This is a genomic window from Thermotoga petrophila RKU-1, from assembly GCF_000016785.1.
Taxonomy (GTDB): domain Bacteria; phylum Thermotogota; class Thermotogae; order Thermotogales; family Thermotogaceae; genus Thermotoga; species Thermotoga petrophila.
Genome location: NC_009486.1, coordinates 978506 through 1036176, shown reverse-complemented (window position 1 = coordinate 1036176; position 57671 = coordinate 978506). Strand labels below are relative to the sequence as shown.

The window sequence follows — 57671 nt, the reverse complement described above, 5'->3', positions numbered from 1 at the left end:
GTGGAGATCGACGCTGAAAACATACAGAACACCATTCTGGCAGAGCCCTTTCTTGTAGAGATAGTTGACCCCTCAGATGGTCAAAGAAAGATAAGACACGACTCTGTGAAGCTGGCGGATGTGATAGAGAGAATTTCGAGGTGGTGAGCCTCTTGAGGCGAACTTTCTCTGAGGAGATAAAAGAGGAACTCGTGAACGTCCCTTTTGGAAGTCGTGATGAGGCTATAGCGGAACTATTGGGTTTCATAAAAGCGCGAGGTGATCTGGACGTCAAGAGCAGGCATATCGTTTTTTCTTTGCATTCTTTTGCCGCCTCGAGGCGGCTTTTGAATTTAATGAAGTATCTCTCAAAACCCGTTTCGGAGATAATTGTAGAGAAATCACACAACATAAAGAAGAGGTACATAAAAATCACCGCGGAGTATTCGGAAAGTTTCATGGTGATAGAACCGTTCTTCGACGTAGCCCTATTTGTTTCATTTTTGAGAGGGTTGTTTCTCAGCGGAGGATCCATGACGAATCCAAGGTATCATTATCATCTGGAAATCAATCTGTTTGAGGAAGAAACGCTCGCTCTCACAAAGAAAAGTTTGAAAGATTTCTTCAACATAAACGCAGGCATTGTAGAACTCAGGAATACAAGAAAACTTTATATAAAGTCTATAAAGGATATTCTTGTGTTCCTCGAAGCCGTAGGGGTTCAGAGAAAGCTTGAAGAGATAGATCGAATCGTCACTGAAAGAAAAGTGATCGGTGATGTGAACAGAACAGTAAACTTTATAGAAGCGAACGCCATCAGAACGGCCAACAGTACAGCTCGTCAGATACGTGCGATAGAGGTTATAAAAGAGAACATGGGACTCGAAAACTTACCCGAAGATTTGAGAAGAGTCGCCCTGGTTCGATTGAAAAACAAAGAGCTCTCACTCAGAGAGCTGGGGAAAAAGTTGAATCTCACAAAATCTCAAATATACTCGAAACTGAAAAGAATTATCAAAATAGCTGAAAGGTTTGGTGATGTAAAATGAAGTGCCCGTTTTGTGGTTCGATGGACACAAGAGTGCTTGATTCGAGGCCCACTCTCGATGGAACCGCTATCAGAAGACGCAGAGAGTGCTCTTCTTGTGGTAAAAGATTCACCACTTACGAGAGATACGAAGAAGCACCTGTTCTTGTTGTAAAAAAGGATGGCAGGCGGGAGAAGTTTGACAGGGAAAAGATAAAAAATGGTATGATAAAAGCTTGTGAGAAGAGACCTGTCACCTACGAGCAGATCGAGGAAGCTGTGAACAGAATCTGCTTGAAACTCAGAGAAGAAGGATCCTTCGAAGTTGAAACGAAACGAATAGGAGAACTGGTTATGGAGGAGTTGAAGAAACTGGATCAGGTTGCTTACGTACGATTCGCTTCAGTCTATCGTGATTTCAGGGAAGTGGATCAATTTTTGGAAATCGTGAAAGAACTAAAAAGAGAGAAGGAGGGCGAAGAACAATGAAGAAAGTCCGTCTCACCCGTGAGGGTTATGAGAAGCTGAAGAAAGAACTGGAAGATCTGAAAAGGAAATTCATGTACGAGATCTCTGAAAGAATAAAAGAAGCGAGAGAACTCGGAGATCTGTCGGAAAACTCGGAGTACGAAGCTGCGAAGAACGAACAGGGACGTGTTGGAAGCAGGATCATGGAGATCGAACAGATCCTGAGCAACGCAGAGATCATAGAAGATTCTGAGGAAAGCGACGAGGTTACACTGGGGAAATGGGTTGTTATAAAGAACCTGGATACCGGTGAAGAACACAAGTTTCGAATCGTCACACCTCAGGAAGCGGACTTTTTCGCTCAAAAACTGAGCTCCGACTCTCCACTGGGCAAAAGCCTTCTCGGTAGAAAGGTGGGAGATGTGGTAAAGGTAAAAGCTCCCAGTGGCGTTCAGCGTTATCAGGTGATGGCGGTAATGAACAAGTAACGGAGGTGGTTGTGTGTTAAAAGAGTTCAAAGAACAACGACTCAATGAGATACAGGAACTTCGTTCCATGGGTATAGAGCCATATCCTTACAAATTCGAAAAAGAACTCACTGCCAGGGAAATAAGGGAAAAGTACGACTATCTCCAAGCTGGAGAAGTTCTTGAATCTGAAAAACTCTCTTTCGCAGGGAGAGTCATGTCGATACGCCACCATGGAAAGACGGCCTTCTTTCACATGAAAGATGACACAGGTCGAATCCAGGCTTACGTAAGGGCAGATTCTGTTGGAAAGGAAAAAATGGATCTCTTCAAAAGACACGTCAAAATAGGTGACTTTATAGGAGTAAGAGGCTTTCCGTTCAAAAGCAAAACCGGAGAGTTGACCATTTACGTTCAAGAATACACGCTTCTGAGTAAGGCTCTACGTCCCTTGCCCGAGAAGTGGCACGGCATAAAAGATAAGGAAATCATATACAGGCAGAGGTACCTCGAACTCATCGTAAGCGACGAGGCTATTGAGAGGTTCAGAAAGCGCTTCAAGGCTGTTCAAGTGATACGGGAATTTCTCAACAGCAGGGGATTCATCGAGGTGGAAACGCCTATCCTCCATTACGTCACAGGTGGTGCGGAAGCGAGACCTTTTGTGACCCACCTAAACGTTTTTGATATAGATATGTATCTGAGAATCGCACCGGAGCTTTACCTGAAGAGGTTGATCATCGGCGGTTTTGAGAAGATATACGAGATAGGAAAGAACTTCAGAAACGAAGGAATATCTTACAAACACAGTCCCGAGTTCACCAGCATAGAAATCTACCAGGCTTACGCGGATTACAACGATATGATGGATCTCACTGAAGAACTGATAGTGGAAGTTGTGAAAAGAACATGCGGCACCTTGAAAATCTCCTACCAGGGCAAGGAGATAGACTTCACACCACCCTGGAAAAGAGTGAGAATGAGAGACTTTCTCAAAGAAAAACTCGGGGTGGACATCCTCGAAGATCCCGATGAAGTGTTGTTGAAGAAGCTCGAAGAATATGGAGTGGAACTGGAAATAAAGAACAGAGCACACCTCATAGATAAACTCAGAGATCTGGTGGAAGAAGAACTGGTGAATCCCACCTTCATAATCGATCATCCTGTGGTGATTTCCCCTCTTGCCAAAAGACACCGAGAGGATCCTAGACTCACGGAAAGGTTCGAACTCATCATATTTGGAAGGGAGATCGCGAACGCGTTCAGTGAGCTGAACGATCCCGTTGATCAATACCAGAGATTTCTCGAACAGGCGAAAATGAGAGAAGAGGGGGACGAAGAAGCACACATGATGGATCTCGATTTTGTGAGGGCCCTCGAGTATGGAATGCCTCCCACGGGAGGACTGGGAATCGGTCTTGACAGGCTCTTCATGTTCATCACAGATTCCCCCACAATAAGGGATGTGATTCCCTTCCCAATTGTGAAACCCCAAAAATTCGAGGAAGAAGAGGCGGAATTCGAAGGAGGGTTTGAAGAATGAGAAAATGGATGAAAAAGTGGCAAGGGGTTATTATCTGGGCAGTCGCCATTGCGTTCGTGGCGGGTATGATCTGGTGGTCGGTGTCGATCAACCTCAGAAACACCCAGAACAACGTTAAATACACCCTCGAACAGAGTCTCGCTTACATCACAAAAGACGGAACGGCTTTGAACGATTCCACCTATTGGCTCATGCCGTGGGAAGTGAACGACTATTACTCCAACCTGTTGAGTTCTTATCAGATCATATCTCTAGATCCACTTTTTGAGGAACCCAGACTCAAAGCTCTGATAGCGGACGTCTTTCTCCAGCAGAAAGTGGTTCTTTACTATGCGGAAAAGAACGACATAAAGCCTTCCAAGAAAGAAATCAACCAGGAAGTGAACAACGTTATCCAAACAATAAAGAACGATCAAAATCAGCTCAACCGGATAGAGAGAACGTACGGAAGTCTTTCGAACTACGAGAAGAACTACCTGGAGCCTCAAATTCGAGTTCAGCTCACCATCAAGAAGGTTCAGGAAAAAGTGGGAGTTGTCACCGAGGATGAAATAAAGAAATATTTCGAGGAAAACAAGGAAGACCTTCAGAAGCAGTACGACAGAGTTGACATAGAAGCTGTGTCGTTCGACAGCAGTTCCACGGCTCAGGGGTTCATTGCAAAAGCAAGTGAGGTGGGTTTCGATGAAGCAGCTTCCAGTATGAATGTTACTGTTCAACCTTTTTCCAACGCTACAAGGGGGATTTTCCCGGATGAAATAGACACGGCTCTGTTCAGTGCCACTCCAGGTTCGATTGTTGGACCGTTCTTTTTCCTCGATCAGTGGTACGTGTTCAGGGTGAAGACTTCCTCGGTTCTCACAGATTTCAACGCCTTCGAGAACAGCGACGCGTACAGTGATGTGAAAACGAAGCTGGAACAGGAAAAATTCCAGAAGTGGTTGGAAGAGTTCATGAAGGAAGAAAATCTATCGTACGCGTTCAACGATCAGGTTCTTGAATACTGGTGGAAGTACTTCAAGAACGAAGAAGACCTCTACGGAAAACTGGCGAACCTTCTCTTCCAGGGAGAAAACCTGGTAACAGAAACATCTGATGAGCTGAAATCTCTCTTCGTCCTTCTCTCCGACAGCAAGATCCAGGAACTCACCAAACAGATAGCCGAATTGACTCAGTACAGAACAGCGCTTGAAAATTCTCAGGAACCAGATGAGGATCTTATAAAGAAGTACGGGAAACTTTCGATCGAGGAAGTCGACGCAAGAAAAGAAGAGCTTGAAAAGAAAAAAGCAGAGTTGGAAAACAAAAAAAGAGCAGTTGTGGATTATCTTTACGAGAACTACCCGTCTTCCACGTATGTACTGGAATACGCGTACCGCTTGCACCCCAACGACATAAACATCAAGTACAACTATTACGCCAATCTTTACAATCAAATCAAACCTTATCTGTCAACTGGAACCTACGATCCGAACCAGATATTTGGGGTTCTTCTCGGTCTCTACACAGTGGCCAATGCAACGGACGCTTCTACCAGCATACGTCTCGACTCTTATTACATGCTCTACGATATGAGCCTTGCACTGAACGATCCCACGTCTGCGAAGTATTACCTTGATGAGATGAAAAAAATCGATCCAAATTTCATGGATTACGAGTCTGCCTACAATCAGGTGGAATCAATTCTCGAAGCCATGAAAGCATCAGAAGAATCTACACCTTCTACATCGACAGGAGAATGAAATGAGCGACTATCTTCTGATAGTTTTTCTGGCAGCAAAGATCGTTCTTTTCTACGTACCTACTTTGAGTTCTTTCAGCGTTTCCGTTGTTTTCAGTACCGCAGGATGGTTGATGTTGCTGCTTCTGGTTTTTAAGGGAGGGCACAAGCTTCTTTACACGGTGCTCTCCCTTCTGTTGTTCGTTGATTTTCTTTACTTTCAGAACTTTGGAAACCTTCCATCCATTAAGGAAGTAGTTCTGCTTCCTCAGGTGGGAGATCTCGGCGGTGAAATCAAGTACTTCATCGATTTGTACTCTCTTCTCTTTGTGGCAGATCTTCCTTTTGTGTGGTTCTTCTTCAAAGAAAATACGAAGCGAACGTTTTCTCTGTCATCGCTTTTTGTCCTGGTTCTGTCTTTCACCTTTCTCGGTGCCGTCCACACCTCTCAGAATCTGCAGTCGAAGTTTGTCTTCAACAGATACGGTGTTTTTGATTATCACGTTCAGGACATCATCAATCTCTTTGTGAACAAGAAAGAAGAAAACAACGATTTGGCGGTTTCTTCCGTTAGAAGTGAAACAGCTGAACCCTCTCAAAAAATCCTCTTTGGAATAGGAAAAGGAAAAAACGTGATAGTCGTTCAGATGGAATCGCTGCAGAATTTCGTGATCGGTCTTGAAGTGAACGGGCAAGAGATCACGCCGAACATAAATTCATTTTTGAGAGACTCCGGAACCGTCTATTTCTCGAACTGCTACCAGCAGGTGGGGAGCGGGAACACAGCCGACGCCGAGTTTGTTGTGAACACCTCTCTTCACACACTGGGAGACAGTGTGGTCTATGAAGAGTACCCCGTGATAAACCTTCCTGCTTTGCCCAGAATTATGAAACAAAACGGCTATCACACAATAGCGTTTCATGGAAACGTTGGCTGGTTTTGGAACAGAGAAGAGGTTTACAAACATATCGGTTTCGATGAATTCGTGAGTCTTGAAGATTTCCAACAGGATGAGGTTTTCGGGATGGGACTGGCAGATGTTTCTTTCTTCAAGCAGGCTGTTCAGAAACTGCGAAACTATCCACAACCCTTCTACGCTTTTTTGATAACTATATCCAGTCACACTCCCTTTGTTATTCCTGAAGAGCACAGAAAACTCGAACTTCCTGAAGACATATCAGATACCATCGTTGGACACTATCTGCAGGCTATACATTACGCCGATGAAGCGTTCGGTGTTTTTCTTGATGAATTGAAACGAGCTGGCCTCTACGAAAACTCTGTGATCGTTCTCTACGGTGACCACGCGGGCCTGTATCCATTCAACAGGGAAGTCAAAACGAAGATACCCGAGATCCTGGATAGAGAATTTTCTTTCGAAATCGCCCTCAATATTCCCTTTGCTATCCACATCCCTGGAGAGAACATTCGTAGGGTGGTCAACATCCCTGGAGGACAGATAGACTTTCTTCCCACGATCCTGAACGTGATGGGAATAAATTACAGAGAAGGTTTCTTCATGGGGCAGGATCTTCTGAACGCGAAACATGGTTTTGCTGCTTTGAGATATCACGTTCCGGACGGATCTTTCATAGACGACAACCGAGTGTTCATTGTCTCATGGGACGGTAGACTGGATAAGAGTTTGGCTGTCGACAGAAAAAATGGTACTCCTCAAAGGTACGTGGAGTTTTTAGATGGCTATGTAAAGGCCATACAGCAAATAGAGGCTTCCAGATACTTCATCCTCAGAAACTGTCAGCCTCTGCAGAAGGTCGCCAAGGATCAGACCTCCTCGAGGTGAAGTATCACTCTGTCGTCTTCGAATTCCAATCTCGATACGATCAGATCCTCGAGAAATCTTGCTATCTTTTTGGGGTAGATGTGAATCTCGTTCCCGTGAACTTCCAGTCCTTCTCGCTCTATTCTGCTTTTCAGCATTTCCATTAGGAAAGAGGGCACACCTACTTTCAGGATGATGGGATCATCGGGTGTTTTCTGCGTCGATACTACTTTGACTTTCACCGACAGGGAAAAAGGGAAGGAACCGTGCTTCAGTTTCACTTTAAGGTTTTCATCCTCCTTCGAAAGTGAGAATTGAGAAAATCCTTCGGTGCTTTTCAGAACGATCTTCTCGATCGTAGAATAATTGGCCTCCAACTTGAGCATTCAAACCCCTCCTATACGATGTTTTTCTGAAAATTTCTTTTGAGGTGTTTCACTGTGAACCTTCCCCAGTTGAAAGTGATGAAAGCCGATGTGGCGTTTCCAAGGACTATGCCCCACCAGACTCCCACAAGTCCTATTCTCAGAACGAAGACGAACAGCCACGAAAAGACAACCTGCATAATCACAGTTCTCATGATGGTGACAATCAGACTTTTGAGTCCCTGACCCACTCCCTGAAACATGGAGGAGGTGAACATTCCAAATGGAACACCTGGAAGAAAAAGACTCAGGATTCTGAGGGCTTTCACCAGATCGCTGTATAATTTTTCACCTTCCTGAGAATAAGTGAACAGCCTAGCGATGTATGGGGCAAAAATCAAGATTGTGAACATCACTGCCAGCCCTACGAAAAATCCGAGTTTCACGGCGTAGAGATGTGCCGTTTCGAGTTTTTCTCCGTTTCTCTCACCAAAAGCGGCACCTGTAACGGATGTCACGGCCATGGCCATTCCGATGAGCGGGACAGTCCCAAAATTTATAACACGCCACGCACTCGTGAAAACCGCAACTCCGTAGTCTCCTCCTGCCCTCACCGCAAAGACGTTGAGCACGTAGATCGCCACCGACATCGAGGCCTGCGCCAGGGAAGCCGGAATACCGATCTTCAATATTCTCTTCAGAATTTCTCCATCCCATTTCAAACGGAAGGATACGTACGTGTCCTTCTTGAAAAACATCCAGTACGCAATCAGAAGGGAAGAAACAGCGATTGATACTACGGTGGCGTACGCTGCTCCTCTGACCCCCATACCGAAGACGTAGATGAACACGGGATCCAGACCTATGTTCAGAAGGGAACCTATAGTTATGGCCACCATCGCTCTTTTCGCGTCTCCCTCACCTCTGAAAACACCGTTTGCTACGTTGTTGAACATGATAAGGGGAATGAAATACACGAGGATCACCGAATACTCGAGGGCCAGTCTGAGAGTTTCCCCCTGAGCTCCCGCGAAACTGAGGATGTCAGAAATAAAGGGAAGGATAACAGCAATGCTCAAAAAACCAATGACGATTGAAAGCAGGATGGAAACAGAAGCCGCGGTATCTGCTCCTTCCTTGTCTCTTTCTCCGATCTTTTGGGACACCACCGAACTCGCTCCAACCCCTATACCTGCGGCGAGGGAGATGATCACCATGAAAACAGGGAAGAACAATCCTATCGCTGCCAGCGCATAAGGCCCCAGTCCCGCAACCCAAATACCATCGGCCAGGTTGTAAATCGTCTGAACTAACATGGCAAGCATCATGGGGATTGAGAGTTTCACTATGGCTTTTCTGGGATCTCCTCTCAGAAGTTTTATTCCGATGGTTTCTCTTTCCAGAACCGGTCACCTCCCGTTAAAGATTCTATCATCGAACCAGTGTTAGGATAGTTAAAAAGGAGGGATGAGTGTGAGAATTTTCCTTTTCGATTACGACGGCACACTGGCCGAAGACAACGGGTTCGCAGAGAAATATTTTAAGAAACTCACTTCTTTTTTCAGAGATAGAGGTGTTTCGATCTCTCCAGAGCTGGTTCTTGGCTGTGTGGAGGAAATAACCAGGAATCCCGATGGATCAACCAATCTGGAGAGATACATGAAATGCCTTGGAAAGAGAACGTCACAGTGTGCAGAGAAATGGAAAGAACTCTTCATGGAGTTTTATGAAAGCGAACTTTTCGATTCGCTCAAAGATACGGTTAAACCTGTGAGGAAGATAGTGGATCTTCTGAAAGAGAAGGAAAAAGAAGGGAAGGTTGTTCTGGCAACGAACCCTGTCTTTCCAAGAATCGCTATTTTGAAGCGACTGAACTGGATTGGATTGTCAGAAGACGATTTTCACTTGATAACGGACATGGAGAGCTTCCATTTTTGCAAGCCAGATCCGAGGTACTACCTCGAGATATGTGAAAAGATGAGAGTTTCTCCGGAAGACTGTGTTATGTACGGGGACGACGAATTGAACGATGGAGTGTGTGAAAAGTTGGGGATGAAGTTCATCAGAGTCCGCTGAAGTAGTCTAAGGCGATCTTCAGAATTTCAGGATCCCACTGGGATCCCTCGTTTCTGCGAAGAATTTCGAGGGCTGTTTTTCTATCCATGGCTTTTCTGTACGGTCTGTCGCTGGTCATCGCATCGAATGCGTCAGCTATGGCGATGATCCTCGATTCCAACGGTATTTCTTCCCCGCGAAGTCCATCCGGGTATCCCTGACCGCTGTACCATTCGTGATGGTGTCTCACTATCTTCGCTATATCGGAGAAGTCTTCGATTTTGCTGATCAGTTTTTCACCGAGTTCTGGATGCTTCTTCACTTCTTCGTATTCTTCTTTTGTGAGCTTAGAGGTTTTGTTGAGAATGGCACCTTTGACACCTATCTTTCCTATATCGTGGAGAACAGCGGCTATCCTGATTCTCTCCACCACCTGATCTGGAAGACCCATTCTTCTGGCTATTTCCTGTGAATAATCAGCGACTCTCAGGCTGTGTCCGCTGGTGTAGGGATCTTTTAACTCCACCGCGTACGAGAACGCTTCTATTGTTTGGAAAAAGGTTTTTCGGAGTTTCCTGTAGAGGCTCAAACGTGAGAAGAAGATCGCCAGGATTCTCGCCATCATTTTGAGGGATGAGAGTTCGTATTCAGTGATTTCCGAATCCTTTTCAATTTCGAGGACGAGGGGAGTGTTTTCGTACTCGAAGAAGATGGCGGCCGCGGATCTTGTTCTTCCATTCGTGACATCGTAAAATTCTGGGAAGTCCCTCACATCGTTCACGAAAAGATCTTTCTTTGTTTCAAAAGCCTTTACCACGATACCTCTTTTGAGATTGACCACCTCGATCTGGCCGTTTTTCAGAAAGAAGGTTTTTATTTTTCCATCTTCGAGAAGAGAAACGGACGACAGCACGATGCCGGGGAACATGTCTTTCAAATAGTGTAGTATCTTCTCTATGAGTTCTGTTCTTCTTGAAACACCTAAAACCTCTTCCAGAGAGCTGATCATCCTTGAGAGCGTGTCTCTGTTCTTCATAACCTCAAGATACGAATCGTGGGCGTTCAGAAGAAAGAGGGAAAAATTCAGAACGGAGTTCAGGAACATTTCTTCATCCCTTTCGAGTTCTCTGCTTACAAAGATCTTGGCGGATGTCTTTCCGGCTTCTTTGTAGAGCAGATTTTCTGTGAATTCACCAACAGCAATGGATCTCTGTGAGTTTTTCAACTCGAGTCCCGACAGCGGTTCTACCAGTTTCTTCACATCGTAAAAAATCCTTTCAAGAGTAGGAACAGGATCGACCTCAAGATCCATTTCTCCCATGGTTTCCATGATTCTGGCCAGCTGGGTGGAGAGGATCTGAAGGCTTTCGTAAGAGGCTTCCAGCTCCTGATTCACGGCTGTGAGTTGCTGGTTTAACGCTGTGAGTTCTTGATTCATTGCAGACATCTCTTCACTCTTCTCGTTCATCTCATTCTTCAAATTTCTGTACCATCTTCGCCTAAACAGGGAAAGAAACACGGCGAAAACGAGGCAGGGGTAGGCAAGGGACAGTAAGTTGCCTTTGAGAATTTCTAAAAAAGAGAAGCTGGAAAGGAGAACAACCAGAGAAATCTCGAGGAGATTGATGAGTTTTTCCATTTTTTCCGTCACTTTCAATAACCTCCTGCGATACTTGATGAACATTTTTTCAACAGGAGATGCGGCTCGAGCAAAACATCTTCAAACCTTCCATCAACACGTCAATGGCCCTGGAAAGGAGATCCTTCTCAAGCACGCACGCGATTCTTATCTCTTTTTTTCCAAGCCCTGGAGTCAAATAGAATCCCCTCAGGGGAGCGACCATGGTTGTTTCACCATCCATGTTGAAATCTGTCAGCATCCACCTTGCGAATTCTTCCGCGTCCTCCACGGGGAGTTCCGCGGTTATGTAGAAGGCACCTGAGGGTTTTGTGAAACGTTTCAAACCGTGTTCTTCGAGTTTCTTCAATACTGTTTCGACTCTCTCTCTGTACGTTTCCCTCACGAAATCAAAAAAGGAATCGTCGAGATTCAGCAAACCAACGGATCCGATTTGTTCTAACAGAGGTGGAGCGAGCCTCCCCTGAGCCAGTTTCATGGCGTGTGATATCAATTCTTCGTTTCTCGTGATCAGACATCCTACCCTCGCCCCACAGGCGCTGAACTTCTTCGATACACTGTCTATCACTACGACTTTGTCACTTTCAATGCTGAGGGCACTTGCGAATTCTCCCCGAAACACGATTTCGCTGTACACCTCGTCGACGATCAGAAAGAGTCCGTGTCTTTCCGCTATTTCCACGAGATATCTCATCTCGTCTTTTCCATAAACCACCCCGGTCGGATTGCAGGGATTTGAAAGTACTATTCCCCTCGTTCTTTCGTTTATGAAACTTTCGAGGTTCTGAGGGATGGCGAATCCTTCTTCCATTCTCCTCGTTACGGGAATCAATTTCACACCGGCGATCTTCGCGAAAGCGTTGTAATTCGCGTAGAACGGTTCCAGAACGAGGATCTCGTCACCAGGATTTGCTATCACAGCGAATGAAAAAAGAATGGCTTCGCTTCCACCGTTCGTCACCAGAACGTTTTCCGGTTTCACATCTACCCTCTGTCTTCTTTTGTAGTAAGATGCGAAAGCCTCTCTCAATTCCCAGATACCCGCAGAGTGAGAGTAGTACACCACTTCCGGCTTGTTTTCGTAGATGCGCTCAAAAAACACCTCGGGAGTTTTCAGATCGGGCTGTCCTATGTTCAGGTGGTGTATCCTTACTCCTCGCTTCTTTGCCATTTCAGCGAAGGGAACCAGTTTTCTGATTGGGCTTTCCTCGGTCAGCAGGACGCGATCGGAGAACACATCCATCACCTCTTGTCAACCTGAAGGATATAAAACTTCAGGTACTGCGTTTCTGGAACGTTCATGAGAACTGGGTGATCAGGAGGTTGCCCTCCCCTTCTCAAAACGGTCAAACTCGTTTTCGTGTCGAAGGACGCATCAAAAAGGATTTCTCTGAACAGCTCTTCAGAAACTATCTGAGTGCAGGAAGAGGTCACGAGAACACCTGGTTTTTTCAATATCCTCATCGCTCTCAGGTTTATCTCCTTGTATCCTCTTTTTGCACTTTCCAGATTGCTCGAACTCTTCGCAAAAGATGGAGGATCAAGAACCACGAGATCGTACTTTTGTCCTTCTCTGTCGAAGCTTTTCAAGATATCGAAAGCGTTTCCCGGAAGTAGATCGTACCTGCTGCTGTCAAAACCGTTCAGTTTCAAGGTCTCTCTGGCAACCTCGAGAGCCCTCTCCGAATAGTCAACGAGGGTAACGTGTTTCGCTCCTCCTTTGAGGAGATGCACCGCGAAGTTTCCAGTGTAAGAAAACGCGTCCAGACAGACTTTCTCTTCGGCCAGATCCATCACCATTTTGGCATTTTCCCTCTGGTCCAAGAAGAAACCCGTTTTCTGTCCTCTGGTGTCAGCAAGGAATTTGAAGCCGTTCATCTCGAACTCTATCAGTTCAGGACCTTCACCATAGATCCATCCCGATCGATTTTCAAGTCCTTCTTTCTCCCTGAAAGTGCCCTCGGATTTCTCGTATATTCCCTTCGGCTTGAATATCTCGATGAGACTATCCAGGATCCAATCTTTCATCTTCTCCATTCCCAGAGTCGTTATTTGAAAGACAAGATAATCCCCAAAAAGGTCAACTATGAGACCTGGCAGAAAGTCCCCCTCGCTGTGCACGACTCTGAAGGCCGTCGTTTCTTTCACGAGTTTTTTCTTCCTCTTCAGAGCGCTCTCTATCCTGTTCTTTATGAAATTTCGATCGATGACTTCGTTGTTCCAGGCAAGGATTCTCACCCTGATCTTCGAGTTGTCGTTTATGTATCCTTTTCCGAAAAAAGAACCGTCGGGTCTGAAAACATCCACAACGCTTCCGTTTTCATACTCCCCTTCAACTTTTAGAATCTCGTTGTAGAAAATCCATAGGTGACCACCTGAGATTCTTCGATTTATACTCTTCAGAAACACTTTTGCCAACTACAACCACCCCATTCCGTACGATATGAGAAAGAGAGTGTATCCTCCAAGGGCGAGGAAAGGTCCGAACGGTATACGCGTTTTTATATCCATTTTACCTTTTCCTTTGATCAGTGCATAGAGTATTCCAGAAATTGAAGCGATCAAGATGGCAAAAATGGAAGGAACTGGTGGGAGGAGGAAGCCTATTCCCATCGCAAGGATCACGTCTCCTGCTCCCAGACCGTCTCTGTACATTACTTTCAAAACCAAAAATATGGTTGTCACAATGAGAAAAGAGATCAAATGTTCCAGAAAGGAGGTTCTCAAGGCCACCACAAAGGAAAAGATCAGAACGGTAAAGTTCAGGTAATCCGGAATCAGGAACGTTTCAAGGTCTATGAGTGATATCGCGATGAGGGCAGAGGCAATCACGCACGAAGATACAAACAGCAGGGTATCTTTTATGAGGGCGCGATTTATCAGAAACAAAACCCCTGTTGAGATCTCCACGATGGGGTATCTGATCGGGATTCTCCATCCACAGTGCCGGCATCTTCCTTTCAGCAGAATGTAGCTGACAACGGGAATGTTGTCGTACCACTCTATTTTCCTTTTACAGTTAGGACAGAATGAATGAGGAGGATCCCACAGCTTGAGATCCTCCTTCGTAGATCTGTATATGACAACGTTCAAAAAACTTCCAATTATGGTGCCTATCACGAACGTCAGGAGATACCACAAGCCCGTTTTTCCTCCTCCGTGAGAAGTTCGTCCAGTACCTCTTTTTTTCCATAATAATACCAGAAATTGTTCTGTCCAATATCATCGAGGATTTCTCTCGCCTTATCGATTTGACCGAGTTTCACATAGGGAACCACGAGGAGCAGCCGTGCCAGGGTGTTCAGCGGAGAGGATTCAACGATCTTTTCAAGCTCTTCGGCAACTTCTTTGTATCTTCCGTGTTTCAGCATCACGCGAGCCCATGGTTCTAATTCTGTGGGATACTTGGGTTTACAGTTCATGATCTTCTCTTCCATTTCCCGTGCCTTTTCTTCGTTGCCGAGTTCTCTGTAAAGCTGCGAAAGCTGGTACAGGGCAGGTATATTATCTGGATCGATTTCTAAAAGGCGCTCCAGCGCTTTCACAGCGAGGTCTTTGCGGTTCATTTCATAGTAGGCTTCCGTGATCATGAAGTATGTGATCTTGTCGTTCGGATTGTATTCCAGTTCTCTTTCCCAGTAATGAATTGCCTTCTCATAATCACCCAGGTTGTAGTAGGCTTCCCCAAGAGAGGCGTACGCTTGAACCAGCCAGGGATCTATCTCCACGGCCTTGTCGAGGAATTTTATTCCCTCTTCTATCTTGCCCTGCTCAACGAGAAGAGAGCCTTTCAGCTCGTAGGCTGGAGCGTAGTTTTCGTCTATGTCGAGCATGAACTTTATGATATCATGCGCTATATCGTAAAGGTTTCGATCAGCGTACTCCAGCGCAAGATCGTACAGACCCTTGAGAGAGACATTTTTGAAATCTTTTGGGGTTATGTTCTCTTCTCTGAGCCATTCTTGAAATTCGGGAAAGATGAGAGGTTCATAAACGGTCTCATCGAGATGAACCACCTTCTCCAGTTTTTCGCAGGTTTGTACTTCTTTCATTATGTTTTCTTTTTTCTTCATATCTTCTTTTAAGAGTTCCCAGTCTCCTTCGTAGAGGAGATCCCTGAGAGCCACAACAAAAGGCGTTGAAGTGGTAACATCCAGCCTTTCTCCAGATAAGACAAGTGTTATTATATGTTCTGCCATCAGCCATCCCTCCTGAAACTTGCGGTTCATATTCATTTTACATTATAAACCAAAAAAGGGCAAATTCTGTGTTTCTTCTGCTAAAATCTTATCCGGAGGTGAAAGAGTTGAGAGTTTACATAGTGAGATATTCCGAGATAGGTCTCAAAGGAAAGAACAGAAAAGATTTTGAAGAAGCTCTTAGAAGAAACATCGAGAGAGTAACCGGAATGAAGGTGAAGAGACAGTGGGGAAGATTTCTCATTCCAATAGATGAAAACGTAACACTCGATGACAAGCTGAAGAAAATCTTTGGAATTCAGAATTTCAGCAAAGGATTTCTGGTGAGTCACGATTTCGAGGAAGTGAAGAAATATTCACTGATCGCGGTGAAAGAAAAGCTGGAAAAAGGAAATTACAGAACTTTCAAGGTGCAGGCCAAAAAGACCTACAAGGAATACAAAAAAAGTATATACGAAATAAACAGTGAGCTCGGTGCCTTGATACTCAAAAACTTCAAGGAACTTTCCGTTGATGTACACAATCCGGATTTTGTTCTCGGGGTGGAAGTGAGACCGGAAGGGGTTCTGATTTTCACAGACAGGGTGGAGTGCTACGGTGGACTTCCCGTGGGAACGGGAGGAAAAGCGGTTCTTCTTCTCTCTGGAGGAATAGACAGTCCTGTGGCAGGCTGGTACGCACTGAAAAGAGGAGTTCTCATAGAGTCCGTCACGTTCGTGTCTCCTCCGTTTACATCGGAGGGGGCCGTGGAAAAAGTGAGAGACATATTGAGAGTTCTCAGGGAGTTCAGTGGAGGTCATCCCTTGAGATTGCACATTGTGAATCTCACAAAGCTGCAGCTTGAGGTCAAAAAGAACGTACCGGACAAATACTCGCTGATCATGTACAGAAGGTCCATGTTCAGAATAGCGGAAAAAATAGCAGAGGAAACCGGTGCGGTTGCTTTTTACACGGGGGAGAACATAGGACAGGTGGCGAGCCAGACGCTGGAAAACCTCTGGTCTATAGAGAGCGTGACTACAAGACCCGTGATAAGGCCTCTTTCCGGTTTCGACAAAACAGAGATCGTCGAAAAGGCGAAAGAGATCGGAACCTACGAGATCTCTATAAAGCCTTACCAGGACAGCTGCGTCTTCTTCGCCCCGAAAAATCCTGCAACGAGATCTCATCCCTCGATCCTCGAGAAGCTGGAACAGCAGGTTCCAGATCTTCCCGTTCTCGAAGAAGAAGCGTTCACCTCCAGAAAAGTCGAGGTGATAGAGTGAGAAAAATCAGAGATCTTCTGCTGACGCTGTACTTCTACTTCATAGCCACCGTATACATTGTTTTTTACGGGGGATTCGTACTTTTCAGATCATTTTTAATGAGAGACCGTGAAAAAGCCAGAAAGTACGTTTTGAAGGAGATAGAAAAATTCGGGAAAAGAGCCTTCACATGGCTTTTTTCTGATGTGGTAGTTGAAGGCAGCGAAAATATTCCGAAGGACAGAAATTTCATAGTGGTTGCGAATCATCAGAGCCTTATGGATATCCCGTTGATCCTCGGCTTCGTTGCCACAGGCGCGTTCATAGCGAAGGAAGAACTGAGAAAAATTCCGGGGGTGAACTGGTACATAAGATATCTGAACGGTGTATTTCTTGACAGGAAAAATCCGAGGAGAGCGGTGAAAGCACTCAGGGAAGCTATTGAAAAGCTCAAAAACGGAGTTACCTTCATCGTCTTTCCGGAGGGAACGAGATCACCGGACGGAAAGGTTCTTCCTTTCAAAAAAGACAGCCTCATGATCGCTGTGAAGACCGGTGTTCCAGTTCTTCCCGTTTCCATCTGGGGAACTTATCATCTGATTCCAAAGGGAAGATGGACGTTCACTCCTGGGAAGGTCTTTCTCAAGATACACGAGCCGGTCGATCCGAAAGGGTTTTCGAGCGAGGAAGAACTCAGAAAATACGTGGAAGAGGTCGTGAAAAGGGGAGTTGAAGAGTTAAAAGCGAGGTGGTCGAAATGAGGGTTTATTTTGACAACAACGCAACGACGAGGGTGGACGATCGGGTTCTCGAAGAGATGATTGTTTTCTACCGCGAAAAGTATGGAAATCCCAATTCTGCTCACGGCATGGGTATAGAGGCGAATTTACACATGGAAAAAGCGAGAGAAAAGGTGGCAAAGGTACTCGGTGTCTCACCTTCAGAAATATTCTTCACCTCCTGTGCAACGGAGTCGATAAACTGGATTCTCAAAACGGTCGCTGAGACGTTCGAAAAAAGAAAAAGAACCATCATCACAACTCTCATAGAGCACAAAGCCGTTCTCGAAACGATGAAATATCTATCGATGAAAGGTTTCAAAGTGAAGTACGTTCCCGTTGATTCCAGAGGTGTTGTGAAACTGGAAGAACTGGAAAAACTTGTAGATGAGGACACGTTCCTTGTCAGCATCATGGCTGCGAACAACGAGGTGGGAACTATCCAGCCCGTTGAAGATGTGACTAGGATAGTGAAGAAAAAGAACAAAGAGGCCCTCGTTCATGTCGATGCCGTTCAGACGATAGGGAAAATTCCATTTTCCCTCGAGAAACTGGAAGTGGACTACGCGAGTTTCAGCGCGCACAAATTTCACGGACCGAAAGGCGTTGGAATAACCTACATCAGGAAGGGAGTTCCTATCAGACCCCTCATACACGGCGGTGGACAGGAAAGAGGGCTCAGATCTGGAACGCAGAATGTTCCGGGAATCGTCGGAGCAGCCCGCGCTATGGAAATTGCCGTTGAAGAGCTGAGCGAAGCAGCAAAACACATGGAAAAGCTCAGAAGCAAACTCGTATCGGGTCTGATGAACCTGGGAGCCCACATCATAACTCCCCTGGAGATATCCCTTCCCAACACCCTCTCCGTCTCTTTTCCGAACATCAGAGGTTCCACTCTTCAGAATCTTCTCTCCGGCTATGGTATTTACGTTTCAACCTCATCGGCCTGCACCAGCAAGGACGAAAGATTGAGCCATGTCCTGGATGCGATGGGGGTAGACAGGAGAATTGCCCAGGGAGCCATCAGAATCAGCCTCTGCAAATACAACACGGAGGAAGAAGTGGATTACTTCCTCAAGAAAATCGAAGAAATTCTCAGTTTTCTGGATTTAACTGGAAATAATCGCCGATAATGGTATAATTTCAACCAGAAGGGGGAATATCTGGTGATAAAAAGCATGACCGGCTTCGGCAGAGTTGAAAAGGTGTCTGGTCCCTATCAGTTCAGAGTCGAGATGAAGTCTTTGAATTCGAAAGGCCTGAACATCATAAACCAGCTGCCCGGGTATCTTTCCATGAAAGAGATAGAGCTGAACAACCTCGTTCAGGAGTACGTGAGCAGAGGAAAAGTCCAAACTCGAGTTCAGGTGAAGTTCCTGGAACCTCCCAAGGTGCTCGAAATAGACAAAAACGTTGTCAGGGCGTATTATTCGATGCTCGATGAGATAGTCGGGGAACTTTCTCTTCCTGAACCTGTGAAACTCTCAGACCTTCTGAACTTCAGAGAGGTCTTTCGAATAGAGCTTTCAGACGAGGAAATAGAAAATATCTGGAACCATCTGGTTCTCATTCTCAGAGAGGCCTTGGAAAAGCTCGTTGAGGAAAGAAAAAAAGAGGGTCAAAAAATAGGTGCGGATCTGAAGAGGATTTTGGAAGACCTTTCGTCTCGAGTTGAAGAAATAGAAAAAATCTCTGATCAGCTTCCTGCACTTTACCGTGAAAAGATAAAGGAAGAAGTGGAGAAGATCCTTCCACAGGATGTCTCCGTGAAAGAAGACATTCTGGAGAATCACGTGGCTTTCATGGCCACCAAAGCCGACATAAGAGAAGAGATCACCCGGCTCAGAAGTCACATAAAAAGAGCTCTTGAGCTAATAGAAAGTGACGAGCCGGTCGGAATGAATCTGGATTTTCTCGGTCAGGAGATGTTGAGGGAGTTGAACACAATCCTTTCCAAGTCTATCTCCGGTGAGATAACCAGCCTTGCTCTCGAGGGGAAGGTACTGGTTTCTCAGTTCAGGGAGCAGATTCAGAACGTTGAGTGAGGGGGAGAAAGTATGTACGGTCTGATCAACATCGGTTTTGGAAACGTGGTAGCGGGTGACCGTGTGATCGCTATCGTGAACCCCGAGTCCTCTCCTTTGAAGAGGATGAAAGACGAGGCGAAGCTTGAAGGAAAGCTCATTGATGCCACGTATGGAAGAAAAACAAGATCGATCATCATCACGGACAGCAACCATATCATTCTGAGTGCCATCCAGCCGGAAACGATCGCTCAGAGATTCATGGAGAACTTCTACGAGATAGAAAGAGTATTGAGAGAAACGAAAAAATAGGAGTGTGACCAATGAAAGGACAGCTTTTCGTCATCTGTGGTCCTTCCGGTGCGGGGAAAACCAGTATAATCAAAGAAGTTCTCAAAAGACTGGACAACGTAGTTTTCTCCGTTTCCTGCACGACAAGGCCGAAGCGCCCTCACGAGGAGGATGGCAAGGATTATTTCTTCATCACGGAAGAAGAGTTTTTGAAGCGCGTCGAAAGAGGGGAGTTCCTCGAGTGGGCCCGTGTCCACGGCCATCTCTATGGGACCCTTCGCTCCTTTGTGGAATCTCATATCAATGAAGGAAAAGATGTTGTACTCGACATAGACGTTCAGGGTGCTCTCTCGGTAAAGAAGAAATACTCAAACGCGGTGTTCATTTACGTGGCTCCTCCATCCTATGCGGATCTGAGGGAGCGCATCCTCAAAAGGGGAACGGAGAGAGAAGCGGACGTGCTTGTAAGACTCGAAAATGCCAAGTGGGAACTCATGTTCATGGATGAGTTCGATTACATCGTGATAAACGAAAATCTCGAAGATGCTGTAGAGATGGTCATGTCGATTGTGAGGTCCGAAAGAGCGAAAGTCACCAGAAATCAAGAGAGGATAGAACGCTTCAAGATGGAGGTGAAAGGATGGAAAAGATGGTGAAGTTCAATCTCAGGTACGATGAACTGTTGAAGAAGATACCATACAAGTACGCTATACCTGTTGTTGTGGCAAAGCGTGCGGAAGCGATCAGAGAATACGCCAAACCGTTTGTGATCACAGATGATGAGAATCCTGTAAGTATCGCCTTCATGGAGCTCAGCCTGAATTACATCAGGATCAAAAACGAGGAGATACTGAAAGCGCTCATTCCGAAGGTGAAGTGAAGGTGAAGATAATACTCGGTGTCAGCAGTGGCATAGCGATATACAAAGCCGTGGACCTGGCAAGTAAGTTGAGAAAAGAAGGACATGAACTTTACGTGGTGATGACGCCGGACGCCACCAGAATGATTTCTCCGGTGGTGTTTTCTGCCGTTGGAAACTGTTCTGTGTACCACGACTGGATGGATGTCAGGAATGGCTGGATCCCGCACACCGATCTTTCCAGAACGGCAGACGTGCTCGTTGTTGCCCCCGCAACCGCGAACACCATTTCAAAGATCGCGAATGGAATAGCGGACAATCTTCTCACACTCGTCGCTCTCGCTTTTGATAAAGACGCGAAGATTCTCGTTCCCACGATGAATTACCGTATGTACAGCAACAAACTGTTTCAAGAGAATCTTGAAAAGCTAAAAAACAACGGCTGGTTCGTTGTGGAACCCGAAGAAGGCCATCTCGCGTGCGGTGAGGTCGGAAAGGGAAGGTATCCGGAAAACGAAAAGATAGTCGAAGCGGTACACCTTTTGACTTTTCCAAAGAAGCTCGCCGGAAAAAAGGTTCTTATCACCGCGGGACCAACAAGAGAGCGTATAGACGCTGTGAGGTTCATCACTAACGCGAGTTCAGGAAAGATGGGATACGCGCTGGCAACTGTCGCAAAGAGGATGGGAGCTCGTGTTTCTCTTGTATCCGGCCCAACGTCTTTGAAACCACCTTACTATGTGGATGAATTTGTGAAAGTAGAAAGTGCTGAAGAGATGTACGAAGAGGTGATGAAGAGATTCGAAGATACAGACATCGTGATAATGAACGCCGCCGTGGGAGATTACAGGCCGAAGAAGGTCTTTGAAGGAAAGCTGAAGAAAACAGAGAACGATCTCGTTCTCCATCTCGAAAGAACAAAAGATATTCTCAAAGAACTCGGACAGAGAAAGTCAAATCAGATTCTTGTGGGATTCGCGGCTGAGGTGGAAAATTTCGAAGAGAACGCTGTGAAAAAGCTGAGAGAGAAGAATCTGGATTTGCTCGTGCTGAACGATGCCCGGAAAGCGTTCTCTTCCGACAGAGTGGAGGTCTACATATACGGAAGAGACGGTTTCATCAAAAGGATTGATGAAGATGACAAGATTCGTGTGGCTTGCATTATTCTTGATGTTGTTTCAAACCTTGCTGGCGGATCACCTTCTTGAACTGAAGAGCGTTTCTGAAGATCACGTGACTCTCTCCGTAAAAAAACTCTACGAAGGAGAAATAACGACCTTTCTTCTCTACTCCCCGGCGGGATTTGTGTTTCCTGAAAAAGTGAAAAACAGCGATTACACCTTCGAGGTGGATTTCGAAGGCCCCTTCTTTCCAATTGTTGAAGGTGTGAATTCTTTCGGGAAGAGGATGTACCGTGTGGCACCTCAGGTTTTGAGGGTACCTCTGGAGAAACCCGAAACAAGAGTGATCTCGGACATAAAAAACGGAGAAGTTCTGGTGTACGTGTTCATTCAGTCTCCAGAAGGTGTGGTACCTGTCTCGTTAAACCTGGAGGGAAAGAGATTCAGATTCTTCAACCTGGAAGGGAAGTGGATCTGCGTCTTCAAGTCCTTTCTCGAAGATGGTGCGCACGAACTGGAAATTACTTTCAACGGTCCATACGGTTACACCTTCAGCTTGAAGAAAGAAATCTACGTTATAAAACGCGTTGCGGTACCTATGAGGGGAGAAGATGGCGCTTTCGACTACACTGTGTTTGCCGAGCACGTTGTGAAGAGAGGAGAAACACTCTGGAGCATAGCCAATCAATACGGTGTGAGAGTTGGAGACATCGTTTTGATAAACCGCCTGGAAGATCCCGACAGGATAGTGGCTGGTCAGGTTTTGAAGATCGGAAGGGTCTATTTCCGGGAGAATCCAGTCACAATAGTTGTGAATCTGTTTTCATCTAAGCTCGCTCTTTACTACGATGGGGTTCTGCTCAAAGTTTATCCCGTGGCCCTTGGAAGGAGTGACGCCACACCTCCGGGACGTTACTGGGTTCTCAGAAAAGAGATAGATCCTGCCCTCTACTGGTTTGGGGAGTACATATCCCCCAGAACCCCTCTCAACGGACTTGGAACGAGGTATCTGCAGTTATCGGATCCCACGTATGCGATACACGGCACCTCGAAACCGTGGGAAATAGGAAAAAGGATCTCGCACGGTTGTATCAGGATGTTCAACAGAGATGTGGAAGAAATCGACGCTTTCGCTGGTGTTGGAACGGAAGTTGTGGTGGTGAAGGAAGATAAAGAATTTCCAGAAAGGATCTATTAAAAAAATGAAAGCGGGGATTACCCCCGCTTTTTTTACCATGCGCTTCTTCTGCCTTTTTTCTCGAGTCTCTTCTTGTATTCGGAAAGCTTCTGACTGCTTTCTTTCAAGAATCTGGATAGCTTTTTCTCGAAATCCATATTTTTCTTTTCTTCAGATTTCTCACCTGTCTTTGGTGTTTCTTCTTCAAGATCTTTCAGGGAAAGTTCCCAGCCGCCGTTTCTGGCTCTTCCTATCACCTTCGCGGATATCTCCTGCCCCTCGTGAAGGTAATCTTCGATTCTCTTCACATAGTTTTTGGAGATCTTGGAAATGTGAATGAATCCTCTTTCCCCCCCTTCGATATCCACGAAGGCTCCGTACTTCACGATCTTAGAAACCTTTCCCTTCACAAGTTCACCAACTTTCACAAAAAACCCTCCTCACAAAAGTGATATTGCCTCTCAATAGTTGTCTCCGTACTTCCTTCTGAACTTCTCCACTCTACCCTCCGTATCCACTATGAGAACGCCACCTTTTCCACCGGAGGTGTAGAACGGATGGCAGTTAGAACACACGTCGATTCTTATATTGTCAACCGTCGTGTAAAAAGTGTGCTCAGCACCACACGCACACTTAACAGTTACGAGCTTCATCTCTGGATGTATTCCCTTTTTCACCGTGTCCTCACCTCTCCATGAATATTATTACGTCTCACATGCCAAATGGTACCATATGTGAGACCAAAAATCAAGTGGAGAAAGAAAATTTAAGCCCCCGGGCGGGGGCTGATTCGTCTCTTTACTGAACCACTTTCACGTGCGCTGCCTGTGGACCTTTCTTGCCTTCCTGAATCTCGAACTCGACGACCTGACCTTCCTTCAGAGTTTTGAAACCTTCCATTTCGATGGCTGACCAGTGTACGAACACGTCTCCTCCTTCGTCCTTTGTAATGAATCCGTAGCCCTTCTTGGCATCGAACCACTTAACCTTTCCTCTCATAACACATGCCTCCTTAACAAAAGATGGTACTGATCAATCATAACACTTCGTAGATGGATATGTCAAGATGTATTGAATTCCAATCCCCAAAATGGGATGTACTTTCTGTCTTGTGTAGTAAAATAAGAACATCGAGGGGTGATGATGTGGCACCGAGAAAATTGAGCGATATCATAAGAAGCTTTGTTTACAAGAAAAATCTGATTTTCATTTTTCTTCTATCGTTCGTGATAGCTGTTTTTGTTTTTATAGTAACCTACTACATTGACCAAAAAGACTGGCTCGAAAAGATCACCCTTGTTTCGAACGAGTGGGAAAGGACAATCGATCACTATTACGATGTCCTCGATTTCTTCGCCGACCACAGAGAGGATTTTGAAAATCCTGGGACGATCCTCGAGGTTTTAAAGCTGATTCGTGAACATTTCGGGTATTATTCAGTTTATCACATCTTTGCCACTCCGGATGGCACTTACTACGTCTATCCTCTTTACACGTTTCCTCCTGATTACGATCCGAGAAAAAGACCCTGGTACAAAGCTGCTGTCGAAAACCCAGACTCTGCTGTGGTTACTCCTCCCTTCACCCACAGGATTCTTGGAGTAGTCACTTTCGCTATTTCGAGAGCAATATTTGATGAACATGGAAATCTACTTGGGGTTCTTGGAATCGATATCGTTCCGGAGAAAGTGATGAAAGATCTTCTGCAACCAGGTATGTACGTTCTCTCGGAGGATGGAACGATCCTTCTTCAAAACGGTGAGATCCATGTGAAACTCGATCCCGAAGACTTTGAAACAAGAGATTACGGTGCGAAGATAAACGCGTCTGGTGTTGCATTTTTCAGAAAAACAGGGTCCACAATCTTTGTGATCCAGGTACCGCTTCTTGCTTTTCTAAGGAATTCTCTCTTTCACTTAGGCTACGTGATCGGACTGGCTTTTGCTATTTCTTTCCCGATCGTTCGAAAAGTGTCTAAGTTGATCGACAGGGAACTCAGAATTCCACTCGAAGTGTTCTCGAAAGCTTCAAAAGAGTACCTGCGTTCCAGAATCTTTGATCTTGGAGATGTATCCTCAAACATCCTGGAGATCAACCAGCTCATCGATGAAGTCTCCGATATGATCACCATCATTGAATCCCAGAGAGAAGAGCTCGAAGCGTCTTACTCTGAACTTCAAAAGATGGCACAGGAGATAGAGGAAAAAAGCCGAGCTGTCGAAGAAGCGTACGAATTTTTCACCTACAAACTGGTGGATATTGTGGAAGGTTTCGACGAGCCGACTGGAAACCACGTCAGAAGAGTTCAGGAACTGTCGAAGTTTTTCGCCGAAGAGATGGGTCTCGATGAGGATCTTGTTCACAAAATATATCTGTACGCTCCGCTCCACGACATTGGAAAGATAAAGGTCCCCAAGGAGATTTTGAACAAAAAGGGAAAGCTCACGGCAGAAGAATGGGAAATCATGAAGAAGCACACAATTTGGGGTGGAGAGCTACTCTCAGGCAGAAAAGAACTGGAAGTTGCAAGAAACATAGCCCTCTACCACCACGAAAACTACGACGGAACGGGCTATCCATTCGGCCTGAAAGACGACGAGATCCCCATAGAAGCGCAGATCGTCAAGATAGTTGATGTTTACGATGCCCTGCGCTCAGAAAGACCTTACAAAAAAGCTTTGTCCCATGAAGAGGCCGTCAGGGTGATTCTCGAGGGAGATGGAAGAACCTCACCGTCAAATTTTCATCCCAAGCTGATCGAGATTTTCAGAGAAAAACACGAAAAGATCAAAGAAATCTGGGAACAAACATACAGTGAATAAGTGATGCTGGAAGTCGAAAACAGCTTGACTTTTCCTCATATATATGTAAAATACATATATAGGAGGTGAGAATATGTGGTGGGGCAGAGGATACGGATGGAGAAAAGGCTGGGGCTGGCGAGGAGGATTCGGTTTTGGAGGAGGGCCATGGTGGGCTTACTACGATTACCCTCCAGTGCCACCTTCTCCTGAAGAGAAAAAAGAAATGCTTCTGGATTACAAAAGATACCTGGAAGAAGAGCTCAGATACGTTGAAGAGAGACTGAAAGAGCTTGAAAACAGGAAGTGAGTGGTATGCCGAGGCTCGACGGAACGGGCCCGATGGGACTTGGGCCGATGACGGGCAGAGGTCTCGGATGGTGCAGGTTCGGTGGTAGCTGGGCAAGACCCTGGAGATGGTGGAGAGGTTTTGGTTATGGATGGAGAAGAGGATGGCCATTTGGAATGGGCCTTGCCCGGAGACATGGAAGAGGATGGAGAGGCTGGTGGTAATATGAAGGGGGTATCAACCCCCTTCAGTTTTTGAGCGGAGGGAAAAAGATGCGAATACACGTTCTGTGTGATGATTCATCTCAAAATGGATTTGAAAGCGAACACGGTTTTTCTGTTCTTGTGGATTCCGTTCTTTTCGATACGGGGAAATCCGATGTGTTTCTCAAAAACGCGCGAAAGCTGGGAATTGATCTTCCAAAGGACGTGCTCATCAGTCATGGTCACTACGATCACGCGGGGGGTCTTTTGTATCTTTCAGGAAAAAGAGTGTGGCTCAGAAAAGAAGCCCTGGATCCGAAGTATTCCGGAGAAAGATACGCAGGAGCCGACTGGAATGAAATATTCAAGAAGAACACAGGGAAGCTCGTGATCGAAAAGATCACCGAGATCGGGAAAAACATGTTCCTTCTGGGACCAGCGAATCTGAGAGGAAAGGTCCCCACAGGAGACTTCTTCGTTGAGAGAAACGGTGAGAGGCGAAAAGATCTCTTCGAGGACGAACAGACTCTGGTTGTGAGAACAAAGGAAGGTCTGGTTGTCATAACTGGGTGTTCTCACCGCGGGATCGACAACATTCTCCTCGACATCGCGGAGACCTTCAACGAGCGCATCAAAATGGTAATGGGAGGCTTCCATCTTCTGAAATCTTCCGATGATGAGATAGAGAAAATCGTGAAGGTTTTCAACGAGCTTGGAGTTGAAACCGTGGTCCCCTGTCACTGCACGGGTGAAAGAGCAGTTGATATCTTCAAAAGAGAATTCCTCGGAAAAATCATGGATTGCTACGCGGGTTTGAAACTTGAGGTTTCAGCCTGAAAAACTCCGAAAGATATTTTTCAAGGATTCCCACGACCTCTTGATCGAGAGGCATTTTCTTCATGAGAGCTACAGCGTCTTCTGGCTTCATAGCTTTTCTGTAGGGCCTGTCGCTGGTAAGGGCGTCGAACACATCCGCTACCGCTAAAATCCTGGCAAGGAGCGGTATCTCTCCATCTTTCAAACCGAAAGGATATCCAGAACCATCCATCCTTTCGTGATGGTATAGAACCACAGGGACAGCGAAGGACAGCTCCGGATATTCCCTCAATATGTCTGCACCAACGATGGAGTGTTTTTTGATTTCCTCGAATTCTTCATCTGTGAGCTTTCCGGGTTTGTTCAAGATGTGTTCTGGTACAGCGATCTTTCCTATTTGACCTCCTCCCAATCCCCTAAAGGGGATGGGACTTTTGGTGGCTCTCAGGCCACCTTCCATGGAGCCAAAGATGCTCCATGGCCACAGAGGTGTGGATGAAACCTCACACCTCTGACGGGGGCCAAGCCCGCTACTACCTGGCCTGTGCCAGGATACCTTTTCCAGATGTTGATTGCTCCAACTCCGTCCCTGTGATACTCAAAACCACAGGCTTCGCAGTGGTATCTTCTTCCGTTCGGATTGTTCTTTGCACCACAGTTAGGACACGTCTTGCTTGTATTCGCTTCTGAGATGAGTTTCACTTCGATTCCGAACTGCTCTGCTTTGTACCTTATCATCTCGATGAGTTTTCTGAACTGCCACTGGTGGATCTTCTGGTTCGCGTTGTCGCTGTAGTCTGCTCTTTCTCTGATCCCTGTGACGTCTCCTATCACGATGGTTCTGATTTGCTTTCTGAGGCACAGTCCGATGAAACTGCTTGTGATCTTGTGCATGATGTCGTTGATCTGGTTTCTGAGCCGTCTCAGGGCTCTTTTCTTTGCACTAACAAGCTTGTTGTACCTTCTTGATCCCTTCTTGCACTCTGCTATGGCAGACTGAAAACTTGCAAGGCGTTTGTTTCGATAGCGAAGAGTGCTGCTGAGGACTCCTCCGTGGTAGCTGATGACTTCTTTTCCATCAAAGCACGTGATGGGACGGAGCACTCCAAGGTCGGCCGCCATAACACCAGAGCCAGCATTCTTCTCTTCAATCTCCACCTCTATCGCAAGGTGGAGATAGTATCCATCTTCAAAGACAAGTCTTGCCTGTTTGATGCGAAGGGGAGGTTTGAGAGGTGTTTGTACAACAAATGGTTCTCGTTCTTTGCCCAAAGACAATCTCAGGGTACCGTCTGGCAGAAGTTTTACAGCGCTTTCTTTCCATATGAACGGCAGATAGCGTTTTTTCTTGTGGGGAGGTTTTGCATCTTGATTCTTTTTGGCTGCTTTGAAGTACCCTTTGAGGGCTTGAAAGTAGAGCTGAACAAATGCCTGCTTTGAATGGACGTGGATTTTGATGTTTTCTGCCCAGCGGAGGATGTATTTGTCTGCGGCAGGCCAGGACAGCCAGAAGCCTTTCTTTTGGTGTATCTTTCGCACAAGAGACATCGTTTTGTTGTAGATTCTTGCTGCTGTGCGGTTGAGTTCTTCGCATATTTGATTCAAATGTCCTGGTACAGCGAGTTTGTAGGTTCGTATCACACGTCTTGACATTCCTCGATGTACCTCCTGATAGTTTCTTCAGAAACATTACCGGCTGTTCCAACGTAGTAACTTCGAGCCCAAAGGCCCTCTTTGGTTCTAAGCTCTGGAAATTTCTCCAGCAGTTTCCTCGCTGAAACACCCTTGAATAGGTTTGCTATCTCAGCCGGTGAAAATCTCGGAGGCGCCGATACAAACAAATGAACATGATCAGGCTGAATAGAGAGGGCCAGTATTTCTATTCCGTGTTGTTTTGCTGTGTTGCGGAGTATTCGTTCAAGTTCTTCAGCTATGGAGCCGACCAGGATTTTTCTGCGGTATTTAGGTATCCACGCAAAATGATAGTTCAGATTATAATGACTCCACCTTGTCTTCTTGATATGCATACCTATCACCCCATTCAATTATATCATAAGATAATTAACACCACAACAAACCTATCCCCCTGAAGGGGAATAGCTTGCGTGGTTGGGGTTCTGTCACAGTTTCATGGTTATCAAAAGAATGAGGAAAATTACTCAAAAGTCTCTCCAGGAGTGTTTCAACAGATATCACACCGGTCACGTTTCCCTCGTCGTCCGTGATCACCTTGCTCACGGAAAACAAAAGCTCTTTTGTTTTGAACTCCCTGTAGGGAATCCCACCGGTGGGTTTAGGTCGGGATTCGAGGGCGGCTCTGTACCAGGGTCTTACTCTTGGATCGTATCCTTCTGCGGGTTCGTAATCGTTGATCAGAAGAAGTCCATTCTCGTATCCCGAGTACAGATAGTATATATCTCTGTCTGCCTCCTGGAAAATTCTGTAGATTTCCAACACTTTTCGTCTTTCCTCATCGGTCAGATAAGGTGCATATCGTACTTCAGGAATGCGGCTCAAAACATCAACAACATAGAATTTTCTGAAATATCCGTTTATGAAGGACGTCACGGTATTGTTCACGTTTCTTATGAAATCGCGGGCAGTTTTCATTCCGGAAAAGTAAAGCTGAAAGATACTCAGAACACATATCACAACAAATGCAACGATAAGAGCTATTGTTATCTTCCAGAAAAGTTCTTTTTTTTTTAAGAGAACTCATCTTTTCCCCCACTATCTTCTTTTGGATTTTTCAACACATTATATTATACATAAAGGGGCCTTTCAGGCCCCTTTCAGATCCTTTCATCTCTTCAGATAATGTTTCCGCATCTCTTCGTTTTCCGAGAGTGCGAGGATTTCCTCGATCACCTTTTCTACCTGTTCGTCGTTCTTCGTTCTTGGATCTCTGTAGAGAAGTTCTTTTATGATCCTTATGTCCCCCGTGAGGAACGCCTCCAGAGCCATTTCCATTCTCATGATCCTTGGTCTCAGGTAGTACTTGACCACGCGATCTGGAAGCGGTGGTTCGATCTTCTCGGGATGGATTCCGTTCTTGTCCACAAGGGCTGGGATTTCAACGACCACGTCATCGTCTATTCCGTGGATGATACCCCTATTTGGTATGTTCACCACGAATCTTGCCTTGTTATCGTTCAACAGCGCATCGATGAATGGGATGTGCTGCTCTCCACTCTTTCTTTCTGGATCGAGGATTTTCTCTACTTCGAGCACAAACTGCTTTTCTGAGAGGTCTTTTCCCAGAACACTTCCAAGGTCGGAGAGCCTCGCGGACGGATTTTCTTTGATGAACTTTGCCACCTTCTTTGTGATCTCCGTTACCTTTCCAAGTGTGTCCTGGTACCATTTCCAGCCTATTTCAGAATCTGCTCCTCCCCAGGGTTCACCGTACCATTTCTTCTTGGTCTCAAGATCCCTGTGGTACCTCCACGAAGAGTTTCTCACGGTGTCACCGATGGGCATCACACCGTAGAATCTGTACATATCTATCGCAGCGGGAGAGAGCTGATCGTTGAAGGGGTTCTCTGGTTTCCAATCTTTTGATTTTTCCTCGATCCACCTGTCAAGGAGGGGATACGCGTTCTCCCCGTTGTATCTGAACCTATTCAGCCAGATACCGTGGTTCACTCCTGCGACCTGCCAATCTACTTTTTCTTCTTCCAGCCCCAGTTTCTCTACGATCTCCATCACGCCGTAGTGTCCATGGCAGAATCCCACTGCCTTTATGGGAACCGTTCTTGTCACAAGGGTTGTTCCTTCGAAAACGGGATTCGCTGCCTGCAAGTACCAGGCTTTTGGGGAGAGCTTCTCTATCTTCCTTGCTATTTCAACGAAGTACTTGAGCTGGTTGTAGTTGGAGAAGGTGTAGTAGTCGGAGACCATGTTAAACTCCTGAGCGTCTATTCCTCTGTAGTAGCCGTATTTCTCACTGATCTGTCTGACTTTCTCCAAGTAGGTATGGCCACCCACCATCGCTGTGTTTATCACAAAATCCGCGTCGATGATGACGTCATCTAAATTCATGGTTTTTTCGAATTTCAGATCCGCTCCCACTTCTTCAACGTATTTTTTCGCGATGGTCAGAACAGCGTCGAGTCTTTCTTCGTCGATATCCATGAGGGTGACCGTGCTGCCAGAGAGTCCCGGCGTTTTGCAAAGATCACTCACAAGCCTCAGAGAAAACACCGCGCTCCCCGCACCGATGATACCGATCTTCACAGATGGCATAAAAACACCTCCCTGTATTTCGTATCCACCAGTTACAACTATATACTTTCCGAACGTTTTTTCCATGAATTCAAACGCTTCTTAAAAAATTAAAAGGCTGGCCGGAAGCCAGCCGGAATCTTCAATGAATTTTTTCAAACTCTCTTGTACAATCTGTACTTACCCACTCTCAGATCCTCGGGCTTGAGAATTCTGAAAGATCTCGCTGGAAGGGGAAGCTTCACAACCCCGCCGTCAACGTGGAATCTTTCTCCGCTGAACACATCGACAAGGGGAGTGGTGTTCATAATTTTCCCGTCGGGAATGGAGAGAACCAGCACCTTCTCTTCTCCTGGGTTCACCACCACGATGGTGTTTTGAAGAGGATGAGGAGCCTTTCTGAGAAACGCGAGAGGTGAGTCGTTCAGCAAGACAAACTCTCCAAAGCGCAAACCTGGATCCGTCCTTCTCAGTCTGATCATCTTCTTGTAGAACTCGAACAGATCAACATCCCATTTCTCTCTGTTCCATTCCATGGTGGCACGACACTCTGGATCTTCTCCACCTGTGAGACCTATCTCTGTTCCATAGTAAACGAGCGGAACACCGGGATAAGTGAACTGAAGAACTACAGCGAGTTTTCTCAGGTCTCTGTCGGGAACCATTGTGGCGAGTCTCGGGGTGTCGTGACTGTCAAGCATGTTCCAGCAACCGAATATGTTCTTCGTCTCCCTGTAAGCTCTTTCCAGGTGAAAACCTATGGAATCCGTCTCGCCGTTCACATAGCTCAGCACGAGGTTTCTGAAGTTGTAGTTCATCAGACCATCAACCATATCCCATCCTGCCGGGTAAGTCCATATCTCACTCACGAGGTACTTTTCTGCTGAGAACTCTTTCACTTTCATGTTGATCCACAGGTTGACGGTAGGTCCAAGATCGTGGCCGCAATCCAGCCTCCAACCGTCTATCTCCAGTTTCAGGTAGTGCTCGACAACTTTCAAAATGTATTCCTTCACTTCTTCGACTTCCACGTTCAGCTCGGGAAGGCTTCCAACGTCGAACCACGATCTGTGCCTATCTTTGTAAAGGAAAAATCTGTTCACGTACTCTGGATCGTTTTTCTTCGCTTTTTTGAACCACGGATGCTGACTCCCAACGTGGTTGAACACACCATCGAGAATGAGTTTCATACTCCTCTCATGGAGAACCCTCAAAAGGTGCAGAAAAGCCCTCTTTCCACCGAACTGTGGATCCACTCTGAAGTAATCGATTGTGTCGTACTTGTGATTGGTATCGGACAAAAAGATAGGAGTGAGGTACAGAACGTTGATTCCAAGTTCTTCAAAATAATCGACCTTCTCGGCTATTCCCCACAGATCTCCTCCGTAGAAGATCTTCACGTGCTGAGCACCGGGAAGTTTGCGGGGAGGAACTCCCCATTTCTCTATGACTCCTCCCCGCTTCAGGTACAGATCCTTTTTGTCTTCCACCGTTTTTCCCTTTCCGATGAAGAATCTATCTGGAAAGATCTGATACACGACACTGTCGTAAACCCAAGACGGCATCGGGTACATCATCCTTTCACCGATCCTTTCGTGAGTCCACCCACTATGTACTTCTGGAGGGACAGGAAGAGTATCACCATCGGTGTCATACCGAGGAGAGCGGCAGCCGTGAAAAGGCCCCACTCTGTTTCATAAGCACCCGTTGAGAACGTCCAGAGGCCGAGAGCGTAAGTGTAGTTTTTCACGTCCTGAAGAATGATCCTTGCAAGGACGAACTCGTTGAACGTCCCGATGAAGGTGAGTATCACTATGACCGTGAGGATCGGAAGAGCGAGTGGAACGACTATCTTGTAGAAGGTCTGGAATCTGGTTGCACCGTCGATCATAGCAGCCTCTTCTAGAGACGAAGGAATGGTGTCGTAGAATCCCTTTATGAGGTACATGTTGTAAGCTATGTTACCAAGGTAGGCAAATATCAATCCTCCGAGGGAATCCAGTCCCAGGAACGGAAGGAACTGACCGATGAGCTTCAAAAGACCGTATATCGCAACCATGTACATGATGGCCGGGAACATCTGAATGAGAAGGAGAGCCATGATTCCGTACTGCCTTCCCCAGAATCTCATTCTGCTGAACGGATATGCAGCCAAGGCACAAACAGCCGTGGTGATGAGTGAAACAAGGCCCGCGACGATCACCGAGTTCATGACCCATCTGAGGAAGTAATGCTTCGTCTTCTGCTCCCATATCTGCGCGAGTCTGTAGAGGTCTCCATCGATCTTTTTGAGATCGGACTTCAATTCCTTCAAAGGAATGGTGTCCATCAGAGTTCCTGCCTTTCTCGAAGCCACCGCTGTGTTCGTGAGAACTTCCTGAACGAAGTTCATCTTCACGAGGTCGTACAGCATTTCAAGATGCTCAGAAGAGATGTAAAGTCCTTTGAAGGAAAGATCAAGAAGATTTGAATAACTTTCTTTGAAGTCATCGAGGATATTCTGTGCGTTTTCAACGATTTTCAGAGCGTTTTTGTAACCCGTTTCCACCCGTCTGTTCAGATCTCTGTAGTCTTCTATCCAGGAAAGTTTCGTTGCAAGCTTTCTTATCTTTCCAATGAAATCGTCTCCCCCGTGTTCTGATACATAACCGCTCACAAAGTCCCTGAGGGTTCTATATATCGAAAGAAGTTTCATTTGTGCAGCGTTATTAAACGATTCTATATCTTCAAGGGAATCTATTCTGCTCTGGATCTGATGGTTGAAGATCTTGAGATCCAGATACATCTTCGCCGAAGAAATTTCTTTCTCTTTCTCAGAGAGGGAGGATCTCACATTGTTCAAGCTTTTCTCTAGGCCATCGAGTTTTGCTTCGAGTACTATGAATTCGTTTTCTATATTCTTCAAATCCTTTATCTTTTGAACGAAATCGTCAATTCCGTCGCTCACTTTCTCTACGATTCCTTCAACAATAGGAACCGTTTCTTCAAAGGATTGAACAAAGCTTCCATAGAGGGCTTTCTTGGAAATGTCACCATCTTCGCTTACCACATTGTTTATCTCTTCTAAAGAACTCTTCATGGCAAAGATCTTTTCTGAGAGATCCGAAAGATCTGAAAAAGCAGAGATTTTGTTGTAGAGAGTGTTGAGTTCGGACAGGAGTTTTTCGAGTGAAGATTTCAATTTTGAGTCTTCATAAGGGAAAGCAGTTTCCACTTTACTGTTTCTGACACTGTGCACCATATCTTTGAGTTTGACGAGAACTTCGCTCACGGAATCGATGTCAGGCTTCAAAACCTCGAGTACTTTTTGTTTTTCCAAGATTTCTTTTTCAAGGGTTTCCTTCTGTTTCTTGAGGGTGGCTATTTCCCTCTGAAGGGTTTCAATTTCACCATTGAGTTTTTCGATCTCTCTCATGAACGTTCCTACCTCTTTCTCGTAAACCAGTCCAAGTTCAGAAAGAGCATCGTTCAGAGTGTCCTGATTCTCAACGCTGTAACCCACTACTTTCTCGATCACGTCCTTCAAAGCCTGAAATTCAGCACTTCTAAAGCTTTTGCCTTTCAATCTTTCATAGAGTGCAACAGCGATCCTCTGTGAATCGGGCAATGGGGTTTTATCCATCTGCTCCTGAGTCAATTTCTTTGCCTCTTCCAGAACATCTTTTGTGTAAGACAAAACATCGGAGAACTTTTGAGAAAGAGCCTCTTCTATTTTCGAATTTCTCGCATTGACATCTTCCAAAAGTTTCTTCGTTTCGGCGAGGTAATTTTCAAATCTTCTAATTCGATCTTCGACGAGACGGTCCGCTTTCTCTCTAGAAACATTGTCAAAAGGTTTCACTCTGGAAACAAGGCTCTGCATCTCCTGTATGAGGACGGGAAGATTCTTCTCAGGCGCCACCAGATCCTTGTAGTGCTGAATGGTGAGCCGGGATGAGAAGAGCTTCGGGGAGAAAGCGGCCTCATCCCTCCTGAAAGAGGTAGAAACAACCCAAACGATGGGGAAGAGAACCACAACAACAAGAAGTGTTAGAAGAACATGCGTGAGCCATCTATTCTTTTTTCTCACCATCATTCACTCACCTCTTCAAACGCACCAGAGAGTTTGAAGTTCACGAAGCTGATTCCACCAACGAGGAAGAATATAATGATGGATATGGCGCTGGCAAAACCGAAGTCCTGTCCCCTTCCTCCCTCAAAAGCGAGCTTGTAAACGTATGAGATCAAAATGTCGGTGTGACCAACAGGGGTCGTGGTTCCGGGCATCGCGGGACCTCCACCGGTGAGCAGGTATATGTTCACAAAGTTGTTGAAGTTGAAAGCAAAACTTCCGACCAACAGAGGAGCCACAGTGGTCATCAGAAGCGGAAACGTGATGGTCCAGAATCTCCTCCATTTTCCAGCTCCATCGATCGCAGCGGCTTCGTAGAGCTCCTCTGGAATGCTCTGCAAAGCTCCGAGTGAGACGGCCATCATGTACGGAAATCCCAGCCACGTGTTGACGGTGAGAACGGCAACCTTCGCCCAGAACGGATCGTTGAACCACTTCACCGGATCCAATCCCAAGAACGGAAGAACAAATCGGTTGAGAATTCCATAAGTCTCGTTGAACATTCCGTTTCTCCAGACGAGAACGGAAATGAAAGCTGGCACAGCCCATGGAATAATGAGTAACGTCCTGTACACGTTCTTTCCCTTCAGTGTTTTATCGTTCAGAACAAGAGCGAGGGAAAGACCTATCGCGAACGTGAAAAGAACACTGAGAGCAGCCCAGGTGAACGTCCAGGTGAAAACCTTGAAAAAAGGACCAGCGATCTTCGGATCGGTGAATATCCTGGAGAAGTTCTTGAAACCAATGTATTCCATGTATCCAATCACGAAAAATTCTCTTCCATTTTCATCGTAATCGTAAAAAGCACCTTCTCTCTCAACGAGATGCCTTCCAGTGAGATTGTTTTTCACCACAAGTTTCGTTGTTATCCTTCCGTTTTCGAGGGATTCTTCGAAAGACAGAGAGTAAATCCTCTTCACTGGATAAAAGTTCCATTCCCCATTTTCACCTATTCTGAACATGTAACTTTGATCCTCGAGCCAAAACTCCGCCCTGTTGAGATACTTCTGAACCACATTTACCTTGAAGAAAGGTTCGTACCTCTTCAGGGAAACCTCTTCAGGTGAGTAAAGCGGTTTGTAAATTTTACCGTCTGAATAGACGGCGTTCACCTCTTTTATGGAAGCGGGCCAGGGGACTATTTCATAAACCTTTCCATTCACTTCGGCGGTTCCATCCTTCACGGGAAAAAGAGTTGACTCTCTCAAAAGGACTTCTTTCCCACTCCTCTTTGCGACAACGGGGCGCTCCGCGATGTAGATGTTCCCATCTTTCTCGAAGAGAACAACAAAATCCTCGGTAGGATTCAGACCATCGAACACGGAGAAGACCATGTATTCAACAGGTTCAGCGCTCTCTGGAACATAAGTGTAATTTGGGTCGAAAAGAATTCTCTCGATGGCCTCTTGTTTCGTCATGAGGTGTCCTGTTCCATAATTGGTGAACGCAACCTTCACAGTGAAATATATAGGATAGAGAACGAGCACAAAAAGTAATATCAAAGCGGGAATGGTGTATCTGTAAGGGTAAGCCTTCGGATTGAAAATGAAGTAATCTATGAGTACGAGAAGCGTGAGAAGAACGATTCCAAGTTCATAATAAGAATTTTGAAGCAGGAAAATTCCTGCCCATACCATTCCTGAGTTGAATACAGCGAGAAACAATATCAGAAAGATTTTGAGAAGCCCTTTCACAGCGATCAGACCTCCCTGAATTTTTAAAAGAGGGGGAAAAGTCCCCCTCTTCTTTGACTAATGATAGCACTTCGAATTATTTTTCTATCTGTGCCTTGATTTTTTCCACAGCCTCTTTGAGAGCATCTTCGACACTGGCCTGTCCGTTGATAATGATGCTGAGAGCGTCTCCCATGGCAGACCAGACAGGAGCCATTTCCGGCACGTTTGGCATCGGTGTTCCCATGGAAGCACTCTGGGTAAACGCAACAACGTCAGGATTGTCTTTGACGAGTTCGAGGACATCTTTTCTTGCAGGAAGTCTTGGATCTGCGAGGTATATCTTGTACATGGTCTCTTTTCTCGCAATGAAGTTCGTGAGAAATTCCATGGCGATCACTTTGTTTGGAGACTTGGCGTTGATCATGAATCCCTGAACACCAACGAATGGTTTGGCAGGAACACCCGGTTCGAGCTCAGGAATGGGAGCAACTCCGTAGTTTATACCCGCGTCTTTGTAAGATTTTATAGCCCAAGGTCCGTTGATGATCATAGCCGCGAGACCTTCTTTGAACATGGAATCCATCGTTCCGTAGTTGTCACCCGGGGTGAGAACACCTTCATCGATCATTCTCTTTATGAGTTTCGCACCTTTGATTGCTCCTTCGTTCGCGAGTCCAATGTCTGTCACGTCGAGTCCCTGAGGTGTTTCCTTGAAGACGTATCCTCCGTAACCCAGAATGAACGGCGCAGAGAAGTAGAAGTTGGCGACATCGTAGATGAAACCTCTGACTTCTCCTCCGTATTCCTCATCTATCTGTTTTGCTTTTTCTATGAGCTCGTCCATGGTCTTAGGAACAGAATCAACGTAGTCCTTGTTGTAGATGAGAGCAACCGCTTCCATGGCGTACGGGACTCCGTAGAGTTTTCCACCGTAAGAGAAAGCTTTGAGAGCCGTGTCATAGAAATTCTTCAGATCAGAGAAGTTGGGAATGGGTTCGATCAAACCGTTGACGGCGAGTTCTCCTACCCAGTCGTGCGCTCCAACAATGATGTCTGCACCCTGTCCCTGTGGAGCCGCCGTCAGGAATTTGGATTTGATGCTTCCAAAATCAACGTACTGAACTTCAACAGGGATTCCGTACTTTGCCTTGAATTCTTCCCCGAGTTTCTGGAGGATGTCAACCTGCTTTTCGGAACACCAGATGGTGAGCTTTGTTTGTGCTAACACAAGGGCAGAAACCACAACAAGCATTAAAACGAGCAGTCTCTTCACCATAGACACCTCCTTTGGATTACAAAGAGTTTACTGTCAGAAAATTCACAAAATGTTTCACTAAGGATTTTAACACCGAATTTTCGTGATGTCAATCTGGATTCGAATCGGTGTTTTTAAATTATTCATCAACCGTTTCATTCAGAAATATCGAAATTCCGTTAACCCTATTGACACGTTGTGAATTGGGTGTTAATATAAACAGACGGATTTGTGTTAATTTATTGATTGTGGAATGTTTCGAAAAGAGGAGTGGAGGTTGTGAAGAAGACTTTTTTACTGCTTGCTCTGGTATTTTTACTCTTCCTCACCTCCTGCTTTCAAACGTCTATGAGTCAATCCCTCGTTTCAAGTAATCCACATTCAAACAGCACAAACACAGGTGATTCAGCCTCCAACCTTTCTATTAATGAAGTAAAATACCCCGTCGTCTACGAAATTTTCATTCGCTCCTTTTACGACAGCGACGGAGATGGTGTGGGAGACATAAACGGTGTTTCTCAGAAAGTTGACTATCTGAGGAAACTCGGCATTGACGCTGTGTGGTTTATGCCCTTCAACGAGGCTGTTTCATACCATGGATACGACATAACAGACTACTACAACGTCGAGAAAGACTACGGCACCATGGAAGATCTCGAAAACATGATCCAGGTGCTCCATGAGAACGGAATAAAGGTAATAATGGATCTCGTGATCAACCACACATCCGATGAGCATCCCTGGTTCAAAGACGCCGTGGAAAACACGACCAGCTCTCCGTACTGGGACTACTACATAATGAGTCTTGAAGATCATTCTGGTCAGGATCACTGGCACTGGAAGATCAACTCAAAGGGTCAAAAAGTCTGGTATTTCGGACTTTTTGGCTATAACATGCCGGATCTGAACCACGACAGTCAGAAAGTGAGAGAAGAAGTAAAGAAAATCGTGGATTTCTGGATTTCCAAAGGTGTTGATGGATTCAGAATAGATGCTGCAAAGCACATATATGGCTGGTCCTGGGACGATGGGATACAGGAGTCGGCCGAATATTTTGAATGGTTCAGAGATTATGTGCTTTCCAAAAAGCCCGATGCCATACTTGTGGGAGAGGTGTTCAGCGGAAACACGTACGATCTTTCTCTATATCCAATTCCCGTTTTCAATTTCGCCCTCATGTACAGTATAAGGAACTACCCAGAAGGGCAGGATGGAATGATAGAAAACAACTGGGTTGAGGAGTCTTTCCTGTTTCTTGAGAATCACGATCTCCACAGGTTCTTCTCCCATCTTCAAGAACATTACAAAAAGTTCTCCGAGTCCGACTACGAGTTCATCAAAAAACGTGCTGCTCTCTGGTATTTTCTGATATTCACACTGAAAGGATCTCCTGTTATCTACTACGGCGGTGAAATTGGAACGAGAGGTTTCAAGTGGCACGGTCCTGTATATGACGAGCCGGTGAGAGAGCCGATGCAGTGGTACGCAAGCGGTACAGGAGAAGGTCAAACCTTCTGGACAAAGGAAGTCTACAAAAACGCGGGGATAACCTTTGGAAACGCTGATGTTGACGGATGTATCTATGACGATCCTTACGATGGCTTCTCCGTCGAAGAACAGGAAAACGATCCGAAGAGTCTTTTGAATTTCATCAGATTCATTCTCAACTTCAGAAAAGATCACGACGCCATTTTGAATGGAGATCAAACGATCTTCAGGGACTGGAAAAACCTCATAGCGTTCTACAGAGAATCCTCCAACGAAAAGCTGTTGGTGGTCTTGAATCCGGATCCAGTCTGGCAAAACAGCTTCACTTTTGAAGAAAACATGACGATGATTCTCGAGGTAGATTTTGAAAACTTCATCTGGAACGAGTCAAACGTGTCTTTTTCAGCGGGTGAATCCTTCACTGTGGATCCCATGAAAGCGTACATTTTCAAAAAGTGAGGAGGTGCGAAAATGAAAAAACTCTTCCTGGTTTTGGCGGTCTTATCTCTTGTTCTTTACGGATGTCTGAGAACACCACCTGTCGTCAAAGATATGGTCACCACCGATGGTTCTCTCAGCGACTGGGGAAGCAAGATCAAGGAAGACGCAGCAGATGATTCCAAATGGGGAGCTGACAACGAGCTTTTGAAGGCAGGTTTGCTCTTCGATGGTGCAAACATCTACATCGCCGGTGAATATGTGATAGGAGGCGATGGAAACGTTAATGTCTTTCTTGTTTTGATCGATCTTGTCGGTGTGACCGGAGCTCAGACAGTCTCCTACACGGGTTTGAACGATGGAAACAGAAACTTCACAAACCCCAACGGCGACATAGATCTCATCGTTGAAGTGAATCAGAGCAACGAATACAAAGTCTGGAGAGTGTCTCAGGATGGAAGCCTCACAGATATCACCGACCAAGTGACCGCCCAGTTTGGAACTGGATCTACAATAGCAGAACTCAAGATCCCAATCTCCGAACAAGTTAACCAGGTGAAAGCTGTCTTCGCCATCAGCGGTGGAACGGGTGGCGGAAATCAGTGGGTAGGAGACTTCTATCCAAATCAGCCAGACCACGATTCGGCGGAAAATGGTGGTATTCCACAGCCAGCACCTGTTGTGAATTTCGTTGTGTGTGACAGCCAAGGTAATGTGACAGAAGAGATAAATCAGACAGAACCTACTCCAAGTGAAGAACAGCCCGCTCCACAACCCACAGCTACGATAACCGTAGATGGAGATTTGAGTGATCTTGGAACTCCCGTTGCAACAAGCACAAATCCTGGTGGAGGAAATGGAGCAGATCTGTACCAGCTCTATGTGACATACGATGCAACGTATCTTTACATAGGATTTGATACTCAAAACTCTGGATCCTGGGATGTTGCATACGGAATAGGAATCGATACAAAACCTGGTGGTTATTACACTGGAGACAGCGATGCGTGGGGAAGAAAGATAAACTTCGACGCTGGATACGCTGTGGACTACGAGATCTATTTCTGGTGGAGTGGAGGTTCTGGCGTGACTAGCGACAATTTCTGCATATGGACTGGATCGGACTGGGATTATATCAATAAGTGATGTTTCCGGAACGTTTGCCCACACAGGGGACACAACAGACGGTCTTCAGACGATGGAGATAGCGATTCCATGGAGCGCTATAGGAGGAAAACAGGACGTGGCCCTGATTGTCTGGATAACAGGAGGCGGTGGTTCAGCTGTAGACAGCATTCCTGATGATGATTCTACAATTGATAATGCCGACGAATGGAATGACTCTGATACTTTCACGAATCTCTATCTTCTCCAAGTGAACTGAGGAGGTGATCTCCTTGAAAAAGATAATCCCAGCTCTTTTACTGATTACGTTTCTTTCTGGATGTATGACACTGCTCAATATAAAGCTCCCGGACGGTGTTTATGTGGTTGGAGATTTCTCAAACGGTGTGCCGAGCTCCGAATACAAAATGGCGCTTCAGGGTGATTTCTACACCCTGGAGCTTCCTTCTTCCGTTTTGAGCTTTGAAAATGACATCGCCTGGTATCAGGTTGTGGTTGTTGAAAACGGAAAACCAGTGAAGACCACTTCCGAGATTCCTCTGTGGAAACAGCTCGTTGGAGCCACCGTCACCATATACGCAACACCGAACCTGATGGAAAACGACACAGCAAAGGGAGTGGGAGACTCTGAGAAAGAAACACCTCCCTGGTACTGCGCCGGAGATTTCAACAACTGGACGCTCGAAGAGATGACCTACCAAGATGGAAAGTTTGTTTTGAACACAGGCCGCACCGTCTCTTCCGGTGAAACGATACAATACAAAATCGCAAGAAACACCGACTGGACTCCTTACGAAGAACAGTTCGATGGAACCAGTTACGAAGCCGGATACGGTAAAAACGCCACCTTCACCGCGGACAAAGACGGAACTTTCGTCATAGAATTCGATCCGAAAACGAGCACACTTCAAGCCTATGTGGAGTGAGGTGAGGAATATGAAAAAACTCGCTGTTTTGATAATGTGTCTTCTTGCGTTTTCTTACGTGTTCTCCTTTTCGCCAACGGGTTCTCTCAAGGTGGGTTACTCCTACGATCTGGAAAACCAGAGCGGATCCAGCTACACTGAGCTGTACCTCTCGGGGAACAGTCTTTCCGGCGATTTCACAACCAAAGATTTGAAACTCGACTCCGGATACATCGCCCTCGATACAGACCTGGTGGATCTCAAAGCCTACTACAATAGAGTCTTTGGATCTACAGGTGACTGGCTTGGAATCTACAGCTTCAACGACTCTAGAAATGGACTTGAAATTGAGCTTTTCGGTTTCAGAGGTGTGACCACAGGAGATGTTTCTTATCTCCAGTACCGAGGAAATCTTTCGAATTTCTACTTCAGCGCGATGCTCGGGAAACGCTCCACAGTGAACGACATGTACTTCGATTTCAACTGGGAACCAGACCTTAGGTATTTTGGAGAATTCGGCGTGAGCTATGAGAACGAGGAAAAGATAGGATCAAACAATTTCTTCTACATGTTTGGTATTTCAACCGCAGACTGGAAACACGGAGTGAAACTCACCGGAGTAGGTTCAGAAACACACCTTGACTACTGTGACTACGTGAACGACAACGATCTCGAAGGTGAGATACTCGCGAACCTCTGGACGACATTCGGCAACTTCAAGCTCTTTTTTGATTACAAGTTCACATCGAAAACTCCCAAATACGGTGTCGAGTACTCTTCCGGCGATGTCTGGTTCAAGGTCTGGAAGGAAGGAACAAAATTCGATTCTGACATTCTCAACTGGGATGACTTCGGAATGGAAGTTGGTAGGAACTTCAGCTTCATCGGTTTCAATGGAAAGATCTCTTACAAGTTCGGCAAACCAGCCCACGATTCCACAAGCGCGATGGGTGAGGTATTCTACGCGGAACTGTGGAAAAACTTCGGCAGTGTCAACTTTTTCGCCAAGTGGCAGTATCTGAATACTCTCTACACAAAGGCTTACACAGCCTACTACGAGCTGAAGTTCACGGATGAAAAGTCCGAGTTCAAACTCTCTCTTGGCGATGGCGATTTCTCCAGCCAGATAAACTTTGTCAAGAAAATCTCTCTTGAATATTCGACGTGGTGGTAAGGAGGTGTCTAAGGTATGAAAAAACTTCTCATTCTCTCTGTGCTTTTGCTGAGTGTCTTCGTATTTTCTGATGTCTTTGTAGAAAACGGAAAAGTGATTTTCACCTTCGAGTGGGAAGGAGCCAAGGTGGTGTATCTCGCAGGAACTTTCAACAATTGGAATCCCACTGCGCTTCCAATGAAAGAAGTGGAACCCGGTCTCTGGAGAGCAGAGCTCGAACTCGAACCCGGAACGTATCAATACAAATACGTGATAGATGGAACTACGTGGAAAGAAGATCCCAACGCACCCGGATACGTGGACGATGGTTTCGGAGGCTACAACGGAATATTCACACTGGTGGAAAAAGACGGAGAGCTTTTCATCGTTGGTCCTCAGAAGAAAGAAGAATCAAAGAAATACGAGCCCAATCCCGACAGGGAAGACACCATCTTTGTCGAAGACGGTATAGTGGTTCTCAGATACTACAATCCCGAAGCGGAATTCGTAACCATAGCTGGAAATTTCAACAACTGGAACGCAGAAGAGATAGAGATGTATCCACTCGAAGATGGTTGGTGGGAAGGAGTACTTGAACTTGGTCCTGGAGTGTATGAATACAAGTTCGTTGTGAACGGTGAGGAATGGGTGACTGACCCCAACGCCTTTGCCTTTGTCGATGACGGCTTTGGAGGAAAGAACGGCGTTTTCGAAGTTTACGAAGAAAACGGAGAACTGAAGGTAAAATCTCCCATCGAGGAAACTGTCCAAGAAGAGACTTCAGAAGAAGCACCCGAAGTCGCTCATCAAGAAACCGCAGAAGCCGGACCAGAAGAGGTTGAAAAATCCGAGCTGAAAGAAGGACTCAGCGTGGAAGACAGTTTTGTCGTCTTCGTTGTTAGAAAGCCAGAAGCTTCCGAGGCTTACGTTGCGGGAAGCTTCAACAACTGGAGCACTACAGCGAATCCAATGGAAAGAGAAGGGAACCTCTGGGTGGCAAGAATCAAGCTCAACCCTGGCACTTATCAGTACAAGTACGTCTTCACGATAGCGGGAAATCAGGTCTGGCAAGAAGATCCCAACGCGCCTTCCTATGTCCCGGATGGATTCGGTGGAAAAAACGGCGCTTTCATGCTCTCTGAAGAGGATGGAAAACTCGTCATAAAACCACTGGAACAGAAATCTGAGAGTGAGACTCCGTTCTTCGGGAAATACTTCATTGATCTGACTTACAAATACGCAACGGATACCTTCCTCAAATCTCTCGAAAGCTCCCATGAACTCACTCTCGGTGTAAAAACCGACTTCTTGAAAGCAACCTTGAATTTCAAACCGGAAGGCTCTTTCTTGGACAGCGCGAACATAAAGGTGGAAAAGGACGGTTTCGAGGTTTTCGGACACTACAAAGTGGCATCTCTGGTGGAAGGGAAGCCCTACGAAGAATGGTTCGCCGAAACAGGCTTTGGTCTCGGTATTTCTTTCCTTTCCTACAAGTTCACAGCTGATGTCGCTTTTGACACAAACGCGGAAAAGGAAAGATTTTTGATAGGAGTTTCGGGAGAGAATTTCGGTACCTACTTTGGAAGTAATTACTTGCTTGGGATAGAAAAAATAGACCTCGCAGGTTTCTTATCCTTTGATCTTCTTGGAGCAAAAACAACCGTCTGGACCGGTTTAATCTTTGCCAAGCCCGTTCTCTACTTTGTGAACCTCGAAGTCGATTCGGACAACTTCGATGTCAACTACCTGTACTATGAAAAAACATCTTCAGAAGACAAAGGATTTCTCAAAGCAAGCATTGATCTCTTCAACCTGGAACTCTACGGGGATTACAATTTCAACAACAAAACGTATACGGTAAGCGCAGGGTACGTTTTCGATGACACCTATGTCCTCGGATTGGCCTACAGATACGGAGACTACGACAACTTTGAAAACGACCCCGACAAAATAACCGTCTTTGGGGAGCTCAGAAACGAATTCGCAAGCGCAAAACTTGGAGTAACTTACGACGCATACAAGAACATCTATCTGGATTTCCAAGGTGAAGTCAACTTCTGATTGTGAGGTGATTCAAGGTGAAGACTAAACTCTGGTTGTTACTTGTTCTCCTCCTTTCCGCTTTGATATTCTCAGAAACCACCATCGTAGTCCACTATCACAGATACGATGGAAAATACGATGGATGGAATCTCTGGATATGGCCCGTGGAGCCCGTGTCTCAGGAAGGGAAAGCTTATCAGTTCACAGGTGAGGATGATTTTGGTAAAGTAGCAGTAGTGAAATTACCAATGGATCTTACAAAGGTGGGGATCATAGTGAGGCTGAACGAGTGGCAGGCAAAAGACGTGGCAAAAGACAGGTTCATAGAGATAAAAGACGGAAAGGCTGAAGTGTGGATACTCCAGGGAGTGGAAGAGATTTTCTACGAAAAACCAGACACATCTCCCAGAATCTTCTTCGCACAGGCAAGGTCGAACAAGGTGATCGAGGCTTTTCTGACCAATCCTGTGGATACGAAAAAGAAAGAACTCTTCAAGGTTACTGTTGACGGAAAAGAGATTCCCGTCTCAAGAGTGGAAAAGGCCGATCCCACGGACATAGACGTGACGAACTACGTGAGAATCGTCCTTTCTGAATCCCTGAAAGAAGAAGACCTCAGAAAAGACGTGGAACTGATCATAGAAGGTTACAAACCGGCAAGAGTCATCATGATGGAGATCCTGGACGACTACTATTACGATGGAGAGCTCGGAGCCGTATATTCTCCAGAGAAGACGATATTCAGAGTCTGGTCCCCCGTTTCTAAGTGGGTAAAGGTGCTTCTCTTCAAGAACGGAGAAGACACAGAACCGTATCAGGTTGTGAACATGGAATATAAAGGAAACGGTGTCTGGGAAGCGGTTGTCGAAGGTGATCTCGACGGAGTGTTCTACCTCTATCAGCTGGAAAATTACGGAAAGGTCAGAACAACCGTCGATCCTTATTCGAAAGCGGTTTACGCAAACAGCAAAAAGAGCGCCGTTGTGAATCTTGCCAGGACAAACCCAGAAGGATGGGAAAACGACAGGGGACCGAAAATCGAAGGATACGAAGACGCGATAATCTACGAAATACACATAGCGGACATCACAGGACTCGAAAACTCCGGAGTCAAAAACAAAGGCCTCTACCTCGGTCTCACCGAAGAGAACACGAAAGGACCGGGTGGTGTGACAACTGGCCTTTCGCACCTTGTGGAGCTCGGTGTCACACACGTCCACATACTTCCTTTCTTCGACTTCTACACGGGCGATGAACTCGACAAAGATTTTGAAAAGTACTACAACTGGGGTTATGACCCTTACCTGTTCATGGTTCCAGAAGGCAGATACTCAACCGATCCCAAAAATCCACACACGAGAATTAGAGAAGTCAAAGAAATGGTCAAAGCACTTCACAAACACGGTATAGGTGTGATCATGGACATGGTGTTCCCGCACACCTACGGCGTAGGTGAACTCTCTGCGTTCGATCAGACGGTACCATACTACTTCTACAGAATCGACAAAACTGGTGCCTATTTGAACGAGAGTGGATGTGGAAACGTCATCGCAAGTGAAAGGCCTATGATGAGAAAATTCATAGTTGATACTGTCACCTACTGGGTGAAGGAGTATCACATAGACGGTTTCAGATTCGATCAGATGGGCCTCATCGATAAGAAAACAATGCTTGAAGTTGAAAAGGCCCTTCATAAAATCAATCCAACGATCATTCTCTACGGCGAACCGTGGGGTGGATGGGGTGCACCCATCAGATTTGGGAAGAGCGATGTTGCTGGAACACACGTGGCAGCTTTCAACGACGAGTTCAGAGACGCAATAAGAGGTTCTGTGTTCAATCCGAGTGTCAAAGGATTCGTCATGGGAGGTTATGGAAAAGAGACCTGGATTAAAAGAGGAGTCGTAGGAAGCATTGATTATGATGGAAAACTCATCAAGAGCTTTGCTCTCGATCCAGAGGAAACGATAAACTACGCAGCATGCCACGACAACCACACATTGTGGGACAAGAACTATCTTGCCGCCCAAGCCGATAAGAAAAAAGAATGGTCCGAAGAAGAACTGAAAAATGCTCAGAAACTGGCTGGTGCAATACTCCTCACTTCTCAAGGCGTTCCTTTCCTACACGGAGGCCAAGACTTCTGCAGAACGAAGAATTTCAACGACAACTCTTACAACTCCCCCATCTCGATAAACGGCTTCGACTACGAAAGAAAACTTCAATTCATAGACGTGTTCAACTACCACAAGGGTCTCATAAAACTCAGAAAAGAACACCCTGCTTTCAGGCTGAAAAACGCTGAAGAGATCAAGAAACATCTGGAATTTCTCCCGGGTGGAAGAAGAGTAGTTGCGTTCATGCTCAAAGACCACGCAGGCGGTGACCCATGGAAAGACATCGTAGTGATCTACAATGGAAACCCAGAGAAGACAACATACAAACTGCCAGAAGGAAAATGGAATGTGGTTGTAAACGGTCAAAAAGCCGGAACGGAAGTGATAGAAACCGTTGAGGGAACGATAGAGCTCGAACCGCTTTCCGCGTACGTTTTGTACAGAGAGTGAAAAGTTGTAGAATCTCAATAGTCAAGCCCCAGCTTTGTGCTGGGGCTTTGAAACCTGATTTCAGGAGGTTGAGACAATGAAAAAATCACTGACACTGTTTTTGGTTCTCATATCGATCCTGATTTTCTCTCAAACGCTCAAACTCGAAAAGGTGCTGGGATTCAGCGATATTTCATCTTTAACGATCAAAGATGGTTATCTCTTACTTGGAACGGGAAACGGTGAAATCATCGTTTACAAAGGTGGATCCTATTACAAGGTCTTCAAAGTCCACGACAACAGAGTAAACGAAGTGACTTTTGAGAACGGTTTTATCGTGAGCGCTTCAGACGACAAAACAGTTGGTGTAACGAACCTGGAGACAGGTGAAACACATCTTCTCAAAGGTCACGTGAAAGGTGTCTCTTCTGTTGCTGTGACGGGCAATAAAATCCTGAGCGCTTCTTTCGATGGAACGGTGAGAGTATGGTCTTTCCCAGATGGAAAAGAAATTTCTTCTCAAAGACTTGGACCATCGGTTGTTAAAATCGCCGCCCATGAGAATAGATATGTCATGGGGCTGGCCAACGGACTTGCACTGATCAGCGACATCTCGAATCCCTCATTTTCCATTCCCCTCAAGGCCCATCCCGAGGGAATCAAAAAGATCGTGTTCTCAGAGAATGGACAGTTGATCGCAACCTGTGGAGGAAACACCGTAAAGGTATGGAACGCTTCGAATGGAAGACTCGTTCTCCAGTACGACCACGTCATAACGGTGAATGATGTGGCTTTTCTTGACAATGACAATCTCATTTTTGTAACCGACGATTACAAAGCCGTGGTTTTGAACATTCAGAAAAACGAAGTGGTGAAATCAATCGACGCTCATAACAACTTCGTTCTTTTCGTCTCTTCAGATGACGGTAGCATAGCAACCTACGGAATGGACAAAACTGTCAAAGTGTGGAATGCCGATCTGGAGCTTCAGTACTCTCTCTACGGTCACCAACTCTCGGTGAACACAGTAGCTTTATCAAGCGACGGGAAATTCATCGTGAGCGGCAGTGACGATAGAGAAATTCTGATATGGAACGCTGAGAAGGGGATCGCTGAACACAGGATAAAGGCTCTATCAGGGGTCAGAAAGCTTTTGACAGTAGAAAACAACATCATTTCCTGTCTTGATAGCAATCAACTCAAGATTTATAACCTGGAAAATGGAAAGCTCGTGAAGAGAATCAAAGTTGGCACGACGAGCACAATGGACATCGCTCTTCAAAACGATAGAATGGCAATAGGATTCTACGACGGAAGTGTCGCTCTGTTCAGATATCCAACCTTCGAAGAGATATGGAGAAAAGACACAGAACACGAAATGATCCAAACGATTGATATGAACAACAAATTCATCGCCTTCGGAGTTTCTTACTCTGATCCAAAAGACAAGATAGGTTACGTAGAAGTTCTCTCCGCAGACACAGGGGAAAGAGTACTTCTGCTGGAAGGTCACAGAGGAAACGTAAACGCTGTGAAATTCGCTGGGGACTTTCTTGTCTCAGGTGGAGAAGACGGAAAGGTCATTCTCTGGAGCTTGGATACAGGTTCAAAAGTCCGCGAGATCTACCTGAACGAACCAGTGTCCTCTCTATTAATCGATGAAAAGGAACTCTTTGTTGGAACCTGGAATGGAAATATCAAAATTTTTGCTTTTCCAGATCTGACCTTGAAGACTTCTTTGAAAGCCTCTGATCAAAAGATAGGACATTTCATAAAGGTGGGCGATCAGCTCGTAGTTCCATGCGGTGATGGAAAGATAAGGATCCTCTTGGAAAAGTGAGGGGGGAAATCCCCCTCATTTTACACTAGTCTTTCACTTATCATCATGGAAGAAAGTATCGAAGTCCCCTCTAAAACCACTTCTTTGTTGGAGAGACTACCCTTCTCAACGGAAACCTCTTTATCCATTGGATGAACCTGTCTTCTCGTTTCTGATACAATCACCTCAAATACACCTTCAGGAAGAAATACTCCTTCTCCGCCAACAATCACGATCTCTGGGCTCAGAATGTTCACAAGATTCACAATACCATCTATGAGGATACCGGTGAATTCGTCCAGTACCTCTTTAGCCAGTGGGTCTTCTTCGTATATTTTGCAGAGCGTTTCGAACTTTTCGTACATGGTTCTTCCTGGAAGAGGTTTTTTCTTTTCATACTGACGGACGCAGTGGGAGATGGAAGTGTTGGCCTCCCAGCATCCGACCCTTCCACAAAAACACGGTCCTCTGTCGTACATTTTCATGTGACCGATCTCTCCAGCCGCGTTGAAAGAACCCTTGTAGAGTTTTCCTTCGATGATAATGCCTCCACCTATTCCTTCTCTGACGAGTATGTACACGATGTTCTTTCTATCACCGAAATGTTTGTTTCTCATCATTTCCGCGAGGGCCGCAAGGTTCGCGTCGTTCTCCAAATACACCTCGAACACCTTGAAGTACTTCTCCACATCTATGTCTCTCCATCTGTTGAGATTTGGAGCGAATGCCAATTTCTTGTGAGTCTTATCAACAGATCCTGGAACCCCTATCACAATCAATGGAAAAACACCGGGGAACCTGGAAACCTTTTCCGTCAAAACTCTGAAACACTCCTCAGGTGTGTCGGGCGTGTCGAATTCATCGACCACTTCAACTGTCCCATCGAAAAACGATATCCCAACGATGGAATGCGTCACCCCAAGATCGACCACTATCGCCTTTGAAAAATCTCTGTTCACGTAGAGTCGTTTGGAGTGCCTTCCCAACTTCGATGGGAGTATTCCTTTCTCGTAGATCATCCTTTTCCTCTTCATCTCGTTCACGAGTTTTGTAACAGTGCTGGGATCGAGCCCGGTTTTTTCCGATATCATGTTTCGAGTAACTCCAGGCTCAAATCTTATCGTGTTGAGAACTCTCAATTTGTTGATAGTTTTTGCCTGCTTTAGGGAGTAAATTTCCATGTTTTGCAACTTTTCAGACCTCCCAGAAAGTTTACTTTCGCTTTCAAAGATTATATCCGAACTGTGGTTACAAAAACTTTACCGGTATCAACCCTTCACCGCTCCTGCACTCAAGCCAGCTATGATTCTGTTCTGGAAAACCAAAACGAGTATCACAAGTGGAAGTGTGACGATAACGGCTGCGGCCATGAGCTGACCCCATGGTATCTCGTACTGAGACGCTCCTTTGAAGAGAGCGACTGCGACAGGAACCGTGTACAGGCTCGGCTTTTGCATGAACGTGAGAGCGAAGAGAAACTCGTTCCACGCGGCGATGAACGTCAAAAGCCCTGTTGCCACAAGACCAGGAGCAGACATGGGAAGCACGATAGACCAGAGAGTTCTGAGTTTAGAGGCTCCGTCGATGAACGCCGATTCCTCCACTTCTTTTGGAAGTTCCCTGAAGAAACTCTGGAGCACCCAGACAGTGAGAGGCAGATTCATAGCAGTGTAGGGTATGATGAGACCAGTGTAGGTGTTTATCAACTTCAATCCCCTCAAGATCAAAAATAGAGATCCCAAAATAGAAACCTGTGGAAACATGCTCACCGCAAGAATCAGTGACATCACGATGACCTTTCCCTTGAACTTGAGCCTTGCGATGGCGTATCCAGCAAGCGATCCTACAACTAATGCCAAAACCGTGGTTATGCCTGCCACTATAATGCTGTTTTTGATGTTTATATGAAACGGTCTTTCCTTGAAGACCTTCACGTAGTTTTCAAAGGTTATTCTTTTTGGGAAAAGAGAGGGATTCTTTTCGAAAAGATCCCGATCAGGCTTTATCGACGAAATAAAAGCCCAATAAAGGGGAAAAACGCACCATATAAGAATGAGTAAAACAGCTATATAAAGAAGGATTCTCTGCGTTATCGATCTGCTCATCGGGTTCCCTCCTCAATCGAGTTTCAGCCTCAAGGACTTTATGTAAAGTATGGCAAAGATCGATATAAGAACGAATATGAAAACAGATATGGCGGAACCGTATCCAAACCACGCACCGGTGAAAGCCCTATCCATCAGAACGTGTCGGTTGTAAACGGCCAGGGTTTCTGTGTTCACAGCACCTCTCGTCATGATGTAGACAACATCGAACACGCGCAGTGCATCGAGTGTCCTGAAGATCAGAGCCACTCCTATCGTTGGCGTTATCAACGGAAGAGTGATTCTGAAGAATCTTTGAATTGTATTTGCTCCGTCGATTCTCGCCGCTTCGTAAATATCCTCCGGTATCACCTGAAGACCTGCGAGAATCAAAAGAGCCATGAACGGAGTCGTTTTCCACACATCGACGAATATGATCGCCCACATGGCGAGCCCTGGTGTTCCGAGAATGGGGGTTCCCGGTTCTATTATTCCGAGTTTCTCCCAGAGTCTCGACATTATTCCGAATTGATCGTGGAACATCCATCGCCACATTTGAGAAGAAATGGCCGTTGGAATTGCCCATGGAACGAGCATAGCGGCCCTCACAACGCCTCTCAACGCGAATCTCTGATGAACAACTATGGCGATGAGAACACCAAGCACCGTCTCCAGAGAAACCGAAATCACCGTGAAAAAGACGGTGTTTTTCAAAGCCATTATGAAGCGGGTGTCCTCAAAGAGTCTGAAATAGTTCTGAAGCCCAACGAATCTTCTCTCTATACCGGGCCTCAAACCGAAACTGTAGAAACTGTCGTAGAAGGTTTTGAACAGAGGAAAAAAAGCCACTACGGATATGACAAGAATTGTCGGCAAAATCATCCAGAACGCTGTCCAACCACTTCTTTTTTCCATCTTTCTGTATCCTCCTTCAACAGAGTAAAAGAGGCGGGGGAGAGCCCCTCGCCTCTGTTACTGTCCAAGCAGGAATTTGAGCTCTTTTGCAATGTTCTTTATTGCGTCTTCTGGTGTTGTCTGTCTTGTCAGAGCAGCGTGCACGTACCTCTGAATGACATCGGAAACTTCTGTGTAGTTCGCAACCCTTGGTCTTGGAAGAGCGTTGATGAAAACTCCGAGAAGTTCAACCATGAACGGAGCAGCTTCTTTGAGTTTTGGATCTTTGTAAACGGCTTTTCTCGTTGGATTCTGTCCGGCGTTGATCGCTTTGTAGAGCTGCTGGTCGTAACTTGTGAGGAACTTTATGAGCTTCTTTGCGGCTTCCTTTTCTTCAGGTGACGAGAATTTGTTTATACCGAGGACCCACCCACCGAGTGTGGCAGCTCTTCTTCCACCAGGACCCATTGGAAGAGGAGCAACTCCAACCTTTCCTTTGATTGGGGATTCGTCGCTGTTCACGAGGGACCAGGCGTACGGCCAGTTCCTCATAAAAACAGCTTCTCCGTTCTGGAAGATTCTTCTTGCGTCTTCTTCCATGTAGGTGGTAACTCCTTCAGGAGTGACTTTGTGCTTGTAGATGAGATCGACCATGAACTGAAGAGCCGCAACAGCTTCTGGAGAATCGATCACAACTTTTCCACTCTCATCGAGCACATCCCCACCGAAAGACCAGAGGTATTCAAGGAAATCACAGACAAGGCCTTCGTATCTTGCACCCTGCCAGACGAATCCGTGGATGCCTTCAGCCTGAGAGATCTTCTTTGCCATTTCGACGAGTTCATCCCAGGTTCTCGGAGCGTGATCGTAACCGTATTTCTCGAGGAGGTCTTTTCTGTAGTAAAGGAGACCTGCATCTGTGAACCAGGGAACAGCAACGATTCTTCCATTGACCGTGACAGACATCACAGTTCCGGGTAGGAATTCACCGAGTTCGAAGTAGTCTTTGTCTGCTGTCAGATCTTCAAGGAACGGAGCAAACTCAGCAGGCCATATCACATCGAGCATGAGAACGTCTGGATCCGTCTCTCCGGCGGCAAAGTACGTGACGTAGAGATCGTGCCTTTCAGTTGAACTGTCCGGCATCGGAATGATTTCCACTTCGATATCTGGGTACTGCTGGTGGAACATCTCCAGCTGCTTTTTCAGTACCTCGAGTTCCTTTCCGACCCCTCCAGATGTCATAGTGATTTTCACAGCGAAGAGTCCACCAACCAGAAGAACTGCTAGCAACAGAACAAAGTACTTCTTCATGGCAAAAGCACCTCCCCATTCAAAATATGGTTTTATTATTCCTTTATTTCGATCCATAAATCATCCATTATGTACGGTTCTGTGTTGTTTCCTCCTCCAAACCTGTAAGCTTTTGGTTCCTCTTCAAGAGGCCTGAACCTGTTTTCCACACCATCGTAATCCCAAGTTGTAAGGTACAATTTCCAGCCATTGAAGCTTTCTGGAAAATCAATCCATTCACCCTTTACAGCTATCTTTATCCACCCATCAACCACAACGACTTCAGGAGATCCTATCTGCACACCGAATTTTTTCTCGGTAGCTCCTTCCGACGAAAAAATAGCCACATTCCATCCTGTTATAAAGATTTCATAGTCCCAATCATCTATGGCGTAATTTTGAAATGGCAACGCTTCTGCTCCCTTTCTTCTCGGATCATCAAGGAATATTTGAAAACTCACATGATCGAATCCAAGCGGTGGGTTCCAGCTCGTAGTAATTTCTCTCGTTTTTATCCAGACAATCAAATTAGGTCCCATGCGTTCCACCTTTGCACCAATAAGGTCCATTTGCCGCTTGAAAGTTAAATCAAGTGGATATTTATATCTGCCGAAAGGCCCATGATCATCATTCATAGGATCTGTCACTTCTGCGAGTTTTTCGGTAGGTATAGACACCTCAAACCAGATTTCTTCAGAATAAAGGACTTCTTTGGGATTGGATCCGTAAACCTTCAAAATAATGAAATGGTTTCCAGGACCCATTTTATAAAGATCCAGGGAAAGACTGTATTTACCATCGACAATATTCACTTTCTCGGGAATGGTTTGATATAAACCATCAATGTAGGCGTACATTCTTTTGCCGTTCGTTTCACCGGATATTACTACTCTATCTTCGTAGATGTTCACGGTGGTTTTTAACGTCAAATTCGTTGTCTGTTTCTCATATTTATTCACAGAGGAAAGCTTGAAGACGGTAAGACTCTTTGGAGGAACGATAAAGACCGTGGACTTTTCCTGAACAACAACCCTAGCCTCTCTATCACTTGAGAATACCTTTTCCATACTAGGAAACACACCATCGATGGTTCTAATCTTGTCATTATTAGATGTGTTTAAAACCACAATGAGCGTTTCATTCTCATCTTTTACTTCATAAACCAGAAGCCCTGCACCTTCTGAATTCGACAGAAGAACTTTGACCTTACCGTATCTCGTTGCAGTGTGACTCTTTCTGAACTCAACGGCACTTTTTATGAAATCGTACATCTCCCCTTTCTCAAAATGATCCTTACCGCCCGATCCCCATCCCTTTGCAAACATCGAAGCCCGTGTTTCTTCAAAAGACTGTTCTGTTCCATAGTAAATAACAGGAATTCCAGGTAAAGTCATTAGAAAAGCGACTGCCATTCTCAATGTCTTCTCGTCCGTTCCCCTGCTGAATCGCTCCATATCATGATTGTCAATGAAAGTGACCAGAAGTCCTTTTTCAAGCGTTTGATTACGCCTTTCTATTCTGTAAGCAAGCCATGAAGTTGGTTTCCCACCTTTTAGAACTCGACGTATTTCTTCACAAAGCGGAAAGTCAAGCATGGCGTTAAAACCATGGTCAAAATAACTCTCTATTTCCTTTTCTGCACTGTCATCCATCGGTGGAGAAGTGAGCCATGCTTCACCAAAAGCGATGAAATCATCTTTCAAGGTCATTATTCCGTCTTTGCCAAAGAAGAAATCATCCCAGAAATCTTTTGGAACGTACATCGCAGTATCCACTCTGAAGCCGTCAACACCAACCTCTTTTATCCAGAAACCATAGGAGTCTTTCAAAGCGCTTCTGACCATCGGATTTTCAGTATTTAAATCATCGAGACCTGAAAGCTGATAGTTGAGCTTTTGATGAATGTCGTTGTAATTAGTGATATCAGGAGTCCAGTGGTAGACATTCATTTCTCTCTGTTTCGGATCATTATAGTCATTCATATTGAAGGGGAATTGAGTTGGTGCGAAAGTTGGAACACTTCCTGTGTTAATTTCGAATTTTCCAGCTTTGAATCTGAAATAGTTTCCAACATGGTTGACAACTATATCTTGGATGAGAAACATATTTTTTCTGTGAATTTCTTCTGAAAGCTTCCTGTATGTCTCGATATTCCCAAAATGTTCGTCTACTTCCTTAAAATTCCTTGCCCAGTATCCATGGTATCCACCGTAATTAACCCACGGATCCCACCACTGGTTGGCTACTGGAGGAGTAATCCATATTCCATCTACTCCCAGACCTCTGATATAATCAAGCTTATCAATTATTCCTTTCAAATCTCCTCCGCTATACTTTGCTGGATCAGAAGGATCGTATTCTCCATAACCTTGATCGTTGTTCGTTGGATCCCCATCGTTGAATCTGTCTATCATGATTTCATAAAGCACAACATCGCGCCAGGAAACAGCAAACAAACTCACAGCTAGAATTAGAAGAAACGTGAAAAAGGACCTTCCCACGTTTTCTTCACCTCTTTTTTGAACCAGCAATTAAATGACGTTATAATCAAATTAACCTATTTGATATTTTGCCAGACCTTTGTATTCTTTGCAAGTGAGCTATCAGGAGAAAACAGAAGATTTTTTTCGTTAAATGAAAATAATCGGTGATATTCACGCGGAGTGAACGAATAGGAGGAAAAACGAGGTATCAAAAAGAAAGGGCGGCCAGGCCGCCCTTTTCAATCTTCCAGACTGTTGCTTTTGACCACGTTCGAGTACCAGTAACCACTGTCTTTTATGATGCGTTTTTGAGTACTGTAGTCCACGTACACAATACCAAATCTCTTGGAATATCCCTCTGCCCATTCGAAATTGTCGAGGAGCGACCAGACGAAGTAACCTTTAAGCGGCACTCCCTCCTGTATGGCCTTCCATGCCTGACCAATGTGGGCCTTCAAATAATCGATTCTGTTTTGATCGTGAACTCTTCCATCTTCACTAACTACGTCGTCAAAAGCAGCCCCATTCTCTGTGATGTAAACCTCTGGTGGGTTGTATTCTTCTTTCACCTTCTTCAGGATCCAGTAGATTCCTTCTGGAACGATCTCCCATCCCATGGCTGTTTTTGGAAGATCCCTTTCAACGAAAGAGACCTTAGCTGGTGCATCTGGATCGAACTTCACCAAATGACCGGAGTAATAGTTCAATCCAACAAAGTCGATCTTTTCCTGTATCTCGGACATGTCATCTTTGTAATTCTCCGGTAGATACTCTCTGGCAAATTCCAGAACGAGCTCCGGATAATCTCCTCTGTAGATCGGATTGAGAAAGAGAGGATAGTTGTTGAACTGATGCATGAATCTCGCCGCTCTGATGTCCTCCTCTTTTTCACTCGCAGGTTCGAAATATCCATTGTTGAAAACTATTCCGATCTTTCCATCTTTCACAGTTTCCCTGAACACTTTCACCGCTTTGGCGTGTGCCCTCAAGAGATTGTGAACAGCTCGGAAAGCCACGTAAATATCTCTCATTCCAGGAGCGTGGACTCCGTACAGATGCCCCACTATGGCAACAACCCACGGTTCGTTCAAGGTGATCCAGTTCTTCACACGGTCGCCGAAATTTTCAAAGAGAACCCTTGAGTATTCTGCGAACCAATCCGCTATTTCTCTGTTCGCCCATCCTCCTTTCAACTGAAGAGCGAAGGGAAGATCCCAGTGATAGATGGTCACAAAGGGTGTGATACCTTTTTCCAGCAGGGTGTCTATGATCCTGTTGTAAAAA

General features: G+C 45.6%; 54 protein-coding genes (2 of these 54 running past the window's edge). 29 read left to right on the top strand and 25 right to left on the bottom strand.

Annotated features, from left to right (window positions below; translation table 11 throughout):
* The 7 genes in view from TPET_RS05115 to TPET_RS05085 are tightly spaced (at most 13 nt apart) and all read left to right on the top strand, a layout consistent with a single transcriptional unit that may run on beyond the window.
* Positions 1 to 147, top strand: partial view of a YvcK family protein gene (locus TPET_RS05115; protein ID WP_011943559.1) — the 3' portion only. 798 nt of this gene lie to the left of the window's left edge; the window shows 147 of its 945 coding nt (coding positions 799-945); the start codon falls outside the window, past its left edge; it ends in the stop codon at positions 145 to 147.
* Positions 144 to 1028, top strand: a complete 885-nt coding sequence (gene whiA, locus TPET_RS05110) for a DNA-binding protein WhiA (protein ID WP_235231204.1) — start codon at positions 144 to 146, stop codon at positions 1026 to 1028. The genes TPET_RS05115 and whiA overlap by 4 nt, the downstream gene beginning before the upstream one ends.
* Positions 1025 to 1495, top strand: a complete 471-nt coding sequence (nrdR, locus tag TPET_RS05105) for a transcriptional regulator NrdR (RefSeq protein WP_004082223.1) — start codon at positions 1025 to 1027, stop codon at positions 1493 to 1495. The genes whiA and nrdR overlap by 4 nt, the downstream gene beginning before the upstream one ends.
* Positions 1492 to 1962, top strand: coding sequence for a transcription elongation factor GreA (greA, locus tag TPET_RS05100; protein ID WP_011943557.1), 471 nt, complete (start codon positions 1492 to 1494; stop codon positions 1960 to 1962). The genes nrdR and greA overlap by 4 nt, the downstream gene beginning before the upstream one ends.
* 13 nt (positions 1963 to 1975) lie before the next feature.
* Entirely contained in the window at positions 1976 to 3484 is a 1509-nt protein-coding gene (lysS, locus tag TPET_RS05095; RefSeq protein ID WP_011943556.1) for a lysine--tRNA ligase, read from the top strand.
* Positions 3481 to 5226: a peptidyl-prolyl cis-trans isomerase gene (locus TPET_RS05090; protein ID WP_011943555.1), complete on the top strand. Its 1746-nt coding sequence runs from the start codon at positions 3481 to 3483 to the stop codon at positions 5224 to 5226. The genes lysS and TPET_RS05090 overlap by 4 nt, the downstream gene beginning before the upstream one ends.
* A 1-nt stretch (position 5227) precedes the next feature.
* Positions 5228 to 7009 (top strand): LTA synthase family protein, encoded by a 1782-nt coding sequence (locus tag TPET_RS05085; protein ID WP_011943554.1) that lies wholly within the window; start codon positions 5228 to 5230, stop codon positions 7007 to 7009.
* On the opposite strand, the gene TPET_RS05080 is transcribed toward TPET_RS05085, so the two are convergent.
* Positions 6991 to 7374: a hypothetical protein gene (locus TPET_RS05080; RefSeq protein WP_011943553.1), complete on the bottom strand. Its 384-nt coding sequence runs from the start codon at positions 7372 to 7374 to the stop codon at positions 6991 to 6993. The two genes, TPET_RS05085 and TPET_RS05080, sit on opposite strands and share 19 nt — an antisense overlap.
* An 11-nt stretch (positions 7375 to 7385) precedes the next feature.
* Positions 7386 to 8699, bottom strand: coding sequence for an MATE family efflux transporter (locus TPET_RS05075; RefSeq protein WP_011943552.1), 1314 nt, complete (start codon positions 8697 to 8699; stop codon positions 7386 to 7388).
* A gap of 127 nt (positions 8700 to 8826) precedes the next feature.
* Here TPET_RS05075 and TPET_RS05070 point away from each other — a divergent pair, with 127 nt between their 5' ends.
* Positions 8827 to 9429, top strand: a complete 603-nt coding sequence (locus tag TPET_RS05070) for an HAD family hydrolase (RefSeq protein ID WP_011943551.1) — start codon at positions 8827 to 8829, stop codon at positions 9427 to 9429.
* Here the strand turns inward: TPET_RS05070 and TPET_RS05065 are convergent.
* Genes TPET_RS05065 through TPET_RS05045 form a run of 5 tightly spaced genes read right to left on the bottom strand, consistent with a single transcriptional unit; the run spans position 9416 to position 15246 of the window.
* Positions 9416 to 11059, bottom strand: a complete 1644-nt coding sequence (locus tag TPET_RS05065; RefSeq protein WP_011943550.1) for an HD-GYP domain-containing protein — start codon at positions 11057 to 11059, stop codon at positions 9416 to 9418. The genes TPET_RS05070 and TPET_RS05065 overlap by 14 nt on opposite strands.
* A gap of 37 nt (positions 11060 to 11096) precedes the next feature.
* On the bottom strand, positions 11097 to 12290 hold the full coding sequence (locus tag TPET_RS05060; protein WP_012896332.1) for a pyridoxal phosphate-dependent aminotransferase: 1194 nt from the start codon (positions 12288 to 12290) through the stop codon (positions 11097 to 11099).
* A complete protein-coding gene (locus tag TPET_RS05055; protein WP_011943548.1) occupies positions 12290 to 13465 on the bottom strand; it encodes a class I SAM-dependent rRNA methyltransferase in 1176 nt (391 codons plus the stop codon). The genes TPET_RS05060 and TPET_RS05055 overlap by 1 nt, the downstream gene beginning before the upstream one ends.
* Positions 13466 to 14188, bottom strand: a complete 723-nt coding sequence (locus tag TPET_RS05050) for a prepilin peptidase (protein ID WP_011943547.1) — start codon at positions 14186 to 14188, stop codon at positions 13466 to 13468.
* On the bottom strand, positions 14173 to 15246 hold the full coding sequence (locus TPET_RS05045; RefSeq protein ID WP_011943546.1) for a tetratricopeptide repeat protein: 1074 nt from the start codon (positions 15244 to 15246) through the stop codon (positions 14173 to 14175). Before TPET_RS05045 ends, TPET_RS05050 begins: the two co-directional genes overlap by 16 nt.
* Before the next feature lie 107 nt (positions 15247 to 15353).
* Between TPET_RS05045 and thiI the strand changes: the two genes are divergently transcribed.
* Genes thiI through TPET_RS05000 form a run of 9 tightly spaced genes read left to right on the top strand, consistent with a single transcriptional unit; the run spans position 15354 to position 22762 of the window.
* Positions 15354 to 16511, top strand: coding sequence for a tRNA uracil 4-sulfurtransferase ThiI (gene thiI / locus TPET_RS05040; protein WP_038033075.1), 1158 nt, complete (start codon positions 15354 to 15356; stop codon positions 16509 to 16511).
* On the top strand, positions 16508 to 17251 hold the full coding sequence (locus TPET_RS05035) for a lysophospholipid acyltransferase family protein (protein WP_011943544.1): 744 nt from the start codon (positions 16508 to 16510) through the stop codon (positions 17249 to 17251). The genes thiI and TPET_RS05035 overlap by 4 nt, the downstream gene beginning before the upstream one ends.
* A complete protein-coding gene (locus TPET_RS05030) occupies positions 17248 to 18402 on the top strand; it encodes a cysteine desulfurase family protein (RefSeq protein ID WP_011943543.1) in 1155 nt (384 codons plus the stop codon). Before TPET_RS05035 ends, TPET_RS05030 begins: the two co-directional genes overlap by 4 nt.
* Before the next feature lie 33 nt (positions 18403 to 18435).
* Positions 18436 to 19314 (top strand): YicC/YloC family endoribonuclease, encoded by an 879-nt coding sequence (locus TPET_RS05025; RefSeq protein WP_011943542.1) that lies wholly within the window; start codon positions 18436 to 18438, stop codon positions 19312 to 19314.
* Between the two features lie 12 nt (positions 19315 to 19326).
* On the top strand, positions 19327 to 19605 hold the full coding sequence (locus TPET_RS05020) for a DUF370 domain-containing protein (protein WP_004082206.1): 279 nt from the start codon (positions 19327 to 19329) through the stop codon (positions 19603 to 19605).
* An 11-nt stretch (positions 19606 to 19616) separates the two neighbouring features.
* A complete protein-coding gene (gene gmk, locus TPET_RS05015; RefSeq protein ID WP_008194637.1) occupies positions 19617 to 20240 on the top strand; it encodes a guanylate kinase in 624 nt (207 codons plus the stop codon).
* Entirely contained in the window at positions 20225 to 20464 is a 240-nt protein-coding gene (locus TPET_RS05010) for a DNA-directed RNA polymerase subunit omega (RefSeq protein WP_011943541.1), read from the top strand. The genes gmk and TPET_RS05010 overlap by 16 nt, the downstream gene beginning before the upstream one ends.
* 2 nt (positions 20465 to 20466) lie before the next feature.
* Positions 20467 to 21651 (top strand): bifunctional phosphopantothenoylcysteine decarboxylase/phosphopantothenate--cysteine ligase CoaBC, encoded by a 1185-nt coding sequence (gene coaBC / locus TPET_RS05005; RefSeq protein WP_011943540.1) that lies wholly within the window; start codon positions 20467 to 20469, stop codon positions 21649 to 21651.
* Positions 21614 to 22762, top strand: coding sequence for a L,D-transpeptidase family protein (locus tag TPET_RS05000; RefSeq protein WP_004082202.1), 1149 nt, complete (start codon positions 21614 to 21616; stop codon positions 22760 to 22762). The genes coaBC and TPET_RS05000 overlap by 38 nt, the downstream gene beginning before the upstream one ends.
* 32 nt (positions 22763 to 22794) lie before the next feature.
* On the opposite strand, the gene TPET_RS04995 is transcribed toward TPET_RS05000, so the two are convergent.
* The 3 genes from TPET_RS04995 to TPET_RS04985 all read right to left on the bottom strand — a co-directional run bounded on the left by TPET_RS04995 (position 22795) and on the right by TPET_RS04985 (position 23740).
* The gene (locus tag TPET_RS04995; protein ID WP_004082201.1) at positions 22795 to 23169 is read right to left on the bottom strand and encodes a S1 RNA-binding domain-containing protein; all 375 of its coding nucleotides are present in this window, start codon (positions 23167 to 23169) and stop codon (positions 22795 to 22797) included.
* A gap of 33 nt (positions 23170 to 23202) precedes the next feature.
* Entirely contained in the window at positions 23203 to 23418 is a 216-nt protein-coding gene (gene rpmE, locus TPET_RS04990; RefSeq protein ID WP_004082200.1) for a 50S ribosomal protein L31, read from the bottom strand.
* Positions 23419 to 23539: 121 nt separating this feature from the next.
* Positions 23540 to 23740: a cold shock domain-containing protein gene (locus tag TPET_RS04985; protein WP_011943539.1), complete on the bottom strand. Its 201-nt coding sequence runs from the start codon at positions 23738 to 23740 to the stop codon at positions 23540 to 23542.
* A 146-nt stretch (positions 23741 to 23886) separates the two neighbouring features.
* On the opposite strand from TPET_RS04985, the gene TPET_RS04980 reads away from it, so the two are divergent.
* The 4 genes from TPET_RS04980 to TPET_RS04970 all read left to right on the top strand — a co-directional run bounded on the left by TPET_RS04980 (position 23887) and on the right by TPET_RS04970 (position 26871).
* The gene (locus TPET_RS04980) at positions 23887 to 25563 is read left to right on the top strand and encodes an HD domain-containing phosphohydrolase (RefSeq protein WP_011943538.1); all 1677 of its coding nucleotides are present in this window, start codon (positions 23887 to 23889) and stop codon (positions 25561 to 25563) included.
* Between the two features lie 73 nt (positions 25564 to 25636).
* Positions 25637 to 25852 (top strand): DUF5320 domain-containing protein, encoded by a 216-nt coding sequence (locus TPET_RS04975; RefSeq protein ID WP_011943537.1) that lies wholly within the window; start codon positions 25637 to 25639, stop codon positions 25850 to 25852.
* A gap of 5 nt (positions 25853 to 25857) precedes the next feature.
* Positions 25858 to 26055 carry a DUF5320 domain-containing protein gene (locus tag TPET_RS09305; protein WP_011943536.1) on the top strand — a complete coding sequence of 66 codons (198 nt, stop codon included), beginning with the start codon at positions 25858 to 25860 and terminating at the stop codon, positions 26053 to 26055.
* Between the two features lie 48 nt (positions 26056 to 26103).
* Positions 26104 to 26871 (top strand): MBL fold metallo-hydrolase, encoded by a 768-nt coding sequence (locus TPET_RS04970; RefSeq protein ID WP_011943535.1) that lies wholly within the window; start codon positions 26104 to 26106, stop codon positions 26869 to 26871.
* Here the strand turns inward: TPET_RS04970 and TPET_RS04965 are convergent.
* The 9 genes from TPET_RS04965 to malE form a co-directional block, all read right to left on the bottom strand.
* On the bottom strand, positions 26828 to 27310 hold the full coding sequence (locus TPET_RS04965; protein ID WP_011943534.1) for an HD-GYP domain-containing protein: 483 nt from the start codon (positions 27308 to 27310) through the stop codon (positions 26828 to 26830). The genes TPET_RS04970 and TPET_RS04965 overlap by 44 nt on opposite strands.
* Positions 27295 to 28503, bottom strand: coding sequence for an RNA-guided endonuclease InsQ/TnpB family protein (locus TPET_RS04960; protein ID WP_011943533.1), 1209 nt, complete (start codon positions 28501 to 28503; stop codon positions 27295 to 27297). Before TPET_RS04960 ends, TPET_RS04965 begins: the two co-directional genes overlap by 16 nt.
* The gene (tnpA, locus tag TPET_RS04955; RefSeq protein ID WP_008194358.1) at positions 28488 to 28877 is read right to left on the bottom strand and encodes an IS200/IS605 family transposase; all 390 of its coding nucleotides are present in this window, start codon (positions 28875 to 28877) and stop codon (positions 28488 to 28490) included. Before tnpA ends, TPET_RS04960 begins: the two co-directional genes overlap by 16 nt.
* Before the next feature lie 34 nt (positions 28878 to 28911).
* Entirely contained in the window at positions 28912 to 29502 is a 591-nt protein-coding gene (locus tag TPET_RS04950; RefSeq protein WP_011943532.1) for a cache domain-containing protein, read from the bottom strand.
* Between the two features lie 150 nt (positions 29503 to 29652).
* On the bottom strand, positions 29653 to 31095 hold the full coding sequence (gene aglA, locus TPET_RS04945) for an alpha-glucosidase AglA (RefSeq protein ID WP_011943531.1): 1443 nt from the start codon (positions 31093 to 31095) through the stop codon (positions 29653 to 29655).
* A 134-nt stretch (positions 31096 to 31229) separates the two neighbouring features.
* Positions 31230 to 32651 (bottom strand): cyclomaltodextrinase, encoded by a 1422-nt coding sequence (gene aglB / locus TPET_RS04940; RefSeq protein ID WP_011943530.1) that lies wholly within the window; start codon positions 32649 to 32651, stop codon positions 31230 to 31232.
* On the bottom strand, positions 32648 to 35149 hold the full coding sequence (locus TPET_RS04935) for an ABC transporter permease subunit (RefSeq protein ID WP_011943529.1): 2502 nt from the start codon (positions 35147 to 35149) through the stop codon (positions 32648 to 32650). The genes aglB and TPET_RS04935 overlap by 4 nt, the downstream gene beginning before the upstream one ends.
* Positions 35146 to 36879, bottom strand: coding sequence for a DUF4896 domain-containing protein (locus TPET_RS04930; RefSeq protein ID WP_011943528.1), 1734 nt, complete (start codon positions 36877 to 36879; stop codon positions 35146 to 35148). The genes TPET_RS04935 and TPET_RS04930 overlap by 4 nt, the downstream gene beginning before the upstream one ends.
* Before the next feature lie 76 nt (positions 36880 to 36955).
* Complete coding sequence (gene malE / locus TPET_RS04925) at positions 36956 to 38134, bottom strand: maltose/maltodextrin ABC transporter substrate-binding protein MalE (RefSeq protein WP_011943527.1); 1179 nt, start codon at positions 38132 to 38134, stop codon at positions 36956 to 36958.
* Positions 38135 to 38395: 261 nt separating this feature from the next.
* On the opposite strand from malE, the gene TPET_RS04920 reads away from it, so the two are divergent.
* The 8 genes from TPET_RS04920 (at position 38396) to TPET_RS04890 (ending at position 49654) form a co-directional block, all read left to right on the top strand.
* The gene (locus tag TPET_RS04920) at positions 38396 to 40063 is read left to right on the top strand and encodes an alpha-amylase family glycosyl hydrolase (RefSeq protein ID WP_011943526.1); all 1668 of its coding nucleotides are present in this window, start codon (positions 38396 to 38398) and stop codon (positions 40061 to 40063) included.
* Positions 40064 to 40075: 12 nt separating this feature from the next.
* Positions 40076 to 41188: a hypothetical protein gene (locus TPET_RS04915; RefSeq protein WP_011943525.1), complete on the top strand. Its 1113-nt coding sequence runs from the start codon at positions 40076 to 40078 to the stop codon at positions 41186 to 41188.
* Positions 41189 to 41240: 52 nt separating this feature from the next.
* Entirely contained in the window at positions 41241 to 41426 is a 186-nt protein-coding gene (locus TPET_RS09600; protein WP_011943524.1) for a hypothetical protein, read from the top strand.
* A gap of 13 nt (positions 41427 to 41439) precedes the next feature.
* The gene (locus TPET_RS04910; protein WP_048810869.1) at positions 41440 to 42093 is read left to right on the top strand and encodes a hypothetical protein; all 654 of its coding nucleotides are present in this window, start codon (positions 41440 to 41442) and stop codon (positions 42091 to 42093) included.
* Between the two features lie 10 nt (positions 42094 to 42103).
* Positions 42104 to 43246, top strand: a complete 1143-nt coding sequence (locus TPET_RS04905; RefSeq protein ID WP_011943522.1) for a hypothetical protein — start codon at positions 42104 to 42106, stop codon at positions 43244 to 43246.
* Positions 43247 to 43261: 15 nt separating this feature from the next.
* A complete protein-coding gene (locus TPET_RS04900) occupies positions 43262 to 45286 on the top strand; it encodes a glycogen-binding domain-containing protein (RefSeq protein ID WP_011943521.1) in 2025 nt (674 codons plus the stop codon).
* Positions 45287 to 45303: 17 nt separating this feature from the next.
* Positions 45304 to 47835: a type I pullulanase gene (gene pulA / locus TPET_RS04895; RefSeq protein WP_011943520.1), complete on the top strand. Its 2532-nt coding sequence runs from the start codon at positions 45304 to 45306 to the stop codon at positions 47833 to 47835.
* Between the two features lie 76 nt (positions 47836 to 47911).
* The gene (locus TPET_RS04890) at positions 47912 to 49654 is read left to right on the top strand and encodes a WD40 repeat domain-containing protein (protein ID WP_011943519.1); all 1743 of its coding nucleotides are present in this window, start codon (positions 47912 to 47914) and stop codon (positions 49652 to 49654) included.
* Between the two features lie 20 nt (positions 49655 to 49674).
* Here TPET_RS04890 and TPET_RS04885 read toward each other — a convergent pair whose 3' ends face one another.
* From TPET_RS04885 to TPET_RS04860, 6 genes are all read right to left on the bottom strand, one after another.
* Positions 49675 to 50823, bottom strand: coding sequence for an ROK family transcriptional regulator (locus tag TPET_RS04885; RefSeq protein WP_011943518.1), 1149 nt, complete (start codon positions 50821 to 50823; stop codon positions 49675 to 49677).
* Positions 50824 to 50901: 78 nt separating this feature from the next.
* Entirely contained in the window at positions 50902 to 51738 is an 837-nt protein-coding gene (locus TPET_RS04880; protein WP_011943517.1) for a carbohydrate ABC transporter permease, read from the bottom strand.
* A gap of 12 nt (positions 51739 to 51750) precedes the next feature.
* Positions 51751 to 52632 carry a carbohydrate ABC transporter permease gene (locus TPET_RS04875; RefSeq protein ID WP_011943516.1) on the bottom strand — a complete coding sequence of 294 codons (882 nt, stop codon included), beginning with the start codon at positions 52630 to 52632 and terminating at the stop codon, positions 51751 to 51753.
* 57 nt (positions 52633 to 52689) lie between these two features.
* Complete coding sequence (locus TPET_RS04870; protein WP_011943515.1) at positions 52690 to 53925, bottom strand: ABC transporter substrate-binding protein; 1236 nt, start codon at positions 53923 to 53925, stop codon at positions 52690 to 52692.
* Between the two features lie 35 nt (positions 53926 to 53960).
* Positions 53961 to 56405, bottom strand: coding sequence for an alpha-amylase family glycosyl hydrolase (locus tag TPET_RS04865; RefSeq protein WP_011943514.1), 2445 nt, complete (start codon positions 56403 to 56405; stop codon positions 53961 to 53963).
* A 221-nt stretch (positions 56406 to 56626) separates the two neighbouring features.
* Positions 56627 to 57671 carry the 3' portion of a GH1 family beta-glucosidase gene (locus tag TPET_RS04860; protein WP_011943513.1) on the bottom strand. Its footprint extends 296 nt past the window's final position, so only the last 1045 of its 1341 coding nucleotides appear in the window; its start codon lies beyond the right edge, outside the window; its stop codon occupies positions 56627 to 56629.

Coding starts and splice junctions, on each gene's coding strand:
- nrdR (WP_004082223.1), top strand. CDS start 1,025: ATGAAGTGCCCGTTTTGTGGTTCGATGGACACAAGAGTGCTTGATTCG.
- greA (WP_011943557.1), top strand. CDS start 1,492: ATGAAGAAAGTCCGTCTCACCCGTGAGGGTTATGAGAAGCTGAAGAAA.
- TPET_RS05090 (WP_011943555.1), top strand. CDS start 3,481: ATGAGAAAATGGATGAAAAAGTGGCAAGGGGTTATTATCTGGGCAGTC.
- TPET_RS05085 (WP_011943554.1), top strand. CDS start 5,228: ATGAGCGACTATCTTCTGATAGTTTTTCTGGCAGCAAAGATCGTTCTT.
- TPET_RS05080 (WP_011943553.1), bottom strand. CDS start 7,374: ATGCTCAAGTTGGAGGCCAATTATTCTACGATCGAGAAGATCGTTCTG.
- TPET_RS05060 (WP_012896332.1), bottom strand. CDS start 12,290: ATGGATGTGTTCTCCGATCGCGTCCTGCTGACCGAGGAAAGCCCAATC.
- TPET_RS05045 (WP_011943546.1), bottom strand. CDS start 15,246: ATGGCAGAACATATAATAACACTTGTCTTATCTGGAGAAAGGCTGGAT.
- TPET_RS05030 (WP_011943543.1), top strand. CDS start 17,248: ATGAGGGTTTATTTTGACAACAACGCAACGACGAGGGTGGACGATCGG.
- TPET_RS05020 (WP_004082206.1), top strand. CDS start 19,327: ATGTACGGTCTGATCAACATCGGTTTTGGAAACGTGGTAGCGGGTGAC.
- gmk (WP_008194637.1), top strand. CDS start 19,617: ATGAAAGGACAGCTTTTCGTCATCTGTGGTCCTTCCGGTGCGGGGAAA.
- TPET_RS05010 (WP_011943541.1), top strand. CDS start 20,225: ATGGAAAAGATGGTGAAGTTCAATCTCAGGTACGATGAACTGTTGAAG.
- TPET_RS05000 (WP_004082202.1), top strand. CDS start 21,614: ATGTTGTTTCAAACCTTGCTGGCGGATCACCTTCTTGAACTGAAGAGC.
- TPET_RS04985 (WP_011943539.1), bottom strand. CDS start 23,740: ATGAGAGGAAAGGTTAAGTGGTTCGATGCCAAGAAGGGCTACGGATTC.
- TPET_RS04975 (WP_011943537.1), top strand. CDS start 25,637: ATGTGGTGGGGCAGAGGATACGGATGGAGAAAAGGCTGGGGCTGGCGA.
- TPET_RS09305 (WP_011943536.1), top strand. CDS start 25,858: ATGCCGAGGCTCGACGGAACGGGCCCGATGGGACTTGGGCCGATGACG.
- TPET_RS04970 (WP_011943535.1), top strand. CDS start 26,104: ATGCGAATACACGTTCTGTGTGATGATTCATCTCAAAATGGATTTGAA.
- TPET_RS04965 (WP_011943534.1), bottom strand. CDS start 27,310: ATGGAAGGTGGCCTGAGAGCCACCAAAAGTCCCATCCCCTTTAGGGGA.
- TPET_RS04960 (WP_011943533.1), bottom strand. CDS start 28,503: ATGTCAAGACGTGTGATACGAACCTACAAACTCGCTGTACCAGGACAT.
- tnpA (WP_008194358.1), bottom strand. CDS start 28,877: ATGCATATCAAGAAGACAAGGTGGAGTCATTATAATCTGAACTATCAT.
- aglA (WP_011943531.1), bottom strand. CDS start 31,095: ATGCCATCTGTGAAGATCGGTATCATCGGTGCGGGGAGCGCGGTGTTT.
- aglB (WP_011943530.1), bottom strand. CDS start 32,651: ATGATGTACCCGATGCCGTCTTGGGTTTACGACAGTGTCGTGTATCAG.
- TPET_RS04935 (WP_011943529.1), bottom strand. CDS start 35,149: ATGATGGTGAGAAAAAAGAATAGATGGCTCACGCATGTTCTTCTAACA.
- TPET_RS04915 (WP_011943525.1), top strand. CDS start 40,076: ATGAAAAAACTCTTCCTGGTTTTGGCGGTCTTATCTCTTGTTCTTTAC.
- TPET_RS09600 (WP_011943524.1), top strand. CDS start 41,241: ATGGAGATAGCGATTCCATGGAGCGCTATAGGAGGAAAACAGGACGTG.
- TPET_RS04905 (WP_011943522.1), top strand. CDS start 42,104: ATGAAAAAACTCGCTGTTTTGATAATGTGTCTTCTTGCGTTTTCTTAC.
- TPET_RS04900 (WP_011943521.1), top strand. CDS start 43,262: ATGAAAAAACTTCTCATTCTCTCTGTGCTTTTGCTGAGTGTCTTCGTA.
- TPET_RS04890 (WP_011943519.1), top strand. CDS start 47,912: ATGAAAAAATCACTGACACTGTTTTTGGTTCTCATATCGATCCTGATT.
- TPET_RS04880 (WP_011943517.1), bottom strand. CDS start 51,738: ATGAGCAGATCGATAACGCAGAGAATCCTTCTTTATATAGCTGTTTTA.
- TPET_RS04875 (WP_011943516.1), bottom strand. CDS start 52,632: ATGGAAAAAAGAAGTGGTTGGACAGCGTTCTGGATGATTTTGCCGACA.
- TPET_RS04870 (WP_011943515.1), bottom strand. CDS start 53,925: ATGAAGAAGTACTTTGTTCTGTTGCTAGCAGTTCTTCTGGTTGGTGGA.